Genomic DNA, 57,523 nt, shown 5'->3' with positions numbered 1-57,523 from the left:
CAGACGAGCGAAAGTCTTTATCGCGTGGTGGTCGACGTCCAGAACGGGCAATAGAGGTCTGAAATGCGCCTGATCATCGTCAGCGGCCGATCCGGCTCAGGCAAGAGCACAGCCCTCAACGTCCTGGAGGACAACGGCTTTTACTGCATCGACAACCTGCCAGCCGGGCTGCTGCCGGAGCTGACGGAGCGAGCTCTGCTGCACACCGAGCTGCTGCATCCGCAAGTGGCGGTATCGATCGATGCGCGCAATCTGCCGAGCCACCTGCAACGTTTTCCGGAACTGCTCGCCGACGCGCGGGCGCGCTTCATCCAGTGCGATGTGGTGTATCTGGACGCCGATGACGAGGCCCTGCTCAAGCGATTCTCGGAGACGCGCCGACGACATCCGCTGACCAACGAAACACGCTCGCTGGCCGAGGCCATTCAGGACGAAAAACAGCTGCTGGCGCCCATCACCGATCTTGCCGACCTGAAGATCGACACCACGCACCTCAATCTCTATCAACTACGCGATGCGCTGAAGCTGCGCCTGCTGAACAAGCCGGAGCCCGGCACCGCGTTCCTGATCGAATCCTTCGGCTTCAAGCGTGGCATGCCGGTCGATGCCGACCTGGTTTTCGACGTACGCTGCCTGCCCAACCCCTACTGGAAGGCAGAATTGCGTGAGCAGTCCGGCCTCGACCAGCCGGTAGCCGAATACCTGGCCACCCAGCCCGATGTGGAAGAGATGTACCAGGACATCCTGGCCTACCTGAGCAAATGGCTGCCGCGCTTCGCCGCCAGCAATCGGGCCTACGTGACGGTTGCCATCGGCTGCACGGGCGGTCACCATCGCTCGGTCTACCTGGCCGAACGCCTGGGGCAAGCGCTCCGGGAGCCGCTGAAGAACCTGCAGGTCCGCCACCGCGACCTCAGCTAGGAACCGCAATGCCTGCTTGCGACATCACCATCATCAACAAACTGGGCCTCCACGCCCGCGCGGCGGCGAAGTTCGTCGGCGTGGCCAACCGTTTCCCCTGTGACATCCGCGTCGGTCGCGACGCCACCAGCCTGATCGATGGCAAGGGGATCATGGCGGTGATGATGCTCGCGGCAAGCAAGGGGACGACGCTGCACCTACAGACTCAGGGCGAGCAGGAAGACGAAGCGCTCGCCGCCCTGATCGCGCTGATCGAGGATTACTTCGAAGAAGGCGAATGAGTCCGCAGGCAACGACGCCAGCGGCAGCCTAACTTCGCAATCAGCTTCCCGCCACCTTCATCCGCTCGATCAGAACCGAACCGGTGCGCACGTTGCCACGCGTCTCGACATCGCATCCTACCGCGACCAGTTGCCTGAACATATCGCGTAGGTTGCCGGCGATGGTCACCTCCTGCACCGGAAACTGGATCTCGCCGTTCTCTACCCAGTAACCACCCGCGCCTCGCGAATAATCACCGGTGACCAGGTTCAGCCCCTGCCCCATCAGCTCGGTCACCAACAGGCCGCGCCCCATGCGCCGGATCAGCGCCGCCTGGTCGTCCGCGCCATGACTGACGTACAGGTTGTGCACGCCGCCGGCATTGGCCGTGCTCGGCATGCCCAGCTTGCGCCCCGAATAGGTGCTGAGCACATAGGACACCAGTCGGCCGTCCTCCACGAACGGCTTGGCATAGGTCGCCAGACCGTCACCGTCGTAGGTTGCGCTGCCTAACGCCTGCAGCAGGTGCGGCCGCTCATCGAGCTGCAGCCACTCGGGAAATAAGGTCTGCCCCAGTGCACCTTCGAGAAAAGAGGCGTTGCGATAGAGATTGCCGCCCGAAATGGCGGCCAGGAAGTGCCCGAACAGCCCGGTGGCCAAGTCGGCCGAAAACAGCACCGGTACGTCGCACGTCGGTACCGGACGTGCGCCAAGGCGTCGAACGGCCCGCTCGGCAGCACGCCGTCCGATCAGCTGCGGATCGGCCAGTGATGTGCCGATGCGACCGACGTCGTAGTAGTAGTCGCGCTGCATCTGCCCGTCGTTTTCGGCGATCATTACGCAGCTCAGACTATGACGAGTGCTGCAATAGCCGCCGATGAAACCCTGGCTGTTGCCATAGGCCCGGCACCCCTGGTGGGTATTGAGGCTGGTGCCGTCGGCGTTGCGGATACGGCGGTCGGTGTCGAAGGCAGCCGCTTCGCACGCCAGTGCCTGCTCGACCGCCTGTTCAGGAGTGATCTGCCAGGGGTGAAAGAGATCGAGATCAGGAAGATCGCGGGCCATCAGCGAGGCGTCGGCCAGCCCGGAGAACGGATCTTCCGACGCGTGCTGGGCGATCGCCAGGGCAGCCGCCACGGTTTCCCGGATGTCGTCGTCCGTGGCCCCGGTGGTGCTTGCCGAGCCCTTGCGCTTGCCGACATAGACGGTAATGCCAAAGCCCTGGTCGCGATTGAACTCGACGGTCTCCACTTCGCGCTGACGCACCGTGGTCGACAGCCCCTGCTCCATCGACACCGAGACCTCGCTGGCGCTGGCGCCTTGGCGCCGCGCTTCCTTGATGATCTGCGCGACCTTCTCGCGTAGCCCTGGCAATGCCGCGGGACCGATGCCCTCTACCTCACTCATAAGCGCTCCAAAAACTTCTGCCAACGTATGCACCCCAGCGGCGCCATGCAGGCGACGTCGGCGGGGCTGCTGTTATCATGGTGGCCTTTCCAAGTGGACCATGCCCCATGTCTGAATTTTCCGACGCCGATGCGTTCGACGAAAAAAGCAAATCCCAGGTCAAGCGCGAACTGCATGCGCTGCAGGAACTGGGCGAGCGCCTGACGACCCTCAAGCCAGACCTGCTCGAACGTCTGCCGCTGACCGATGCACTGCACAAGGCATTGCTCGATGCGCCCAAGCACAAGGCCCACATTGCCCGCAAACGCCACCTGCAGTACATCGGCAAGCTGATGCGCGACCAGGACATCGAGGCCATCCTCGCGCTGGTCGACCAGGTGGACGCCTCGACGCGCCAGTACAACGAGCGCTTCCATGCCCTGGAGCGCTGGCGCGACCGGCTGATCGAAGGTGACGACCAGACCCTCGAAGCCTTCGTCAGCGAATACCCCGAAGCCGATCGCCAGCACCTGCGCGGGCTCATTCGCCATGCGCAGCACGAGGCGGCGCGCAACAAGCCGCCGGCAGCCGCCCGCAAGGTCTTCAAATACATCCGCGACCTGGATGAGACCAAACGCGGCCTGCGCTGAAGTCTGCGTCCGGTTCCGCCAGAGCCTGCCGCACCGTCACGCGCCAGTGCCGCCGACAGTGATCGCATCGATCTTCAGGGTCGGCTGACCGACGCCGACCGGGACCGACTGGCCATCCTTGCCGCAGGTGCCCACACCGCTGTCCAGCGCCAGGTCATTGCCCACCATCGAGACACGGTTCATCACCTCCGGGCCATTGCCTATCAGGGTTGCGCCCTTGACCGGAGCGGTGATTTTGCCGTCCTCGATGAGGTAGGCCTCGCTGGTGGAAAAGACGAACTTGCCGCTGGTGATATCGACCTGCCCGCCACCGAGGCTGGCGCAGTAGATGCCGCGTTTGACCGACGCGATGATCTCCTGCGGATCGCTCTCGCCGGCCAGCATGTAGGTGTTGGTCATCCTCGGCATGGGCAAGTGCGCATAGGATTCGCGCCGACCATTACCGGTGGGCGCGACGCCCATCAGGCGTGCGTTCAGCTTGTCCTGCATGTAGCCGGTCAACACGCCGTTCTCGATCAGTGTGGTGCATTGGGTCGGGGTGCCTTCGTCGTCGACGCTCAATGAACCACGGCGATCGGCCAGCGTACCGTCGTCTACGATGGTACAGAGCTTGGATGCCACCTGCTGACCCATCCTGCCGCTATAGGCCGAACTGCCCTTGCGATTGAAGTCGCCTTCCAGGCCATGCCCGACCGCCTCGTGCAGCAACACCCCGGACCAGCCGGAGCCGAGGACCACCGGTAGCGTGCCGGCCGGCGCCGCCACCGCTTCGAGATTCACCAGCGCCTGGCGCAGGGCCTCGCGGGCGTAGCCCATGGCGCGGTCCTCGCTGAGAAAGAATTCGTAGCCGGTACGCCCGCCACCGCCCTGCCCACCGCGCTCGCGGCGACCGTTCTGCTCGACGATGACACTTACGTTGAAGCGCACCAGCGGCCGGATGTCCGCAGCCAGACTACCGTCCATCGCCGCCACCAGGATATGTTCCCAGACCCCGGCCAGACTCACCGTGACCTGCTTGATACGCAGATCCAGCGCCCGTGTGGCGCTGTCGATGCGTTTGAGCAGCTCGACCTTTTCTCCACGGCCCATGCCATCGAGCGGGTTGTCGTGCGTATAAAGTGGTGACGGGTTCGCCTTGGCGAGCACCTCGACGCTTGCGGAGCGACCACCACGGGAAATCGAGCGCGCTGCCTGGGCGGCCTGTTTCAGGGCATCGGCGGTAATCGCATTGCTATAGGCGAAGCCGGTCTTCTCACCGGACAAGGCACGCACGCCTACGCCCTGCTCGAGATGAAATCCGCCCTCCTTGACGATGCCGTCTTCAAGCACCCAGCTTTCGGTCACCTGATCCTGAAAATAGAGGTCGGCGGCATCGATACCAGGCCCGGCCAACTCGCCGAGAAGGCCAGGCAGATCATCGAGCCCCAGCCCACCCGGGGTGAGCAGACGCTCGGTGACAGGCAACAGCAGTTCACTCATATTCACTCCGTAGTGCCGGCCGGAACGACCTCTGGCACGCTAAATCGACGGTGCGCGTGCACCGGTATGCGCTGGCGGATCGCGGCTTGCTCCGCCGCGTCGCGGTTGATGGTCAACACCGCTTCGCCCTGGGCCTGCTGGCACAACAGCCGACCCCAAGGCTCAACGATAGACGAATGACCATGGGTCGTCCGTCCGCCGGGATGCTCGCCGCCCTGCGCCGCGGCCAGGACATAGCACTGCGTCTCGATCGCCCGGCTGCGAATCAACGTCTCCCAATGGGCCTGCCCGGTCACCGAGGTAAAGGCCGAGGGCACGCAGATGAGCTCGGCGCCGGCTTCGCGCAAGGCACCGTAGAGCCCGGCGAAACGCAGGTCGTAGCAGACACTCATGCCCAGCCGGCCCACTGGGGTATCGGCTACCACCAGCCGGTGACCTGCCGCGTACTGGTCCGATTCCCGGTAGATCCTGCGGCTGTCGGCGACCTCGGCGTCGAACAGATGAATCTTGTCGTAGCGCGCCACCCGATTACCATCAGCGTCGATCAGCAACGAGCAGGCCAGCGGTTTGCCCAGAGGATCTTCATCGGGCGGCAGGGGCAAGGTACCGGCGACAATCCATAACCTGAGGGCGCGGGCCGTCCGTTTCAACCACGGCAGAATCAATCCGCTTCCTCCGGCCTCTGCGCGGGCCAGCCCCGCCACGTCCGGATGGCCAAGGGCGGCGAAGTTCTCAGGCAGAACCGCCAGTTGCGCGCCGGCCTGCGCCGCCTGTTCCAGCAGCCTGCTGGCGGCGGACAAGTTGGGTTCGACTTCGGGTCTGCTGACCATCTGGATGACGCTGATCGACATGATGCGCACCTGCGATATGAGTCGATTCGCGCGCGGCTCTGACGGTATACCGATACCGGCGCGCGAGCGTTACTGGGGTTTTTCGAAAGGTCTGTCGAAGGTGATCGAGGGTGTCTGCCAGGGGCCTTCCACCTTGTATTGCACGGTGGCGAAACGGGCCAGGCGATCGCCCAGCAGCTTGTCGGCAATGAACAGCGCGCCGCCAATGGCCGGCGCTCCGACGATCAGCGCCGCCAGCGGCAGATTGTTGGTCACGGGCAAGGTCACCAGCAACTTGGCATCGATGCGGTCGGCGGGCATGTCAAGGATGCCGTCCAGCTCGAGATTGCTTGACGGGCTGGTGACGGTGATCGGCTCACGTGTCCGGTAGACACCCTGCTCGGCGCTGAGCTGGCCCTTCATCCGGTCATAGCTGAGCCCTTTGCCGAACAGATCGGAAAAATCCAGCCGCAGCCGCCGCCCGATGGAATTGAAGTTGAGCACACCGAATACTCGCAACGCTTGAGCGCTGCCCTCCACCTCGTTGAACTGGCCTCGGCGCAGGCTCGGCGACAGGCTGCCGGAGTAGCGCTTGAGGCTCAACCAGGCGGGTGATCCGGGCCAGTGTCCAGCCGCATCCAGACTGAACGACTCGCTGCTGATGGTCGGCGCAAACCCCCAGGCCAGCAACACATCGGCGAGATTGCCGCCTTCCACGCGACCGGTGAAGCGGCTGCCTTGTGTTTGCCAGGCACCTGAACCGGTAAGTCGAGCGCCCTTGAGCCCGATGTCGAGATCGCTGAAGGACAGGCCGTCGGCGGACGGGCGAAGCTTCAATGACCAGGTGCCCAGCGGAACCTCGCCCTGCAGCACCCGGGCAATGAAGATATCCATTGGTGGGATCGATGAGGGGTCCACACCGGCGAGCGGGTCATCGGTAGCGGGCACAGCGTCGGGGCTCGTGTCAGCCGGCGGAAAACGCAGGTGCTGCAGGGTCACGCCAATGACCGCGTCGCGCGCATCGGGCACTTGCACGTCACCGGCGAGCAGCTCGCTCTGCAGACCCAGCTGCCAGCCAGCCGAAGCTCGCTGCAGGTTCACACGCAACCCGTCGATCTCGGTTCCAAAACCCTCGAAGCGCCCGATGTCCAGCTGTGCGTTGCGTAGCAGCGACACGTGCGCGTTGCCACCAACGGAGGCACCTCCCTGACGCTCGACCCGCTGTTGCCAAGCGCTCCAGTCGAGGCTGTCGAGTCGCCCGCGAACCCGTACGCCCGACTCGTCGGGCAGGCTGGCACTGCCGCCTCCAAGCATCAGCTCGCCACGACCCTGCAGCAAATCATCCGGCGGCGCGGCGTAGCTGAGGGCGGCAATATCCCCATACCGCAACGAATAACGGCGCTCCGGTCCTTGAAGCGTCATGCGCAACGAGCTGTTTCGCGCGGCTGCAGAGGGTTTGCCGAACGGTGGCGGTAAGTCGATGTTCAGTCCTTGCAGCGACGAATCGATCTGCAGCTGATTTCCCTCGCTGCCAAGCATGAGGCGCAGCCGATAGGGTAGCTCGCCACTCGCTGGCAACGCCTGCTCGAACGCCAGCCATTGCTGCAGACGCGCCAACTCGACCCGGCCTTCGGCCTCGATCCGGGTCGCCGGGCTGCCCGGCTTTCCCGTAGCCACCGCGCGGCCGCGTACCGGCTTGCCGAGCACGTCGGCTTGCAAGTCGCTCGCGCTCAGGCCCTGACGCGTGTCATAACGAAAACGCCCGCCCAGCTTCTGCAATTCCAGCTTTGGCTCGGCTATCTGCAGCCGGCTGCCTTCGGTGGAAAAATCGGCAACGACTCGCGGCTCGGCGCCTGTGGCCAGCGGAATGTCCAGCTCGAGCGCGCCGTGCAGCGGGCCTTCCCCTTGCCAGCCGGCGAACAGCTCGGCGGTACCAATGGGCGCCTCGTGAAGAATCTGCAACCCATCGACGACGCTGCCTTCGACCCGTCCCTTTATTGCCAGGCGGGGCGCTTCGCCGGGCCCAACGTGGGGCACGTCGGCGGTGGCCTCCAGGATACGACTGTCCAGGATTCGACCTTCATCCAGCCGCACCCGCACGCCGCTGTCTTCGATCAGCACTTCGCCCCGCCCTTCGCGAAGCGCGGGCCAGCCGGGTTGAAAAGCCAACTCGGCGTCGCGCACTTGGAAGTACAGGCTCAGGCTGCGTGCGCCTTCGCCGGCGTCGCCGCGGAGCGAGCCTTGATACTGGAAATAGCCCTTGTCGATACTGCCGCCGCGGACGGCGGTCTTCAGCCAGGCGCCGAGTTCCGGCGCAAGCCCGTGGCTCGGCAGGTACTTCTCGGTGTAGCGGGCGTCTCCGTTGCGCAGTCCGACCCGCAGATCCATGTAGTCCTCGGCCTCCGGATCGCGCATCAGCCGGATCAGGAAATCCCCGGCCAGATCTCCCTCCTCGGCCTCGACCTGCAGGTAGGGCGCTGCGAGGGTGAAGGCCTGCTCGTCGAAGGTCCAGGTAAGCCGGCCGCGGCCGCGCCGGTATTCCCAGGGTTGATCGAACAGCAGGGCGAGATCGAGGGTGAAGTCCCGGCTGTCGAGCCGCAGTTCCCCGCGTGCGGGCGTGCCCTGCAGGCTGCCGGTCACGTTGGTGGCGCCGGGCGCGCCGTGGTAGGCACCAAAGGACACGTTTTCAAGGTTGGTGGCGAACTCGACACGTTCGAGCGGCGCGGCGTTCGGGAGATAGGTCAGCAGAATGTTGCGCAACGTGCCTGTCGGATGCAGCGCTTCGAGCGCTTCAGCGGCTTTCTCAGGCAGGGGCGCGAGTGCTTTGGTCAGCGCCGCGATCGGCGCCAGGTCCAGACGGTCGGCCTCCAGAAGCCACGCGCTGGCGTCGGTGTCGGGTTGCTCGCTCAGGCTCAGCGTGGCGCCACCCCAGCGGGTCTCCCCGAGGCTGAACGCCAGCCCGTCGACCAGCACACGCACACCTGCCTCGGTACGATCGGCATAGACAGCAACCGACAGATCGTCGACAGCTACCTCGGGGCGCTGGTCATAGGCGGCACGGACTTGAGGAGCATTGACGCGCACCACCGCGCGCGACAGTGCCTTCCCGCGCCAGCGCAGCCAGGCTTCACCGCCGGCGACCAGCGTATCGAGCCGCCAGGCGTCAATCAGGCCCGCCGGAATCCAGCTGGCCCAGTCACTCTGGGGGAGACGCAAATAGGCATCGAAACGCCCCTGCCGCCAGCGCTCGGGGTTTATCCGGCCCTCGACGTTCAGCCCCAGCGGTTTGCCGTCAGGCAGCAGCAGCTCACCCTGCAGGCGCATCCGCTGACCGAGCGTGCGTAATTGAAGGTTCGCGTAGCTCAGGGTCAAGGGTGAAGCGCCGTGGGGCTCGAACGTGATCTGGCTATCGCCCAGCGACAACTCGCCGATCTGCTGCAGGGCGCGCAGCACGGCCTCTGGGTCGGCGGGCGGCTGATTGGGACGTTGCGGCAATCCCTCGACCCGCCAGGTACCGTCGTCGCCCTGATGCAGGCTCAGGTGCACGCCGTCGAAAGCCAGCGAGGCGATGCGCAGCTGGCGATTCCACAGACTTTCCACCAGGTCCGGCACCACCGCGGCGCGATCCAGCCGGACCGCCGCGTCGCCTTCCCCGAGGAGCACATCATGGGCGATCACCCGCGGTAGCAGGCCCGTCCAGTCGCCTTCCAGGCGGCCGATCGAAACCGGCATGCCGAGCGCCTGCTGGGCGCGCTGTTGAACCTCGGGGCGATACTCGGCCACCAGCGGCATCAACTGTCGACCCAGGCTGACGTACAACGCCGCGAGGATCAGCGCCAGGGCCAACAGCCAGAGCGTCTGGCGCACGACGGTGCCCAACAGGGAAACGAGCCGACTCACGGGTTCAAACTCCAGCCGCCAGCGGGGCGCGAACAGCAAGGTGCACAGCTATTCAGAGCAGCACCACGTCGTACTGTTCCTGGGAATACATGCTTTCGACCTGGAATTTGATCGGCCGTCCGATGAAGCCCTCCAGATCTGCGACATTGCCCGATTCTTCGTCCAGCAGACGGTCGATCACCCGCTGGCTCGCCAGTACCCGGTAACCTTCGGCCTGATAGGCACGCGCCTCGCGCAGGATCTCGCGGAAGATCTCGTAGCAGATGGTCTCCGGCGTCTTCAGCTTGCCACGCGCCTGACAGCAGGCGCAGGGCTCGCACAGAATTTGCTCGAGACTCTCTCGGGTGCGCTTGCGGGTCATCTGCACCAGGCCGAGTTCGGTGATGCCGATGATGTTGGTCTTGGCGTGATCGCGTTCGAGCTGCTTTTCCAGCGTGCGCAAGACCTGGCGGCGATGTTCCTCGTCTTCCATGTCGATGAAATCGATGATGATGATCCCGCCGATGTTGCGCAGGCGCAGCTGGCGGGCAATCGCCGTGGCCGCCTCCAGATTGGTCTTGAAGATGGTTTCTTCGAGGGTGCGATGGCCGACGAAGGCGCCGGTATTGACGTCGATGGTGGTCATCGCCTCGGCCGGATCGACCACCAGGTAGCCACCGGACTTGAGCATCACCTTGCGTTCGAGCGCTCGCTGGATTTCGTCTTCGACGCCGTAGAGATCGAAGATCGGCCGCTCGCCGGGGTAGTGCTCCAGACGATCATCGAGCTCGGGCATCAGCTCGGCGACGAACTGGCTGATCTTCTGGAAGTTCTCCCGAGAGTCGATGCGGATTTTCTCGATGCGGGGATGGACCAGATCACGTAGGGTCCGCATGGCCAGCGTCAGGTCCTCGTAGATCAGCGACGGTGCGCGTGCGCTTTTCATCTGCCCGGCGATCTGGCCCCACAGCCGGCGCAGGTAGCGGATGTCCATCAGGATCTCGTCGGCACCGGCACCTTCGGCCGCTGTGCGCAGGATGAAACCGCCAGCTTCTTCGATGCCCTCGGCCGCCACGCATTCGGCGACGATCTGCTTGAGCCGCTCGCGCTCGACCTCCTCCTCGATCCTCAGCGAGATGCCGACGTGACTGGTACGCGGCATGTAGACCAGATAGCGCGAGGGAATCGACAGCTGGGTGGTCAGGCGAGCGCCCTTGGTGCCGATCGGGTCCTTGGTGACTTGAACCACCAAACTCTGGCCGTCGTGCACCAACGCGCTGATCGGCTCGACGGCGCTGCCTTCACGCGACGAGATTTCCGACGCGTGGATGAACGCGGCGCGGTCGAGCCCGATGTCGACGAACGCCGCCTGCATACCGGGCAGCACCCGCACGACCTTGCCCTTGTAGATGTTGCCGACGATGCCACGGCGCTGCGTGCGCTCGACATGCACCTCCTGCAGCACACCGTTTTCCACCACCGCCACGCGGGACTCCATGGGGGTGATGTTGATCAGAATTTCTTCGCTCATGGCCACTTCTCGCTAAAGGCGCCGAGGCGACTGGCCCGATACACCGCTGCCAACCACGTATTGGAGCAAGCCTACCGTCTTCAGGCCCCCAGGTGCCAATGGCCGATGCCGAACGCCTCGAGCAGCTGCGCCGTTTCGCAGAGCGGCAACCCCACGACCGCCGAGTAACTGCCCTGCATGTGGCTGACGAACACCGCCGCGAACCCCTGAATTCCGTACGCGCCCGCCTTGTCGCAGGGTTCTCCGGTGGCCCAGTACGCCTCGATCTCGGCACTCGATAATGGCCGAAAGCTCACCTGACTGACCACCACTTGGGAGAGGCAACGCCCGGCTCCAGCGACCGCAACCCCGGTCAATACCTGGTGCTCGCGGCCCGACAGGGCTTCGAGCATTTCGCGCGCATGGTGTCGGTCGACCGGTTTGCCAAGAATGCGCCCGTCCAGCACCACGGCCGTATCGGCGCCCAGGACGCAACTGTCGCCCGGCGTATCCAGAATCGCCAGCGCAGCGGCGGCCTTGGCGCGCGCCAGACGCTCCACATACGCCTCGGGCGACTCATCGGGCAAAACGCTTTCGTCTATAGGTGCGATAAGAGGGGTATACGGCACCCCGATCTGGCCGAGCAATTCGGCACGACGTGGGGATGCCGATGCGAGGTAAAGAGTCGCCATCATTCCTTCCCGTAAGGACAGCGCCGAGAAGGTGGGCGCCGCCGGATCAGTTCACCTGAAACCGCAGCCGGAGGCCGCGAAGAGCGACGAATATCCACGGCCACAACAGCGCGCTGACCAGCGCCGGCAGCAGAAACGTCAGGGTTGGCGGCCGACTGCCGCCAAGGGTGTTGAGCCACAGCTGGACCAGCTGGGCCAGACCGAAAACCACCAGCAGGATCAGCACCTGCTGCCACATCGGATAGATGCGCAAGCGCTGGTTGAGCGCCAGCACCATGCCGGCAACCAGGGTCAGCACCAGGGCATGCTGGCCCAGCAGAGAGCCGTAGAGCACGTCCTGCCCAAGGCCGAGGATCCACGCGGTGGTCATGCCGACACGGTGCGGCAGGTAAAGTACCCAATAGGTCACGAACATCGCCAGCCACAGCGGGCGGCCGATGTTCATGAATTCAGGCATCGGCGCCACGCTGAGAAGCAACCCCAGCGCGAAGGTGAGCCAAACGAGCCAGCCATTGTTACGCCTCGAGCTGATCACTGGGCGGCCTCTGTGCTGGGCGCCTGGGCAGGCGTGGTTTCGGCAGGTGCCGGAGGCTGCGCGGCCTCCTCACGGTCGGCCTCTTCCTGAGCGGCGGCCGAATCGTTGGCGCGCTCCTCTGGCGAGCGGGTGTCGGTAAACACCAGGAGCAGGTAACGGCTACGGTTGAGCGCCGCAGTGGGCACCGCGCGGACGATGGCGAACGGCTGGCCGGAGTCATGGATGACTTCCTTGACCGTCGCCACCGGGTAACCGGTGGGAAAGCGCTGACCGAGGCCGGAGCTGACCAGCAGGTCGCCCTCGCGAATGTCGGCGGTATCGGCCACATGGCGCAGCTCCAGGCGCTCTGGATTGCCGGTACCGCTAGCGATGGCGCGCAGGCCGTTGCGATTGACCTGGACCGGAATGCTATGGGTCGTATCGGTGAGCAGCATGACCCGCGAGGTATAGGGCATCACCTCAACCACCTGCCCCATCAACCCGCGGGCATCGAGCACCGGCTGGCCGAGGAACACGCCGTCGCGCTCACCTTTGTCGATGAGAATGCGATGGGTATAGGGATTGGGATCGACACCGATCAGCTCGCCGACCAGCACCCGATCGTCCACCAGCGCCGATGAGTTGAGCAACTCGCGCAGGCGCACGTTCTGCTCGGTCAGCGCGGCGAGCTTCTGCAACCGACGCTGCATGAGCAGGGCTTCGGCCTTGAGCTTTTCGTTCTCGGCGAGCAGGTTGTCGCGGCTGGCGATCTGCGCCGTCGCCCCTTCCCAGAGTCGTACCGGCATCTCGGCCAGCCAGTAGAACGGCGTCAGCACCAGCCCCATCTGGCTGCGCACCGGTTTGAGCGCCTCGAAACGCGCATCGACCACCATCAGCGCAACGGACAGCACGACGAGCACCAACAGGCGCACACCGAGCGACGGTCCCTTTGCGAATAGCGGTTTAATGGCGGTTTCCTCGCAACCACAGGCTCACGAACGCCGACGAGGCAGGCGACAGGTTCGCCCACCGCTCGACGCTACGGCCTGCCGGATCATTCGGTGGACAACAGGTCCATGGTATGGCGATCCATCATTTCCAGCGCGCGCCCACCGCCACGGGCGACGCAGGTCAGCGGATCTTCCGCGACGATCACCGGCAGGCCGGTTTCCTGGGCCAGCAGCTTGTCCAGGTCACGCAGCAGCGCGCCGCCGCCAGTGAGCACCAGGCCACGCTCGGCGATGTCGGCTGCGAGTTCCGGTGGCGACTGCTCCAGAGCGCTCTTGACTGCCTGAACGATGGTCGCCAGCGACTCCTGCAACGCTTCGAGCACTTCGCTCGAGTTGAGTGTGAAGCTGCGTGGCACGCCTTCGGCCAGGTTGCGGCCGCGCACGTCCACTTCGCGCAGTTCGCTGCCGGGGAATGCCGAGCCGATTTCCTGCTTGATGCGCTCGGCGGTGGATTCGCCGATCAGGCTGCCGTAGTTGCGGCGCACGTAGGTCACGATCGATTCGTCGAAACGGTCGCCACCGACGCGCACGGATTCGGCGTAGACCACGCCGTTGAGGGAAATCAGGGCGATCTCGGTGGTACCGCCGCCGATGTCGACGACCATCGAGCCACGCGCCTCTTCGACCGGTAGCCCGGCGCCGATCGCCGCGGCCATCGGCTCTTCGATGAGGAAGACTTCACGCGCGCCAGCGCCGAGGGCCGATTCGCGAATCGCCCGGCGCTCGACCTGGGTCGACTTGCAGGGCACGCAGATCAGTACACGCGGGCTGGGCTGCAGGAAGCTGTTCTCGTGAACCTTGTTGATGAAGTACTGCAGCATCTTTTCGCAGACGCTGAAGTCGGCAATGACGCCGTCTTTCATCGGACGGATCGCGTTGATGTTGCCTGGGGTACGGCCGAGCATGCGCTTGGCTTCGGTGCCGACGGCGACGACGCTTTTCTGGTTGCCGTGGCTACGGATGGCGACCACCGAAGGCTCGTTGAGAACGATGCCGCGGTCGCGCACATAAATAAGGGTATTGGCAGTGCCCAGGTCGATCGACAGATCGCTGGAAAACATGCCACGCAGTTTCTTGAACATTGGGAAAGGGCCCTGAGGCAAACGCGTGGGGAAAAAGTGCGGCAAACTCTAACAATGGTGCGGCCTTTGGGCAAGGCGCTAGTCGGGCCGACTGATCAAGGACGTGAGCGACTTCCGCCTATTGCGACGGCACGTGTGGCTACCGCCCGCACAGGCCCTCCCAGACCTCGACACAATGGCTCCGGCTACCGGGAATCCGGCCTGGCATGGTAGATTCCGCCCTTTGGGCGAAAAGCCGCCTGACTGCGGCAAAGACCGCTGCCTTCCCCACAGGCGCACAAAGCACGCCCCTTCCTTCCGCTGGAGACTCCCGATGGCGCTAGAACGCTCCGAGGTGGAAAAGATCGCTCATTTGGCCCGTCTGGGCCTGAATGACGCCGACCTTCCCCGCACCACCGAGACCCTCAACACTATCCTCGGTCTGATCGACCGCATGCAGGCGGTCGACACCCAGGGCATCGAGCCGCTGGCCCATCCGTTGGAAACCAGCCAACGCCTGCGCGCCGACGAAGTCACCGAAAGCAATCAGCGCGACGCTTATCAGGCCATTGCGCCGGCCGTGGAAGAGGGTTTGTACCTGGTCCCGCGGGTGATCGAGTAATGAAGGACGCCGACATGCATCAACTGACCCTGGCCGGCATCGCCCGCGCCCTGGCCGCCAAGACCTTTTCCGCCGAAGAGCTGACCCGCACGCTGCTGACGCGCATCGAGCAGCTCGATCCTCAGCTCAACGCCTTCGTCACCGTCACCGCTGACCAGGCGCTCGAGCAGGCGCGCGCCGCCGACGCCCGCCGCGCCGCCGGCGAAAACGGCCCACTGCTCGGCGCACCGATCGCCCACAAGGACCTGTTCTGCACCCTTGGCATCCGCACCAGCTGCGGCTCGAAGATTCTCGACGCGTTCAAGGCGCCCTACGACGCCACCGTGGTGCAGCGCCTCGCCGACGCCGGCGCGGTATCGCTGGGCAAGCTGAACATGGACGAATTCGCCATGGGCTCGGCCAACGAGTCGAGTTACTACGGCCCGGTGAAGAATCCCTGGGATTTGAGCCGCGTGCCTGGCGGCTCCTCCGGCGGTTCGGCTGCCGCAGTGGCCGCACGCCTGTTGCCCGCGGCTACCGGTACCGACACGGGTGGCTCGATTCGCCAACCGGCGGCGCTGACCAACCTTACCGGGCTCAAACCCACCTACGGTCGTGTTTCGCGCTGGGGCATGATCGCCTATGCCTCCAGCCTCGATCAGGGTGGCCCGATGGCCCGCACGGCCGAAGATTGCGCCCTGATGCTCGGTGCGATGGCCGGCTTCGACCCGAAGGACTCGACCAGTGTCGACCAACCGCTGGACGATTACCTCGCAGCGCTGGGCAAACCCCTGAATGGCCTGCGCATCGGACTGCCGAAGGAGTACTTCGGCGAGGGCCTGGACGCCAGGATCGCCGACGCCGTGATGGCTGCGGTCGAAGAGCTGAAAAAGCTCGGCGCCACGGTGAAGGACATCAGTCTGCCGAACATGCAGCACGCGATCCCTTCCTATTATGTGATCGCGCCGGCCGAAGCCTCCTCCAACCTCTCGCGCTTCGATGGCGTACGTTTCGGCTACCGTTGCGAGAACCCGGTCGACCTCACCGACCTCTACAAGCGTTCGCGCGCCGAAGGCTTCGGCGACGAGGTCAAGCGCCGCATCATGGTCGGTACCTATGCGTTGTCGGCGGGTTACTACGATGCCTACTACATCAAGGCCCAGCAGATCCGCCGGCTGATCAAGAACGATTTCGTCAGTGCCTTCGAGGAGGTGGACGTGATCCTCGGCCCGACCACGCCGAACCTGGCCTGGAAGCTCGGCGAGAAGAACGCCGACCCGGTCTCGGCCTACCTCGAGGACATCTACACCATCACCGCCAACCTCGCCGGCATCCCGGGCCTGTCCATGCCAGCGGGCTTCGTCGACGGCCTGCCGGTGGGTGTTCAGCTACTGGCCCCCTATTTCCAGGAAAGCCGCCTGCTCAACGTCGCCCATCAGTACCAGCAGGTCACTGAATGGCACAAACAAGCACCGAGCGGATTCTGAGGACGATACGTATGCAATGGGAAACGGTAATCGGGCTGGAAATCCACGCACAGCTCGCCACCCAATCGAAGATCTTCTCCGGCAGCGCCACCACCTTCGGTGCTGAGCCCAACACCCAGGCCAGCCTGGTTGACCTCGGCATGCCTGGCACCCTGCCGGTGCTCAACGCCGAAGCCGTGCGCATGGCCTGCAAGTTCGGCCTGGCTATCGATGCCGAGATCGCCGAGAAGAACGTCTTCGCCCGCAAGAATTACTTCTACCCGGACCTGCCCAAGGGTTACCAGACCAGCCAGATGGACCATCCCATCGTTGGCAAGGGCCACTTGGACATCATCCTGGAAGACGGCACCACACGGCGCATCGGGATCACCCGTGCGCATCTGGAAGAAGATGCTGGCAAGAGCCTGCACGAAGACTTCCAGGGCATGAGCGGCATCGACCTCAACCGTGCCGGCACGCCGCTACTGGAAATCGTCTCCGAGCCTGACATTCGCTCGGCCAAGGAAGCCGTTGCCTACGTCAAGGCGATCCACGCGCTGGTGCGCTACCTCGGCATCTGCGACGGCAATATGGCCGAAGGCTCGCTGCGCTGCGACTGCAACGTCTCGGTTCGCCCCAAGGGCCAAGCCGAGTTCGGCACCCGCGCCGAGATCAAGAACGTCAACTCCTTCCGCTTCATCGAGAAAGCGATCAACCACGAAGTGCAGCGCCAGATCGAGCTGATCGAAGATGGCGGCAAAGTGGTCCAGGAAACCCGTCTGTACGACCCGAACAAGGACGAGACGCGCTCGATGCGCAGCAAGGAAGAAGCCAACGACTACCGTTACTTCCCCTGCCCTGACCTGCTGCCGGTGGTGATCGAGCAGAGCTTCCTCGACGAGGTTCGCGCCAGCCTGCCGGAATTGCCGGTACAGAAGCGCGAGCGTTTCGAAAGCCAGTTCGGCCTTTCCGCCTACGACGCCACGGTGCTCGCAGCCAGCCGCGAGATGGCCGACTACTTCGAGGCGGTGCAGCAGGTCTGCGGTGATGCCAAGCTCGCCGCCAACTGGGTGATGGGCGAACTCTCCAGCCTGCTCAACAAGGAAGGCCTGGAGATCGACCAGTCGCCGGTCTCGGCCGAGCAGTTGGGCGGCATGATCCTGCGTATCAAGGACGACACCATCAGCGGCAAGATCGCCAAGATGGTGTTCGAGGCCATGGCCGCTGGCGAAGGCTCGGCCGATGAGATCATCGAGAAGAAAGGACTCAAGCAGGTCACCGATTCCGGCGCCATCGAGAAGATGCTCGATGAGGTGCTGGCCGCCAATGCCGAGCAGGTCGAGCAATACCGCGCCAGCGACGAAGCCAAGCGCGGCAAGATGTTCGGCTTCTTCGTCGGCCAGGCGATGAAGGCGTCCAAAGGCAAGGCCAATCCTGGCCAGGTGAACGAACTGCTGAAGAAGAAGCTCGACGGCTGATCTAGCCTCACGGATCGACGCCGGGTACGCCCGGCGTTTTCTTATCAGGAAGGAAACCCCATGCTCCGTACGCTCATCCTTGCGGCACTGGCCGCCGCCCTCCTGCTGGCTGGCTGTACTACCCGCGAACCGGTCAGCCGCCCTTCCACGGGCGCGCCTGTTCAGGCAGACACCACCTACAGCGCCGAAGGACTCGCCTCCTTTTATGGCAAGCGGCATCACGGCAAGCGAACCGCCAATGGCGAGGCCTTCGACCAGCACGCGATGACCGCGGCGCATCGCACGCTTCCGTTCGGCACCTGGGTTCGGGTCACCAGCCTGGCCAGCGGGCGCAGCGTCGAGGTTCGAATCAACGACCGGGGTCCTTACGGGCGCGGACGGATCATCGACCTGTCGCAAAAGGCAGCCGAGGAGCTTGGCATCATCAAGCAAGGGGTATCCCGCGTGCGTGTCGAGCAGCTGCAGCGATAACGGCACCTCGCACCGACGTGGCGGTCTCTATGACGAGCCGCGCCATGACACGATTGTTTTCTGGAGTTGAGCATGACCCTTTTGATCTTCGTCTACCTGATCGCCGGCCTGGTGCTGCTGGTCATCGGAGCCGAAGTACTGGTACGCGGGGCATCGCGCCTGGCAGCCATTTTCGGCATTCCGCCCCTGATCATCGGGCTGACGGTGGTGGCCTTCGGCACCAGCGCGCCGGAAACGGCCGTCAGCGTGCAGGCCTCGCTGAACGGCAGCGGCGACCTTGCGGTAGGCAACGTGATTGGCAGCAATATCGCCAACGTGCTGCTGATTCTCGGGCTGTCGGCGCTGGTCGCTCCGCTGATCGTGTCCCGCCAACTGATCCGTCTCGACGTTCCGATCATGATCGGCGCCGGTGTACTGACCTTCGCGCTGGCCTGGGATGGCACATTGGGCCGCCTGGACGGCGCATTGCTATTCGCTTCGGTGGTCGGCTACTGCGTGCTGCTGATCGTACTCAGCCGCCGCAGCAAGAACGTGGCGAGCGAACCTGACGAATTCGACGAGGCGTTCGCACTCAAGGAAAAACCCGGGCGATTCGCCTGGCTGCTGAACCTGCTGCTGGTGGTGGTGGGCCTGGTATTGCTGATCGGTGGCTCCAACCTGTTGGTCGAAGGCGCGGTGTCGCTGGCCCGGGCGCTGGGTCTTTCGGAGCTGATCATCGGCTTGACGGTGATCGCCGTCGGTACTTCCCTGCCCGAGCTGGCCACTTCGATGCTCGCGGTGTTCAAGGGCGAGCGCGACATCGCCGTGGGCAACATCGTCGGCAGCTCGATCTTCAACCTGCTGCTGGTGCTCGGCGCCGCCGCATTGGTTGCGCCCAGCGGGCTATCGATCTCGCCCAATGCACTGGCATTCGACTTCCCGGTGATGATGGCGGTGTTCCTCGCCTGTCTGCCGATCTTTTTCTCGGGCTACCAGATCAACCGCTGGGAAGGCCTGTTGTTCTTCTTCTACTATCTGGCCTATACCGCTTATCTTGTGCTGTTCGCCACGGGCAGACCGCTGATCGCCCTGTTCGAGCATGCGATGACCTGGTACGTGCTGCCACTGACCGCGCTGACCCTGATCGTCCTGGCGATGCGTGCCTGGCGACGCCAGCGCGGTGAACCCTCTCCCCAACCCTGAACTCCGGAAACTCTTACACCATGACACCCATGACGTTCGTCTATCTGATCGCCGGCCTCATATTGCTGGTAGCCGGCGCGGAAGTGCTTGTGCGCGGCGCCGCCAAGCTCGCCGCGCAATTTGGCATTCCGCCGCTGGTGATCGGCCTGACCGTGGTCGCATTCGGCACCAGCGCACCGGAAACAGCGGTCAGCGTCCAATCGGCGCTCGAAGGCAGCGGCGATCTGGCGATCGGTAACGTGGTAGGCAGCAACATCGCCAACGTCCTGCTGATCCTCGGCATTTCGGCACTCATCGCACCGTTGGTGGTGTCGCGCCAACTGATCCGCCTCGACGTGCCGATCATGATCGGCGCGAGCCTGGTGACCTACGCACTGGCCTGGGATGGCTCGCTGGGCCGAGTGGACGGCGCGCTGCTGTTCACCGGTGTGGTGGCGTATACGCTGTTCCTGATCATCAAGAGCAAGCGCGAACAGGCACTGAACGGCCCGGACGAATTCGCCGAAGAGTTCGGCCTTACCGAACCGCCCAAGCCCTACGCCTGGGTGATCAACCTGGGGTTGCTGGTGGCCGGGCTGGTGTTGCTGGTGGTTGGCTCGAACCTGCTGGTCGAGGGCGCCGTCAGCCTGGCGCGCGCCCTTGGCCTGTCAGAGCTGGTGATCGGCCTGACGGTGATCGCGATCGGTACGTCGCTACCGGAGCTGGCCACCTCGATCCTGGCCGCGCTCAAGGGCGAGCGGGACATCGCCGTGGGTAACGTCGTGGGCAGCAACATCTTCAACCTGCTCTGCGTACTGGGACTCGCCTCGCTGGTCTCGCCCCAGGCGATCGCCGTCTCGGCCAGCGCACTGGCCTTCGACTTCCCGGTGATGATCGCAGTGGCCCTGGCCTGCCTGCCGATCTTCTTCTCGGGACACCTGATCAACCGCTGGGAAGGCCTGCTGTTCGTCGCCTACTACCTGGCCTACACCGCCTACCTGGTGCTCAACGCTTCCGGCGCGGGCTTCTCCCAGGCCTTCGGTCACGCGATGCTCTGGTACGCCTTGCCACTGACAGCCATCACCTTGCTGGTAATCGGCGCTCGCGCCTGGCAGCAGCAGCGCGGCTAGCGGCTCAGATCCAGCCGCCCCATTGCAGCACGAAAATGCCGACGTTGGTGGTCACCGCAGCCGCCAACGTGGTCATCACGATGATGCCCGAGGCCAACTGGTGGTTGCCATTGACCGCCTTGGCCATGACGAAGCTCGCAGCCGCCGTCGGGCTGGCGAAATAAAGGAACAGCACGCCCAGATCCGCACCGCGAAAGCCCAGGGCCCAGGCACCGAGAGTACTGAGCACCGGCAACCAGATCATCTTCATGGCGCTGGCGCTCAAGGCCAGGGTGCCGCTGTCGCGCAACATGCCAAGGGTCAGAGTGCCGCCAATGCAGATCAGTGCCAGTGGCAGGGTCATCTGAGCGAAGTACTGCCCCGAGGTCAGTACCCAGGCGGGCAAGCCGATCTGCCAGTAGGCGAAGGGAATCGCACCCACCACCCCGATGATCAACGGATTGCTGACGATGCTCTTGAAGATGCTCCAGGCATCGGACTTCACGCTCGGGCTGTACAGCGCGAGGATCACCGCCGCCAGGGTGTTGTAGACCAGGATAACCACGCCTGCGAGCACGCCGCCGAGCGACAGCCCGTAGTCGCCGTACATGCTGGTGGCCAAAGCCAGCCCGACGATGCCGTTGTTGCCGCGAAACGCACCCTGCACATAGATGCCGCGGTCGGCCAGCGGGCAGCGCCAGATCGCCCAGACCCAGGCGACCAGGAAGCTCACCACGGTCGCCAGGACGAAGTAGCCGATCACCGTCGGCTTGACCGCCTGACTGAGGTCGGCGCGCAGGATTGAGAGGAACAGCATCGTCGGCATCGTACCCTTGAAGACCAGGGCCGACGCCATGTTGACGAAGGTGATGTCGATCCAGCCCAGGCGCTTGAGCAAGACGCCGAGAAACAACATGGCGAAGACCGGAGCGGTGATACCCAGGGTCTGTTGAAACAGGGCGAACATGCGCGGGCCTGCGAAAGAAAGAGATGGCCTTATGTTAGCAAGCCCACCGGCGCATGGCCTTCCGGGCAGCGGGCTAAATCAGCGACGTACCGGGCGTTTTTGCAGTTTGCGCTGCAGCGTTCTACGGTGCATGCCAAGGGCGCGCGCGGTAGCGGAGATATTGCCCTCGTGCTCGGCCAGCACGCGCTGGATGTGCTCCCACTGCAGCCGGTCGACCGACATGGGATTTTCCGGCACCAGCGTGTCCAGATCGGCGTGCTGCGAAAGCAACGCGGCCAGCACGTCGTCGGCATCGGCCGGTTTGCACAGGTAGTTGCAGGCGCCGCGCTTGATGGCTTCCACAGCCGTGGCGATGCTCGAATAACCGGTGAGGATCAGCACGCGCATCTCGGGGTCGAGTTCCAGCAGCTTGGGCAGCAGTACCAGGCCGGAGTCGCCTTCCATCTTCAGGTCGAGCACCGCGTAATCGGGAATGTCCTGCCTGGCCAGCGCCAGGCCCTCGTCTGCCGAGCCGGCGATGCTCACCTGCAGGCCACGACGGCTCATGGCCCGCGCCATCACCCGAGTGAAGGTAGGGTCGTCGTCCACCAGCAGCAGCTTGTGGTGTTCGTCGCCTTCCAGTTGCATATCCTCGGTGGTCATCTCGCTAATCCTCGCTGTGGCCTTTCAGGCACGCGCGGCGCCGTGGGGCAGCCGCAATTCGGTCAGGGTGCCACCATCCTCGTGGTTGTACAGCTTCACTGTACCGCCTGCACGGGTCACGCTGGCCTGACTGAGAAACAGGCCAAGGCCGAAGCCCTTGCCCTTGGTAGTAAAGAAGGGCCTACCGATCTGCTCGGCGATCGCCAGCGGCACACCGGCGCCGTTGTCGCGGATGCTCAGCATGACCCATTGGGCATTCCAGTCCAGACAAATGTCGAGATCGTCGGGGCTGGCGTCGGTGGCATTGTTGAGCAGGTTGAGCAGCGCCTGGCTCAGATCGGCCGGTGGCATCAGTCGTGGAGCACTGCCACGCCCCACGCACTGGAAACGGTAGCTGGCCTCCGGACGCATCAGGTGCCAGCGCTTGAGCACCGCCTCGACCCATTCGCGCGCCGTCTGCTCGATGATCGCCTGACGGCGATCGGCCTCGGCGGCGCGGACCAGCTGCTGCAGGCTCTCCTTGCATAGCTGCACCTGCGACTGCAGCAGCGCCAGGTCGTCCTGCAACTGCGGCTCCTTGTGCTCCTGGCGCAGCTCCTTGAGCAGTACGCTCATGGTCGCCAGCGGAGTGCCCAGTTCATGGGCGGCACCAGCGGCCTGGGTGGCGACGGCGAGCAGTTGCTGATCGCGCATGCTTTCCTCGCGACGCTGGGCCTGGTGCTGTTCCTGGCGCCGCAACTCTTCAGCCATGCGCGCGACGAAGAAGGTGATCAGTGCCGCGGCCAGGGCGAAACTCAGCCACATGCCGTAGACCTGCATGGTGGCCCGCGCTGCAGTATCCAGATGCAGGGGGTCGTACCACAGCAGCAAGGCGGTATAACCGGCCAGCGCCAGCCCCGAAAGCACCATCGAATACAGCCACGGCAGTGTCGCCGCGGCGATCGTCAAGGGCACCAGATAATAGGAGACGAAGGGGTTGGTCGACCCCCCGGTATAAAACAGCAGCAGGCTGTGAATGATCAGGTCGAAGGCCAGATGAGAGGCGTATTCGAGCTCGGTGACCGGCCAGGGGCCGCGCAGACGGATCGCCGTCGCCAGGCACAGGCAGGCGGAAATCGCCAGGGTAATGCACAGGGCCGTCCACGGCAGCGTCACCAGGTTCGCGACATAGGCCAACCCTACCGAGCCCGCCTGGGCAACCAGCACAAGGGAACGGATCAGTGTAAGTCGCTTGAGGTTCTGACGGCTCGCCGAAAGCAGCTGAACGGGTGCGTACATGGGCTCTCCAAAGGAGCGGCGAGTATAACCAAGGGCGCATGGGGACTGGCCAGATGCGGCAACGCGCCGCATAACGAGCGTAGCCGGCTCGACCCGCCGGCCAAAGTCTGCAACGCTCTGCCAACCCCTCCCACCAAGGAAACGCCCATGTACGCAACCAGACCGTTGTTCGCCGCCCTCGGACTGCTGGCCTCTGCCACTGTCGCCCTGCCGGCATTGGCCGAGGAGCCGCGCTACAACCAGATTTCGCTGCGCGCCGAAGTCAGCAGCGAAGTGGCCCACGACCGGATGCACGTGACGCTGTACAACGAGACCCAGCATGACGATCCGACGCAGCTGGCCGCAGAAACGTCCAAAGTGATGAACGAAGCACTCGGCCGCGCGCGCAAGGTCGAGGGCGTGACGGTCAGCCTGGGCAGTCGCAACAGCTATCCGGTTTACGAGGAAAAAGGCCAGCAGATCACATCCTGGCGCGAGCGCGCCGAGCTGCGCCTGGAGAGTTCGGATTTCGCCGCCCTGTCCAAGCTCACCGGCGAGCTGATGAACACCCTGAAGATGGGCAGCATGCAATTCAGCGTCTCGGATGGCATCCGCAAGCAGAACGAGGATGCCCTGCTCAAGGACGCGATCACGGCTTTCCGCGCTCGCGCGCAACTGGCAACCGAAGCGCTGGGCGGTAGCGACTACAAGGTGGTCAGCCTGAACCTGGACAGCAACGGCTACCAGCCGGTGATGATGCGCAGCATGGCGATGAAGAGCAGCCGGATGGAAGATTCGATCACGCCGGAGATCGAGGCCGGCACCCGCCAGGTGACGATGAACGCCAACGGCGTGATCGAAGTCTTGATGCCCTGACTCTCGAATCGTGACCCTCGACCGGCCTCGAAAGAGGCCGGCTTGCTAACGGCATACCTCTTGCTTGCTTCAATGAAGCCCAAGAGGCTCAACCGAAGCACAACGATCAGAGGGTCCTTAATGCGCACCACCGCGATATTCCCTTACCTTCTCGCTGCTGGCCTGCTGGCCGGCGCGCCACTGGCCCAAGCCGCCAATCTGGTGTTCTGCTCCGAAGGCAGTCCGGCCGGATTCGACCCGGGCCTGTACACCACCGGCACCGACTTCGATGCAGCCGCCGAAACCATGTTCAACCGACTGTCGCAGTTCGAGCGCGGCGGTACTGAGGTGGAGCCGGGGCTCGCCGAGAAGTGGGACATCTCCGATGACGGCCTGACCTACACCTTCCATCTGCGCCAGGGTGTGAAATTCCACACCACCGACTACTTCAAGCCAACCCGCGAATTCAACGCCGACGACGTGCTGTTCACCTTCGAACGCATGCTCAGTACCGAGCATCCCTTCCGCAAGGCCTACCCCACGGAGTTTCCGTACTTCACCGACATGGGCATGGACCAGAACATCGCCCGCATCGAGAAGCTCGACGACCACACCGTGCGCTTCACCCTCAACAGCGTCGACGCGGCCTTCATCCAGAACATGGCGATGAGCTTTGCCTCGATTCACTCGGCCGAATACGCCGACCAGTTGCTCAAGACCGGCAAGGCGGCGGACATCAACCAGAAGCCGATCGGTACCGGCCCGTTCGTGTTCAGCCGCTATCAGAAGGACGCCCAGATTCGCTACAAGGGCAACACCGAGTACTGGAAGCCCGAGGATGTGAAGATCGACAACCTGATCTTCGCCATCAATACCGACGCCTCGGTTCGCATGCAGAAACTGCGCGCCGGCGAATGCCAGATCACGCTCTTCCCGCGCCCGGCCGAGCTCGAAGCGCTGAGGAAAGACCCCAACCTGAAGATGCCCGACCAACCCGGCTTCAACCTTGGTTACCTGGCCTACAACACCGAGCACAAGCCGTTCGACAAGCTCGAAGTGCGCCAGGCGCTGGACATGGCGATCAACAAGCCGGCCATCATCAATGCCGTCTACCAGGGCGCCGGCCAGCTCGCGGTCAATGGCATGCCGCCGGGCCAGTGGTCCTACGATGACACCATCAAGGACACCCCCTTCGACCCGGAAAAGGCCAAGCAGCTGCTCAAGGACGCAGGTGTCGCCGATGGCACCGAGATCACCCTCTGGGCGATGCCGGTACAGCGACCCTACAACCCCAACGCGCGCTTGATGGCCGAAATGATCCAGTCCGACTGGTCCAAGATCGGCATCAAGGCGCGCATCGTCAGCTACGAATGGGGCGAGTACAACAAGCGCGCCAAGGCCGGCGAGCACGACACGCTGCTGATCGGCTGGACCGGCGACAATGGCGACCCGGACAACTGGCTCAGCGTGCTCTACGGCTGCGACGCCATCGGCGGCAACAACTACAGCCGCTTGTGCGACAAGCCGTTCGACGCGCTGATCAAGAAGGCCAAGGCGATCACCGATCCTGACGAGCGCACCACGCTGTACAAGGAGGCCCAGCACCTGCTCAAGGCCAACGTACAGATGACGCCCATCGCCCACTCGACGGTCTACCAGCCGATGAGCAACAAGGTGAAGGATTTCAAGATCAGCCCGTTCGGTATCAACTCCTTCTACGGCGTCAGCCTCGAGAAGTAGCGACACTCCGCGCAGGCGCCGACACCCGTCGGCGCCTGCCACCGGCTCCACATGCGAGGGTTGGCGATGCCCATGACTCCTGCCCTTCGTTTGCGTGCTGCATGCGCCGCACTAGCCGCCGCACTCGTCAGCGTGCCAATGGTCCATGCCGCAGAAGGCCTGGTGGTCTGCAGCGAAGCCAGCCCCGAAGGCTTCGACGTGGTCCAGTTCACCGCCGCAGCCACCGCCGACGCATCCGCCGAAACCCTGTTCGACCGCCTCGTGCATTTCGCCCCTGGCAGCGCCGAGCTGGTTCCGGGCCTGGCCCAGCGCTGGGACGTATCCACCGACGGCCTGCGCTATACCTTTCACCTGCGCCCGAGCGTGCCGTTTCATCGCACCGAGTGGTTCACGCCGAGTCGGCCCTTGAATGCCGACGACGTGCTCTGGAGCTTCAACCGCCAGCTCGATCCGGAGCACCCCTGGCACAGCCTGTCCGAGCGCGGCTATCCGTTTGCCGAAGCCATGGGAATGGCCGAGCTCATCGAACGCATCGACAAGCTCGACGAACTGACCGTGCGCTTCACCCTGCGTCATCCCGAGGCGCCTTTCCTGGCCAACCTGGCGATGGGCTTCGCCTCGATCTATTCCGCCGAGTACGCCGACAGGCTGCTCGCCGCCGGTACCCCGCAGCGACTCAACAGCCAGCCCATCGGCACCGGCCCGTTCGTGTTTCAACGCTACGCCAAGGACGCTCAGGTGCGCTTCGCGGCCCATCCCGACTACTGGAACGGAGCACCGGCGATCGAGCGCCTGGTGTTCGCCATCACCCCCGATCCCAACATCCGCCAGCAGATGCTCAAGGCCGGCGGTTGCCAGATCGCAGTCTATCCCCGGCCGGTGGACATCCCCGCGCTGCGCGAGGACGACCGGCTCAAGGTGATGGCGCTCGATTCGCTGCTGGTGGCCTATATCGGCCTCAACGTGCGCCATCCACCGCTCGATGACGTGCGCGTGCGCCAGGCGATCAACCTCGCCTTCGACAAGCAGGCCTACCTGCGCGCCCAATTCGGCGAGGACGGCGCCAGCCCCGCGGTGGCGCCCTACCCGCCGATGCTCTGGGGCCATGACCCGAACCTCCAGGGCTGGCCCTACGACCCGCAGCGCGCTCGCGAACTGCTCGCCGAGGCCGGCCTTGCGGAGGGCTTCAAGCTGTCGATCTGGACGCGTCCCGGCGGCGGACCGACCAACCCCAACCCGGGCATCGGCGCGCAGATGCTGCAGGCCGATCTCGCCGCGCTGGGCATCCAGGCGGACGTACGGGTGTTCGAATGGGGTGAGCTGATCAAGCGTGCCAAGAACGGCGAACATGACCTGGTATTCATGGGCTGGTCCGGCGACAACGGCGATCCGGACAATTTCCTCACGCCGAACCTGTCCTGCGCCGCGGCGCGCTCCGGCGAGAACCAGGCTGGCTGGTGCGACCACGGGTTCGACAAGCTGCTGACTCGCGCCCGCCGCAGCACCGACCAGAGCGACCGCGCGGCGCTCTATCGCCAGGCGCTGGCGATTTTCCACCAGCAGGCGCCCTGGGTACCGCTGGCGCATCCGAAGCAGTTCATCGTGATGCGCCGCGAAGTGGAAGGCTTCAGCCTCAGCCCGCTGGGCTCGAACAACTACGCACGGGTGCGTCTGGTGCGCTGATCTGGCCTGCGGCTAGCGCTGCAGGCCGAAGGGATCATCAACGCTGTGGCTTGGCTCGGTGAACCAGCGCGGGCCGCTTTCGCTCATGTAGAAATGATCTTCCAGGCGGATGCCGAACTCGCCGGGTACGCAGATCATCGGCTCGTTGCTCAGGCACATGCCGACGTCCAACGGCGTCTCGTCTCCGCGAACCAGGTAGGGGCCTTCATGAATTTCCAGGCCGATGCCGTGCCCGGTGCGGTGCGGCAGACCAGGCAGCAGATAACCGGGACCGAGGCCATCGGCTTCGAGGGACGCGCGGGCGGCCTCGTCCACTTCTTCGCAACGTGCGCCGAGCCGGGCGGCGGCGAAGGCCGCGAGCTGAGCGTCCTTTTCCATGTTCCAGAAGGCCCGCTGGCGCTCGTTCGGCTCGCCGAAGACATAGCTGCGGGTGATGTCCGACAGGTAGCCGTGCAGCCGGCAGCCGGTGTCGATCAGCACCATGTCGCCGCGCTGCAGGGTCTGCACATGCTTGACACCATGGGGAAAGGCGCTGGCCGGGCCGAACAGCACGATGCAGAAGTACGAGCCTGTCGCGCCGACCGCGCGGTGCGCCTGGTGGATGAATTCGCTCACCTCAGCGGTGGTGATGCCTTCGCGCAGGATGCTGGCGGCGGCCTTGTGCACTTCCAGGGTCATGTCCTTGGCGCGCTGCATCAGGGCGATCTCGGACGCCGACTTGCGCTGGCGGCAGTAGCCGGTCACGACGCCCGCATCGACGAATTCGTAACCCATCGTCAACTGGCGGATACCGTCGTACATGAAGAACGGCAGCGACGAGCAGATTCCCACCCGGCCAGGCGCCTGGCGATTACCGACCACGCCCAGCGCCTGAAGCCGCTCGAGCAGCAGGCGATAGGGGCTTTCGTGCTCCTGCCATAGGCGCACCGGGCCTTCGACCACCTGGAAATCGAGGATGGTGCCCTCTTCGAAGGCAGGCGCCAGGTATTCCAGCGCTCCCTCGGCGGGCAGGATCGCACCGACCATCCGCTCGCTGGGGCTCCAGCGCACGCCGGTGAAGTATTCGAGATTGCTGCCGGCGCCGATGAACAAGGCGCCGATGCCCAGTTCACGCATCCGCGCCTGGGCGCGGTCGAGCCGGGCTCGGTACTCGTCCAGCGCGATGGGCTGAGCGCCCGCCGTCATGTCGCGTAACCGCGCCAGCGCCTGTTCAGGCGTACTGCCCCCGACTCCCAAGGTCATCTTTCCACTCCGATCGATGTGCATGTGCGGCCAGATTTAAGTACAGCTTAAATTTTCAAGCAAAGCTTTTCTGCAAAACGCTGCAATCAGCCAGCATCACGGACGCCTTCGCAGCGCTCCGCTGACCGGTATACTGACTCCTTTCCCAAGGGCCGATTTTTTATGTCCGTAGATCGCATCGGCGAGCGCTTGCGCCGCTACCGGCGGGCCGCCAACAAGACGCTCAACCAGGTGGCCAGCGAGTCCGGGCTCACGGCCAGCTTCCTCTCCCAGGCCGAGCGCAACCTTACCGGCGTGTCCATCTCATCCCTGGCCAGCATCTCCAAATCCCTCGGCGTGCCGATGAACGTGCTGTTCGACCAGCCGGCGCAGCCCCAGCCCGATTCGCACCAGGGGGAACGGGTGCGTTACACCATCGAAGGCCAGCCGCTGGCTTACGAGCGCCTGTCGAGCAGCTTTCCCGGCAACCAGATCAACGCGGTGAAGATGAGCATGCCGGTCGGCTACCAGTCCGAGCTGATTTCCCACGAGGGTGCCGAGTTCGCCTATGTGCTGTCCGGGCGCATCGTCTACAGCGTCGACGGGCGCGAATACCCGCTGGCCAGCGGGGACTCGATCCACTTCGATGCGGGCAAGGCGCACCACCTTGCGAACGTTGGCGACGAGGTTGCCGAAGTACTGACGGTCACCACCATGGTGTTGTTCGACGATCACAGCAATCGCTAGGCAATTGCACCAAAGTGACTCACTAACGCACCAATATGACGACAAAATTTAGCACTGCTTAATTTTTGTTGACCGTAATTTCAGCATGACTTAATTTTCAGCCCAGCTTCACGCAGCCGCTACATTGGCTGCTGGCCCGGTAGTTCTCGTAGCACTGGCAGGATCGTCAGGCACGCGACGGCAGCGATCACGAGCGGTCACCACCGCCCCTCAAAAGACTAGAAAAAACAAATGAGGTTTTGCATGCGCTTGAACACCCCAATCCGGGCTTTGCTCGCAGCTGGACTGATCCTCGGTTCGCCTCTCAGCTATGCGGCCAGCAACCTGGTCTACTGCTCCGAGGGCAGCCCAGGCGGTTTCGATCCCGGCCAGTACACCACCGGCACCGACTTCGATGCGGCCTCCGAAACGGTGTTCAATCGCCTGGCCCAGTTCGAGCGCGGCGGCACCAAGGCCGAGCCGGCGCTGGCGACCGAATGGCAGATCAGCGAAGACGGCCTCACCTACACTTTCAAGCTGCGCCCCGGCGTACGCTTCCACAGCACCGAATATTTCAAGCCGACGCGTGACTTCAACGCCGACGACGTGCTGTTCACCTTCAATCGCATGCTCGACAGGGAGCATCCGTTCCGCAAGGCCTACGCCACTGAGTTCCCCTACTTCGTCGACATGGGCCTGGACAAGAACATCGCGAGTATCGAAAAGGTCGACGACCTGACCGTGAAATTCGTCCTGAACAACGTGGACGCCGCCTTCATCCAAAACCTGGCGATGAACTTCGCCGCCATCCACTCCGCCGAATACGCCAACCAGCTGCTCGAAAGCGGCAAGGCTTCGGAGATCAACCAGAAGCCGATCGGCACCGGCCCGTTCGTGTTCAGCCGTTACCAGAAGGACGCCCAGATCCGCTTCAAGGGCAACAAGGAGTACTGGAACCCGAGCGACGTCAAGCTCGACAACCTGATCTTCGCCATCAGCACCGACGCCTCGGTGCGTGCCCAGAAGCTGCGCGCAGGCGAATGCCAGATCACTCTGAACCCGCGTCCGGCCGACCTCGAAGCGCTGCTCAAGGACCCGAACCTCAACGTCCCCACCGAGCCCGGCTACAACCTGGGCTATATCGCCTACAACGTTACCCGCGCGCCGTTCGACAAGCTCGAAGTGCGCCAGGCGCTGGACATGGCGGTAAACAAGGCGTCCATCATCGAAGCGGTCTACCAGGGCGCCGGCCAGCTGGCGGTCAACGCCATGCCACCGACCCAGTGGTCCTATGACGAGACGATCAAGGACGCCGCCTACGACCCGGACAAGGCCCGCGAGATGCTCAGGGCCGCCGGCGTCGCCGAAGGCACCGAGATCACGCTGTGGGCGATGCCGGTACAGCGGCCCTATAACCCCAACGCCAAGCTGATGGCCGAGATGCTGCAGGCCGACTGGGCCAAAGTCGGGATCAAGGCGCGCATCGTCAGCTACGAATGGGGCGAGTACATCAAACGTGCCCACGCTGGCGAGCACGACGCCATGCTGATCGGCTGGACTGGCGACAACGGTGACCCGGACAACTGGCTCGGCACGCTCTATGGCTGCGACTCGGTGGACGGCAACAACTTCTCCAAGTGGTGCGATCCCGAATACGACAAGCTGGTCACGGCAGCCAAGCGCGTCACCGACCAGGCCGAGCGCACGGAGCTCTACGTCAAGGCCCAGCATCGCCTCAAGGAACAAGTCCCGATCACCCCGATCGCGCATTCCACGGTGTACCAGCCGATGCGCACCAGCGTGAAGGGTTTCGAGATCAGCCCCTTCGGACGCAACTCCTTCTACGGGGTCGAGAACACCCGTTGAACCTGGCGGTGGGCGGGCCCTGACCGCCCACCGCAACCTTCCAATTCCATAACAAGACGTTTTTTTCGCTCTACCGGCAAAGACCGGTGAGTGTTTCCGCACGCCTGCCAAAAGTCCGCAAGGATGCTCGTCGTCATGCCCCAGACCCGTCATCAGACCGGATCCGGCAGGGCTGGGTGTCGTTGCGTTCAACAAGAACTGAAACAGGAAGCCATGCAATGAAGCACCCCTTTCGTACCGGCAGCATCCTCGGTCTGAGCCTGATCGCAATGAGCGTCCATGCCCAGAGCCTCGAAACCCAGCCAGACGTCACCCCGACGCCGGAAAACCCAAGCCCGGTGACCGAAATCCAGCGGCTCCCGACGGTCGACGAGCCCGTGCGTGGCCAGGCCGGCGCCACCGGCTTCTTCGAGGGCCAGGAGCTGACGCTGACCACCCGCAATTTCGCCTCCCGCGAGCAGATGCAGGACAGCTTCTACTTTCGCATCCCCAAGGACGGCGGTTCGGAACTGACCCATACCCGCCGCGCCTGGGTGCAGGGCACCGTGCTCAAATACAGCTCCGGCTACACCCAGGGCCCGGTGGGTATCGGTGTGGATATCGCCGCCTTCAACGCGATCAACCTCGAACGCGGCAAGGGGCGCATCGGTGGTGGCGGCAATCGCACCCTGGCCAGCGAGGGCCGTGGCGTGGACGAGTGGTCCAAGCTGGGCGTCGCGGACGTGCGCCTGCGTGTCTCCAACACCGAGCTCAAGGCCGGGCGCTTCCTGGTCGACACGCCCGTGTTCAACTACATCGACAACCGCGCCCTGCCGTCGAGCTTCACCGGCTACGCGGTGACCAGCGAGGAGCTGGACGACCTCGCCCTGCAGGCCGGCAGCTTCCGTCGCGTGAGCCCGCGGACCGGCTCCGGCGACGAGCCGCTGACCACCGAATACGGCACCCGCGAAGCCCGCGGCGACCGCTACAACTACCTCGGCGGCACCTACAAGGCGGCCGACGACCTCGAGATTTCTGCCTATGCTGGCCGCTTCGAGGATGTCTGGAACCAGTATTACCTGGGCATCACCCACGACCTGGGCGACCGCGAGACCCTATCGTTGCGCACCGCCTTCAATGGCTACCGTACCACCGACACCGGTTCGCGCGAGGCCGGCTACATCGACAACAACACCTGGAGCCTGGCGTTCACCCTCGGCCATCAGGCCCACGGGCTAACGCTGGCCTGGCAGCAGGTCGACGGCGATGAGTACTTCGACTACGTTCACGAGACTGCGGCCATCTACCTGGCCAACTCGCTTCTGTCGGACTTCAACAGCCCGAACGAGAAATCCGCGCAGATCCGCTACGACACCGACTGGAGCTACTTCGGCATTCCCGGGTTCACCACCGCGCTGTGGTATGCCAAGGGCTGGGACATCGACGGCACTCATTACGACGGCGACCGCAACGGCGCCTACGGTAACTACGCCGAAGTGCGCGCGATGGACGGTGAGCGTCATCATGAGTACGGCATCACCGGCGGTTACAAGGTGCAGGGCGGCGCCTTGAAGGACAGCACCTTCAAGGTGATGTATATGTCCCACCGGGCGAGCAAGGACCAGATCGACGGCAGCGTCGACGAATTGCGCATCGTCAGCACCTTCCCGTTCAACCTGCTCTGATCGCGACGGGCCGGGCGCAACCTCGGTTACGCCCGGCTTCTCAGGAGAAGCTCCATGCATTCGACCCTGCGCTATCTACCTCTGGTATTCGCCCTCGCCGCCGGCGCGCCGCTGGTCCAGGCCAAGAGCCTGGCCGTGTGCACCGAGGCCAGTCCCGAAGGCTTCGATGTCGTCCAGTACACCAGCGCGGTGACCGCAGACGCCGCCGGCGAGACCCTGTTCAACCGCCTGCTGGCGTTCAAGCCCGGCACCACCGAGCTGGAACCAAGCCTCGCGAAACGCTGGGAGATCAGTGACGATGGCCTGGCCTACACCTTTTATCTGCGCCCCGATGTGCCGTTCCACCGCACCGACTACTTCACGCCGAGCCGCATGATGAATGCCGATGACGTGCTCTGGAGCTTCCAGCGCCAGCTCGATCCCAAGCACCCCTGGCATGAATCGGCCGCACGCGGTTACGGCTTCTTCGACTCCATGGGTCTGGGCGAGCTGATCGATCGCATCGAGAAGCTCGACGACCTGACCGTGCGCTTCACCCTTACCCGCCCGGAGGCGCCGTTTCTCGCCGACCTGGCGATGCCGTTCACCTCCATCTATTCGGCCGAATACGGCGACCAGCTGCTCGCGGCGGGCACGCAGGGGCAGCTCAACAACCTGCCGATCGGCACCGGCCCATTCGTGTTCGGCCGATACCAGAAGGACGCCCAGATCCGCTTCAAGGCCAACCCCGATTACTTCGAAGGCAAGCCCGAGCTGGACAACCTGATCTTCGCCATCACCCTCGACCCCAACGTGCGCCTGCAGCGCGTGCGGGCCAACGAATGCCAGCTGGCGCTCTATCCCAAACCGCAGGACGTGGCACAGCTCAAGCAGGACGCCAACCTCGCGGTGGACGAGATCGACGCGCTGCTGACCACCTATGTCGCGATCAATACCACCCGCAAACCGCTCGACGACGTACGCGTGCGTCAAGCCATCAACCTGGCCATCGACAAGCCATCGCTGCTCGGCGCGGTGTTCGGGCCGGGGGCCGCGAGCCCGGCGGTAATGCCCTACCCGCCAACGCTGCTAGGCTACAACCACGATGTCGACGGCTGGCCACACGATCCCGAGCGCGCCCGTGAATTGCTCGCCGAGGCGGGCGTGAAGGATCTCAGGATCGACCTCTTCATCCGGAACGGCAGCTCGCCAACGATTCCTAACCCCGCCCTTGCGGCACAGATGATGCAAGCGGATCTGGCCAAGGCTGGCATCACCCTGACCATCCGCTCGCTGGAATGGGGCGAACTGCTCAAGCGCGCCAAGGCCGGCGAGCATGACCTGGTGCTGCTCGGCTGGGCCGGGGACAACGGCGATCCTGACAACTTCCTCAGCCCCAACCTCAGCTGCGCGGCGGCCGAAACCGGGGAAAACCAGGCACGTTGGTGCGACCCGACGTTCGAGGCGCTGATCGGCAAGGCGCGAGCGGCCAATGACCCGGCCGAGCGCGCCACGCTGTACCAGAAGGCCCTGGGTGTATTCCACCTTCAGTCGCCCTGGATTCCCCTGGCGCACCCCAGGTTGTTCAATGTGCGGCGCACCACGGTCGAGGGCTACACCATCAGCCCGATGAGCAACAACAACTTCGCCAGGACCCGGGTGCGGTGACATGCGAAAACCGCAGCGCGACCTACCGGTCGGGCTCGGATAACAAGAAACGCACCCGCTGGCGCCACAAGCGTCGGCGGATTTGCCTAACGAGGAGTGACTCACCACGATGTTTAGTTTCGTCATGCGCCGACTGGGGTTGCTTATCCCCACGTTCTTCGGCGTCACCTTGCTCACCTTCGCGCTGATCCGACTGATCCCCGGCGACCCGGTCGAAGTGATGATGGGCGAGCGCCGGGTCGACCCGGAAATGCATGCCCAGGCGATGGAGCGTCTTGGCCTGAACAAGCCGCTCTACGCGCAATACCTGGACTACATCGGCAAGCTTGCCAAGGGAGACCTGGGCGAGTCGCTGCGTACCCGCACCAGCGTCTGGGACGAGTTCACCACGCTGTTTCCTGCCACGGTCGAACTGGCCTTGGCCGCTCTGATATTCGCCGGCACCCTCGGCCTATTGGCCGGCGTGATCGCCGCACTCAAACGAGGCTCGCTGTTCGACCACGGCGTGATGGGCCTCTCGCTGACCGGCTATTCGATGCCGATTTTCTGGTGGGGCCTGATCCTGATCATGTTCTTCTCGGTGAGCCTCGGCTGGACACCGGTGTCAGGCCGCATCGACCTGCTCTACGACATCGAGCCGGTGACCGGTTTCATGCTCATCGACACCCTGCTTTCCGACGAAGAAGGCGCCTTCCTCAATGCCCTGCGCCACCTGATCCTGCCGGCCATCGTGCTGGGCACCATCCCGCTGGCGGTCATCGCCCGGATGACCCGCTCGGCGATGCTCGAAGTCCTGCGCGAGGATTACGTCCGCACCGCCCGCGCCAAGGGCCTCTCTCCCAAGCGCGTGGTGTTCGTCCACGCCCTGCGCAATGCGCTGATCCCGGTGCTCACGGTGTTCGGCCTGCAGGTCGGCGCGCTGCTCGCTGGCGCCGTATTGACCGAGACGATCTTCTCCTGGCCGGGCATCGGCAAGTGGCTGATCGAGTCGATCGGCGCGCGCGACTACCCGGTGGTGCAGAACGGCATCCTGCTGGTCGCCTGTCTGGTCATCCTGGTCAACTTCACCGTGGACATCCTCTACGGCCTGGCCAACCCACGCATTCGCCACCAACGCTAAAGGAGGCTGCAGATGAATACCGCCGAAACCCTGCCGGCCGCCGAGCCGACATCCTATTACCCTTCGCCGCTGCGCGAATTCTGGAGCGCCTTCTGCCACAACAAGGGCGCGCTGGCGGGCCTGTTGTACATGCTGCTGCTGGTCTTCTGCGCGCTCTTCGCGCCCTGGGTCGCGCCCTACAGCCCCAGCGAGCAGTTCCGCGACTTCCTGCTGACCCCTCCGGTCTGGGCCGAGGGCGGCACTACGCAATTCCTGCTGGGCACCGACGAACTGGGACGCGACATGCTCTCGCGGCTGATCCATGGCGCGCGCCTGTCGCTGCTGATCGGCCTGGCGTCAGTGGTCTTCTCGCTGATTCCGGGCATCCTGTTCGGTCTCCTGGCCGGCTTTTCGCCGACCAGGCTCGGCCCGTTCATCATGCGGCTGATGGACATCATGCTGGCGTTGCCGTCGCTGCTGCTGGCGGTCGCCATCGTCGCCATCCTCGGCCCCGGCCTGATCAACACCATCTTCGCCATCGCCATCGTCTCGCTGCCCTCCTACGTGCGTCTGACCCGCGCCGCGGTGATGACCGAGCTCAACCGCGATTATGTCACCGCCTCGCGCCTCGCCGGCGCCAGCACCCTGCGGCTGATGTTCGTCAGTGTGCTGCCCAACTGCATGGCGCCACTGATCGTACAGGCGACCCTGAGCTTCTCCTCGGCGATCCTCGATGCCGCGGCGCTGGGCTTCCTCGGCCTGGGCGTGCAACCGCCGACGCCCGAGTGGGGCACCATGCTGGCCTCGGCGCGCGACTACATCGAGCGTGCCTGGTGGGTCGTCTCGCTGCCGGGCCTGGCGATTCTGCTCAGCGTGCTGGCAATCAACCTGATGGGCGACGGCCTGCGCGATGCGCTGGATCCGAAGCTGAAGAACGCCGCCTGAGGGTCTCGAGCATGCCTGTTTTCCCGTATGCGCCGCCGGCCTCGGCCCGGCGCACCCGCGTTACTCTTTTCAGCACGGAGACCCGCCCATGAGCCTCCTCGAAATCCAGAACCTTTCGGTGCGCTTCGGCGACGCCAGCGCGCCTCCGGTGGTCGACGGCCTCGACCTCTCGGTGGACAAAGGCGAGGTCCTCGCCATCGTCGGTGAGTCCGGCTCCGGCAAGTCGGTCACCATGATGGCCCTGATGGGGCTGATCGACGCACCCGGCAAGGTCAATGCCACCCGCCTGCAGTTCGCCGGCCAGGACCTGCTGTCGCTCAAGGGTCGCCAACGTCGGCGGCTGATCGGCAAGGACCTGGCTATGGTGTTCCAGGACCCGATGACCGCGCTGAACCCCAGCTACACCGTCGGTTTTCAGATCGAAGAAGTGCTGCGCCAGCACCTCGGGCTCAAGGGCAAGGCGGCGCGTCAGCGCGCGCTGGAGCTGCTCGAGCGGGTCGAGATCCCGGCCGCGGCGAGCCGCCTCGACGCCTATCCGCACCAGCTGTCCGGCGGCATGAGCCAGCGCGTGGCGATCGCTATGGCAATCGCCGGCGAACCTCAACTGCTGATCGCCGACGAGCCGACCACCGCGCTGGACGTGACCATCCAGGCGCAGATCATGGACCTGCTGCTCCACCTGCAACGCGACCAGAACATGGCGCTGATCCTGATCACCCATGACCTGGCCGTGGTCGCCGAGACTGCCCAGCGAGTCTGCGTGATGTACGCCGGCCAGGCGGTGGAAATGGGCGAAGTGCCGACCCTCTTCGAGGCGCCCGCCCACCCTTATACCGAGGCGCTGCTCGCCTCCATTCCCGAGCATTCCGACACGCCACGGCTGGCGACGCTGCCGGGTATCGTCCCAGGCCGCTACGACCGGCCGTCCGGCTGCCTGCTCTCGCCCCGCTGCCCCTACGCGCAGCCGCGCTGCCAGGAGCGCCCGGCGCTGGAGCCTTATGACCGCGGCGCGGTGCGCTGCTTCTTCCCGCGCAACATGGCCGCCGGCGAGACGCCGCAGGTCCTGCCGGAAGCCCAACGCCCGAGCCGCCCCGCTGGAGAGTTTCATGCACACTGAACACACCTCGCCGGGCAGCGTGCTCTCTGCCCGCGACCTGACTCGCCACTACGAGATCTCCCGTGGCCTGTTCAAGCCGACCGCCACGGTCCGCGCGCTCAACGGCGTGTCCTTCGAACTGCAACCGGGCGAGACCCTGGCGGTGGTCGGCGAATCGGGTTGCGGCAAGTCGACCCTGGCCCGGGCGCTGACCCTGATCGAGGAGCCGACCTCAGGCTCGCTGCAGATCGCCGGCCAGGAAGTGGCCGGCGCCGACAAGGCCGCCCGCAAGCAGCTGCGCAAGGACGTGCAGATGGTCTTCCAGAACCCCTATGCCTCGCTCAACCCAAGGCAGAAGATCGGCGACCAGCTCGGCGAACCGCTGCTGATCAACACCTCGCTGTCACGTGCCGAGCGGCGCGAGAAGGTCCAGGCCATGATGCAGCAGGTGGGCCTTCGTCCAGAACACTACCAGCGCTACCCGCACATGTTTTCCGGTGGCCAGCGCCAGCGCATCGCGCTGGCCCGGGCGATGATGCTGCAGCCGAAGGTGCTGGTGGCGGACGAACCGACCTCGGCGCTGGACGTGTCGATCCAGGCACAGGTGCTGAACCTGTTCATGGACCTGCAGGAAGAGTTTCGTACCGGCTACGTGTTCATCTCCCACAACCTGGCCGTGGTTCGCCACGTGGCCGATCAAGTGCTGGTGATGTACCTGGGCCGCCCGATGGAAATGGGCCCGGCGGAGCTCATCTACGGCCGGCCGCTGCATCCCTACACCCAGGTACTGCTGGCAGCGACCCCGAGCATCCGGCGTAACCCGGAGAAACCGCGGATCAAGATCGCCGGCGAACTGCCCAACCCCCTCGATCCGCCGTCGGGATGCGTCTTCCACAAACGCTGCCCGTACGCGACCGAGCGCTGCCGCAGCGAAGTGCCCGAGTTCCGTCCGCTGGACCAACGCCAGGTCGCCTGCCATTACGCGGAGGACGTCGCGCAACAAAGGGCCCCCTCCATAGCGAATGCGTGACGGGAATCTCTTGGATCATTCCAAGCTCGCGTTGATTGGTCGTTCTCACGCTCCCGGCGTGGGAACGCAACTCGCGCCGCTCAGCATCGGTGACGCAGCACGCGCCGACTGGGGCCAAAAGGGGCTCCTTCCATAGCGAATATGTAACAGACATGTCTTGCAATAAAGCTGTAAGCGAGACGCTGCAAGGTCTCCAGCTCATTTGAAGGCTTTGCAGCGCCCGGGAACGCAACCAGGCGCTCCAACGGCGATTGCGAATAATTATCATGCGGCTCCTAATTTACATCCGAAAGGAGCTCGACCATGCCATCGCCTCTCGCCCGTTCTGCCGTCGCCGGTACGGTGCTGGGCTGCAGTCTCTGCGCCCTCGCTCAGGAAAATCCGGTCACGCTGGGCACTACGGTGGTGACGGCCTCGGGCTTCGAACAGAAGGTGACCGACGCGCCCGCGAGCATCAGCGTGATCAGCGCCGAGGAGTTGCAACAGAAGCGCTACAACAATCTGGCCCAGGCGCTGGGCGACGTGGAAGGCATCGACATCGGCCAGGGCACCGGCAAGACCGGAGGTCTGAACATCAGCATTCGCGGCATGCCGAGCCAGTACACCCTGATCCTGATCGACGGGCGCCGCCAGAACGCCGCCGGCAACGTCACCCCCAACGGCTTCAACGAAACCAGCACCAGCTTCATGCCGCCGCTGTCCGCCATCGAGCGCATCGAAGTCATTCGCGGTCCGATGTCGACACTCTACGGCTCCGATGCCATGGGTGGCGTAATCAACATCATCACCAAAAAGGTCGCCAACGAATGGGGTGGCTCCCTGACCTTAGATCACACCTTCCAGGAAAACCGCGATTTCGGTAACACCAGCAACGCAAGCCTGTACGCCAGCGGGCCGCTGATCGACAACCTGCTCGGCTTGCAGCTGCGCGGCAGCGTGTTCAACCGGGACGAGTCCGACCTGTCCTACGGCAACGGCGTCGATGTCAGCAAGCGCGGCCCATCGCCGGTCGAGGGGCGTGTACACAACCTCGGGGCGCGCCTGGATCTGACGCCCCACGAGAACCACGATTTCGCGCTCGATGTGGAGCGTGGCCGTCAGGTCTACAACAACGACGAATGTCAGCTTGGCACGCTCGACGGCCTGAACAACAGCTGCACGGCTCCTTCCACCAATGCTAGCGGCTATGCCGACGAGCTGCGCTTCGAGCGCGAGCAGGTCGCGTTGACCCACACCGCACGCCTGGGCTTCGGGACTCTGGACTCCAGCCTGATGCACAACACCACCGAAACCATCGGCCGTACCATTCCAGGCACCATCGGAACCCCGACGTCTGTGCCCGGTGCGACCGGCGGCGCCGCCCGCGAGCTGGAAACCACCAACCTCGTGTTCGATACCAAACTGGTCGCGCCGATCGGCGAATCCCATATCGGCACGGTCGGCGCCCAGTGGTGGAAGGCCGAGATGACCGATGGCATCGCCCAGACCGACTTCGAACAGAAGACCTGGGCACTGTTCGCCGAAGACGAATGGCGCCTGCGCGACGATCTGGCACTGACCCTGGGCGCCCGCTACGACGACCACGAGGCGTTCGGTGGTCATGTCAGCCCTCGCGCTTACCTGGTCTGGAATGCTGCTGACAGCTGGACTCTCAAGGGCGGCGTCAGCCGCGGTTACCGTACTCCAGACCTGAACGACCTGCATGGCGGCATCAACGGTGCTACCGGCCAAGGCGCGATCATCACCATCGGCAACCCGAACCTGGAACCGGAAACCACCACCAGCACCGAATTCGGTGTCTACTTCGACAACCTGGCCGGCTTCAATGCCAATGCCACCCTCTTCCACAACAAGTTCAAGGACAAGATCGCCGCTGGAGACCCGATCTCGGACCCACTGTGCGCAGGCAACACCGGTGGCACCTGCTCTCAGCAGATCAATGTCGACGAAGCGGTGACCCAAGGCCTGGAACTGGCGGGAAGCTGGCAGTTCGCGCCGGCCTGGACATTGAGCGCCAACTACACCTACACGGATAGCGAGCAGAAGAGCGGGGACAACAAAGGCGAGCCCCTCACCAATACTCCGGAACACCTGGCCAATGCCCAGCTGCGCTGGCAGACCACCGACCGCCTCAATCTGTGGCTGAAGAGCGAATACCGTGGCGAACGGGCGCGCTTCACCTCCGGGTACGACAACTTGGCCAATGCCAACGGCAGCTACTCCACCAACCAGTCGATCTACGACACCCTGGGCAAGAACACCAAGGCCTATACGCTGTTTCACCTGGGTGGCTCGTTCAGGGCTTCGGAGAACGTGACGCTCAACGCCACGATCTACAACCTACTGGACAAGGACTTCGTCAGGGGTCGCGCCTATACGACCTATGCCAACAACGGTGCGCCCAACGGTACCGCCTACGGCACCGACTATATCCAGAGCACCCAGTCCACCACGGGCGTGCTGGAAGAAGGCCGCCGCCTCTGGCTGTCCGCCAACTTCACGTTCTGATTCAGAACGCCGCTCCGAACGCCACCGCTCAGGTGGCGTTCTTCGTTTCGGGGCGGGACAGCGGCCAACGGCATACGGCATACGGCATACGGCATACGGTCAAACGAGAATGTATGCCGTTGGTAAATTCTTAGTATTCGCGTCGCGCCAGGCCTAGAATCCTCACCTCTTCGCGACGCCCATAACAAGGAAACCCATGCCGCGACTCTGGTTTGGCACCCTCCGCCAGTGGCACTGGATCAGCTCCGCGCTGTGTCTGGTGGGCATGCTGCTTTTCGCGATCACCGGCATCACCCTCAACCACGCCGCCAGCATCGAATCCCGCGCCCAGGTGCATCATCAGGAGGCGCGTCTGCCCGAGCCCTTGCAGCGAGCCCTGCTGGACGCGCCGCCGGCCCAGGGCCTGCCCGCGGCGCTACGCGGCTGGCTGGAAAGTGAACTGGACATCTCCCTCGCCGGGCGCGAGGCCGAGTGGTCCGATGGCGAGCTCTACATCGCCCTGCCCCGCCCAGGCGGCGACGCCTGGCTGAGTCTGGACCTGGACAGCGGCGAGCTGGAATACGAGCGCACCGACCGGGGCTGGATCTCCTGGTTCAACGATCTGCACAAGGGCCGCCACACCGGGCTCGCCTGGAGCCTGTTCATCGATGTCTTCGCCGTCGCTTGCGTGCTATTCAGCCTCACCGGCCTGCTGCTTCTGCAACGCCACGCCGGCGCCCGCCCCGGCACCTGGCCGCTGGTGGGTGCAGGCCTGGTGATCCCCGTTCTGCTGGCCCTGCTATTCATCCACTGAAGGACTCGTGATGCGTAAACACCTGCTGTTGCCCCTCGCGCTGTGCAGCACGTCGCTGATGGCGGCGGACCTGGAACTCGGCGTGGAAATCCCGCGTCTTCAGGTGGCCGAATACCATCGCCCGTACGTGGCGATCTGGCTGGAGGCGCCCGACCAGACCCACGTCGCCAACCTCGCCGTCTGGTACGACACCAAGCTCAAGGACAAGGAAGGCGAAAAGTGGCTCAAGGACCTGCGCCAATGGTGGCGGCGCAGCGGCCGCAGCCTGGAAATGCCGGTGGACGGCATCAGCGGCGCGACCCGTGCCGTCGGCGTGCACAAGCTGACCTATTCGGACGGGCAGGCGCCGTTCAAGGATCTGCCGGCCGGCGATTACCGCGTGGTGGTCGAAGCCGCCCGCGAAGTGGGTGGCCGCGAACTGCTGCGCCTGCCCTTCAGCTGGCCGCCCAGGCAGGCCGCTACCGAACTGGCCCAGGGCGAAAGCGAACTGGGCAAACTCACTCTCACGCTCAAACCCTGACCGAAGGACGCCCCATGAAACCGATGATCAAGTGGACCGCTCTCGCGCTGGCCGTCTGCCTGCCGCTCTCCGCCCAGGCTCACCGGGCCTGGATGCTGCCCTCCGCCACCGTGCTGTCGGGTGAGGACCCGTGGATCACCGTCGACGCCGCGGTCTCCAACGACCTCTTTTACTTCGAGCATTTCCCGCTGCAGATCGAAGGCATCGGTCAACCCGGCCAGGGACGCCCCGGTCCACAGACGCCACCGCCTGCCAGCGCCGACAAGGACAAGCCCGCCACCCCGCCCCAGGCGAGCGCGGCGCCCATGCGTCGCCCTGGCGCCAAACTGCAGATCATCGCCCCAGACGGAAGCCAGCAGAAGGCCGAGAACGGCGCCGTCGGCCGCTATCGCAGCACCTTCGATGTCCACCTGACCCAGAAAGGTACCTACAAGCTGGCCATCGCCAACGACGGCCTGTTCGCCAGCTACAAGGAAAACGGCGAGCAGCGCCGCTGGATGGGCACCCCCGGAGACTTCGCAGCCCAGGTGCCTAAGGATGCCGAAGAGCTCAAGGTCTCGCAGCGCAGCAACCGCATGGAAGTCTTCGTGACCTCCGGCAACCCCAGCGAAGGCGTCCTCGTGCCCACCGGCCAGGGGCTGGAGCTATCGCCGGTCACCCACCCCAACGACCTCTTCGCGGGCGAAGCGGCCGAGTTCGTCTTTCTGCTCGATGGCAAGCCCGCCGCCGATATTGAAGTCAGCGTCATTCCGGGCGGCAACCGCTACCGTGACGACCTGGCCGAGATGAAATTCACCACCGACACCGACGGCAAGGTTGCGATCACCTGGCCACAGGCGGGTATGTACTGGCTGGAATCCGAGCTGGACACGCAGCAGAACGTGATCGCCCCAGCGACCACTCGCCGTGCCAGCTACAGCGCTACCTTCGAAGTGCTGCCGCAGTAACCGGCCGGCATCGAGCCCTGCCCCCAGCAGCGGCTCGATGTCTGCGCTCCGCAGGTTTCCACCCTTGCCCGACGTCCGCTCCCGCGCTCCGCTCGCCCTCCGCCACTGGCCATGGATCGGCGCGCTGCTGCTTGCCGTTCTGCTGCTCTGGCTGCGGCCGCCGCGCGGGCTGTCGGCCATGCTCGTCGGCCTCGCCTACCTCGCGCTCTGCCTCTGGTACTGGCCCCGCCGGCATGGCGGCGCACCTACGTCGGACCCAGCGGCGCACGATCTCCTGATCCTCTACGCCAGCCAGGGCGGTCAGGCTCGTTCCCTGGCTGAGCTCAGCGCCGGGCAGCTGGCGGCAGCCGGGCTGCGAGCGCAGCTGCTGCCGCTCAACGCCTGCGATGCCGAACACCTGCAACGGCAGCGCCGCGTGCTGTTCGTCTGCGCCACCTACGGCGAAGGCGAGGCGCCCGACAACGGTGCCCGCTTCGCCCGTCAGATACTTGGCAGCGACGTCGACCTGTCGGGCCTGGAGTACGCCGTACTGGCGCTCGGCGATCGCCAGTACGCGCAGTTCTGCGGTTTTGCCGTGGCACTCGACCGCTGGTTGCGCCAACGCCATGCCTCGCCCCTGTTCGATCGAGTGGACGTCGACCGCGGCGACCCCAGCGCAGTGCGTCACTGGCAACATCTGCTGGGCCATCTCAGCGGACACAGCGATTTCGTCGACTGGCACCCAGCCCCCTATGGACGCTGGAGACTGGAACAGCGCCAGTGCCTGAACCCCGGCAGCCTCGGTGCGCCAATCCATCATTTGACGCTCGTCCCGACCAATGCGCTGCCGACGTGGCGCGCCGGCGACATCGCCGAAATCGGCCCGCGCCAGCCGGGCGCTACGGTCGAGGCCTGGCTGGAACGCCTCGGGCTGGATGGGCAGCAGCGTCTCGACGACGGCCAGCCCCTCGCTCAGCGCTTGGCCGAGCGTCAGTTGCCCGATGCGGTGGATGGCCTGCGTGGCTTGTCGGCGCAGCGGCTGGTCGAACAGCTGGCGAAGCTGCCGCATCGCGAGTACTCCATCGCCTCGGTGCCCGCCGACGGCTGCGTGGAATTGCTGGTCCGCCAGCAGTCCGGCCAGGATGGCGGCCTCGGCCTCGGCCTGGGCTCCGGCTGGCTATGCAGGTACGCCGAGCTCGGCGAGTCGATCGACCTGCGGATTCGCTCCAACCCGGCATTCCACGGGCCCGGTGACCCCACACCGATGATCCTGATCGGCAGCGGTACGGGACTTGCCGGCCTGCGCGCGCATCTGCGCGAGCGCACCGCGGGGTCGCGCAACTGGCTGCTGTTCGGTGAACGCAGCGCTAACCATGACGCCCTGCTGGACGATGAGCTGCAAGGCTGGCTGCGCTCGGGCCATCTGGCACGGCTCGACCGGGCCTATTCGCGCGAAGGGGCGCAGAAGGTCTACGTGCAGCATCTGCTGCGCGACGCGACGCAGCCGTTGCGCGATTGGCTGGAGGACGGCGCCGCGCTCTACCTGTGCGGCAGTCTCGAAGGCATGGGCCGGGACGTGCATCAGCTGCTGGCCAGCCTGCTGGGCGAGGATCGCCTGGAGTCGCTGGCAGAGCAGGGACGCTACCGCCGCGACCTTTACTGACTGCCGGCCGGCACGCGCCGGCCGCGGTTGGCTCAACGCTGGTGGATGGTCGCCTGGTTGCCGCTGCCGTTCTGCATCACGCTGGCGCTGGGGGAGATCGCCGAGGAGGCCTGGACCAGGGTGACCTGGTTGGCCATGCCGATCTGGCTGATCTGCGCATCGCCCTGATAGGACGCCTGGTCTACCTTCGCGACGTTCTCCGAGCCCACCTGCGTCAGCTCCAGATAGGCGTCGCTAGCGCCCTGGTCGATTTCCGCACGGTTGAAGTCGCCCGTCGAGCTGCCCGTGAACACGATGCGCTCCCCACCTTGAACGACATCCAGCTCGTTACCAGTGCCCACCTGGCTAAAGTCCACCTCATTGAAATGACCGGTTTGCGAAATATCCGCCCGGTTGTTGTCGCCTTTCTGCTGCAACGTGGCGCTGCCGGGGTTTGCACGGGCGCCGCCCGACTGGCTCATGTTGGCGACGTTGCCGTTTCCGGTCTGCTCAAGGGACATCACACTGCCCGCACCGGCCGCCTGGTGCACGATGTTGGCGATGTTGTCGTTGCCCACCTGGGCCACGTCGATGTCGCTGAAACCGCCCTGCGTCACCTGAACGTCGTTGTTGTCGCCGATGGAGCTCACGGTCAGGTTGTTGCGGTACCAGATCTGGTCGACCTTCACGCTGTTGTTGTTGCCTTCCTGGTACAGCACGGCGCTCGAGCCGTCGGTGAGATAGGGTTCACCTTGCTGGCCCTGCCAAAGGACGGCCTGGTTGCCGTCGCCCAGCTGGGTGATCTCGCCGAGGTTGTCGTAGTCGACCTGCTGGATGCTGGCGCTGTTGAGGTTGCCGACCTGGTCCACTTTCGCCTGGTTCTGCTCGCCGGCCTGCTCGATGTACGCCGTATTGTCGCTGCCATCCTGGCTAATGACCGAGTGGTTGCGTGTGCCGGACTGGGTTTGCTCGGCCAGGTTGCCGTCGCCGTTGAATTGCTCGATCACCACCTCGTTATCGGTACCGTCCTGATTCTGCAGCGCGGTGTTGGCGGCTAGGGCATGGCCGCTGAAGATGAGAAACATGCAGACAGCCAGTGGCTTCAGTGTACTCATGTGTACGTCCTCCTCATGATGTCGTTCGCGTGCCGCCTTGTCCTCGAGCGCTCGGGGTGGTGCCTTCCCTGGTTTCTTGCGGGCGACGGGCCTGCCGGATTGTTCGCCCGAGGCCCGACCGCGAAAATCGGCCGAACGATCCAAATTGGACGCGCATGAGACAAACGGAGAATTAGTCCCGCGCCGCTCATCGGCTGCCTCGCTGAATCGTGCTACCTGTCGTCGGGAGTCTGCGCGAAGAAGGACTAAGTTCATGGCCGAACGTGAGCAAGTCGATTCAACAACAAGCACAGTCCGACATGAGCGACCTCAGCAGGGGAGCTTCGGCTTCGCGCTGGGTCACGAGCACAGCGTCGTCACTCGGAGCGGCAGAATCGCTGGCGGAGCGGGACACTACCGCCGCGACCTTTACCGACCCGCGGCCGGCGGGCGCCGGCCTGGGCTGACTCAACGCTGGTGGATGGTTGCCAGGTTGCCGCTGCCGTTCTGCATCACGCTGGCACTGGCGCTGACATCCCAGGACGACTGGACGAGGGTGGCCTGGTTGGCCATGCCGATCTGGCTGACCTGCGCATTGCTGTTATAGGCACCCTGCTCGATCTGAACGACGTTCTCGGAGCCGACCTGGGTCAGCTCCGCGTTGTTGCCGTCCATGCTTTGACTGACCTCGGCGCGGTTGAAGTCGCCGGTCGAGCTGCCCACCAGCACGGTGCTACGCCCGCCCTGATAGGCATCCAGTTCGTTGCCGTTACCCTCCTGGCTGAAGCTCAGTTCGTTGAAGCCGCCATACTGACCAACGCTCGCCTGGTTGTTGTCGCCGTTCTGCTGCAGCGTGGCGGTGCCGGCGTGGTAACGGCCGCCCCCGCTCTGTCCCATGCTGGCCGAGTTGTTGTTGCCACTCTGGCTGACGTCCATCGAACCACCAAAGCCCGCGTTCTGCTGCTCGAAGATGACAGCGTTGCCACTGCCCACCTGCTGCAGCTGGGCTCTGCCGAAACCGCCTTGCACGACTTGCATGCTGTTATCGTCGCCTAGAGTGACCACGGTCAGATTGTTGCCGTACCAGGTCTGGTCGACCATCAGGCTGTTGTTGTTGCCCTGCTGATACAGCGCTGCGGTCGAACCGTTGAGCAGATAGGGCTCGCCATACCCCTGATCCTGGCTGAGCGCGATCTGGTTGCCGTCACCCAGTTGGGTAATCTCGCCGACGTTGTTGTAGCCGACCTGATAAACACTGGCGCTGTTGAGATTGCCAACCTGGGCCAGTTCGGTCTGATTCAACGGACCGTTCTGCTGGGTGATCGCCGTATTGGAGTTGCCATCCTGGGTGATGGCCGAGTGATTGAGATCACCAAGCTGGGTTTGATCGGCGAAGTTGCCATCGCCATTGAGTTGTTCGATCACCGCCTCGTTGTCGGCGCCGTCCTGAATTTGCAGCGCCGTATTGGCGGCCAGGGCCTGGCCGCTGAAGATGAGAAACATGCAGGCAGCCAGTGGCTTGAGTGTGCTCATTTCGATTTTCTCCTTGTGGTTTCCATTCCGCGTGCCGCCTTATTGTTCAAGCGCTTCGGGGGTGATGGCAGCCTTCCTTGCTTGATCCTTACGGGCGACGCGGCTGGCCGGATTGTTCGCTTGAGGCCTGGCCGGGAACATCGGCCGAACGATGTAAAATGACAGTTCATGACGGGCAAAAGGATTAATCCCGCGCCGTTGAGCGGCCGCCTCGTTCGAAACGTACTACCTGTCGTCGGAATGTGCGCGAAGTCAGACTATTTCCGAGCCGTACACGTTATGCTGCTGCCCGTTAGTACCCGCTGCATATCAACAAGACCGCCCACGCGGCCCCTCCTTGATGGTCACCGGCCTGAACCTTGCCGGGACTCCTTGCCTTCCAAGTACTTTCGCCAGCTGCAAGCATCCTCAAGCGATGAACTTCTTCAGCTGTCTCTGCTCCGATAAGGATCATTCTGACTGCCGCGTATGGCAGCGAATTCGGAGTTCTTCTTCGCGGCCGTCTTGGCCGAATGTGAGTACCTATAAAGATGTCGATTCAACAACAAGCACAGGCCGCCATGAGCGCCCTCAGTAATGCCTTCTTCCCGCTGCAGTGCCATATCCTGGCAACCACCCGCAAAGGGAGCTTCAGCTTTACCCTGGTCAACGAGCACGGCGTCGCCCGTCACTCGGAGCGACTGTATCCGGACCACTACCTGCACAACGACAAGCTGCAGGCGGTTATCGAACGCGCTCAGCGATCACTCAAAGCCTGACGAAAAAGCCCCGCATTCGCGGGGCTTTTTGTTGCACCAACAACCGTTAGAAATGCACGTTGGTGCTCAACAGTACCGTCCGCCCGGCCGCCACGTGGGCCATGTGCGCGCCATAGACCTGGTCGAAGTAACGCTTGTCCGTGAGGTTCTGCACGTTCAGCTGCAGGTCCAGGTTCTTGCTGACGCGATAGGCCGCCATCGCATCGTAGCGCCAGTAGTCGGGCACCTGGATCAGGTTGGCCGTATCGCCATAGCGCGAATCCACATAGTTAGCCCCGCCCCCGATGGTCAGATCCTCGGTCAGGTGGTAGGTGGTCCACAGGCTGAAACTGTTTTCCGGCGTACTCGGCACCTCGTTGCCGTCGTACAGGCCTTGCACCCATATCGGCGCGTTACGGGTGCCGACGTTGGCGGCGCCCGACTCGACCAGCTCGGCGTCCAGGTAGGTGTAACTGGCGAAGACCTGCCAGTTGCGGGTGAGCTGGCCGGTGGCGCTCAACTCCAGGCCGTCAACCCGAGTCTCGCCGATGCTTTCCTGGAAGCCGTCGGCATTGGTCACCCGCGCGTTGGTCTTCTCGGTACGGAACAGCGCGGCAGTCAGGCCGAGACGGTCGTCGAGCAGATCCCACTTGGTGCCCACCTCGTAGTTGCGGTTGTGCTCCGGCTCGAGGATCTCGTTGCTGGTGCTGAGGCCATCGGCGCCCTCCCCGGCGGTTTCACCGGACGGGTTGCTGGAGGTCGACCAGGCGACATAGACGCTACCGTTGGGCAGCGGATTGAAGACCAGGCCCAGCTGGTAGTTCCAGAAGTGGCTGTTGTTCTCCGGCCGGGTGACGCCGGTGGTTGCGACCGCCTTCTGCCGAGTCTCGTAGTCGTCGTAGCGCAGCCCCGCGTTCAGCGACCATTGCTCGTTGAACCTCAGCGTGTCGAAGACATAGGCCGCCAGCGTCCGGGTGTCGGTATCGGTGCTGGCATTGCTGCGCGCAACGGTACCTGTCCAGGCGTCCTTGGGATTAGGGTTGTAGAGGCTGGTGCAGTCACCCGATGCCAGCGTGGCCGCAGAACAGGTGGTCCCGGCCGCGCCCTGGGTCACGACGTAGGGGCGGTTGTGCACGTCGACCGCACTCGCCTCGACCCCGGTGACCAGCGTGTGCTCGATGCTGCCGGTCTCGAAACGCGCCGCCAGGTCAGTCTGGTTCACCCAGCTCCGGCTGTTGGAATTGCGGTTCTTGGACGAACGCGACACCAGGCCGTTGGCGACGTTGCCGCGCGAGTCGTCCGGATTGGTGACGATGGTGTCGAGCGTGGTGCGTGCGATACGGGTGGTGTTGGACAGGGTCAGGCTGTCGCTCAGGTCGTGCTCGAGCCGCAACGTCCCGGCATCGGTGGTGCTCTCGCGGAAATCGCGCGAGGCGAGCCCATAGAAGTTGTCGCGGTCCACGCTGACCGGCGTGCGCTTGGGGTTTGCCGCGGTGGCGACCGTCAGCGGCAGGCCGTAGTCTGGCATGTCGTCAGTTTCCAAGTGGTAGTACGACAGCGTCGCCCGGGTCGGCGTGTCGAAGCCGAAGGTCACCGTCGGCGCCACGCCCCAGCGGCTGACGTCGGCACCGTCGCGGCCGGCGACGTTGGCGTCGTGCTTCATCAGGTTCAGGCGGCCGGCGACGTTCTCGCTGATCACGCGGTTGACGTCCAGCGTATAGCGGCGGGTCTGGTCCGAGCCATAGGTGAAGCTGGCATCGGCGAAATCGTTGCGCTTGGCGGTCTTGCTGATGAGGTTGAGGCTGCCGCCGGTGGAACCGGCGCCGGTATAGGCCGAACCCGGCCCCTTGCTCACCTCGATCTGCTCGATGTTGAACACCTCGCGGGTCTGCGAGCCGACGTCGCGCAGGCCGTCGACAAAAGTGTCGCTCTCGGCGTTGAAGCCGCGAATGATCGGCCGGTCGCCCGCCGGATTACCGCCCTCTCCCGCACCGAAGGTGATGCCCGAGGTGGTACGCAAGGCATCGGCCAGCGACAGCGAACCGCTGTCCTTCATCACCTGCTGGGAGATCACCGTGACCGACTTGGGCGTCTCGCGCAGCGGCGCGGTGTATTTCCTCGATGCCGATTCGGTCTTGTAGGCCTCGGCCTGGCCGACCACCGTGACGGACTCCAGATCGACTGCGGACTCGCTTTCCGGGCGAGGCTTTGCGACAGCCTGAGCAAGCACCGGCGAAGACAACGCGGTCATCGCGACCCCTATGGCCGAAGCCATCAGGCCCGGGTATTGCAGCTTGAATTCCGGCGCTTCGCGCATGGTGAGCAGTTCCTCGAGGGTAAGGGGAGCGGCGAAAATATGCGAAACGAGAATCGATATCAATACATTTTCTTACATTTTATATACACTTCTTTCTTGCACGATGAGCCTCGCCATGGGCCATCTTTTCCGCCCCCGTCCCGCCTCCGGTGAGCCATGCTGCTGCGCATTTGCAACCTGTTTTCCCTCGACGAACTCCAGACCATCCGTAACGCGCTGAGCAACGCCGACTGGCGCGATGGCAAGGCAACCGCCGGATACCAGTCTGCCAAGGCCAAGCACAACCTCCAGCTCGCCGAAGACGATCCACTGGCACGCGAGATCAGCGAGGCGATGCTGCAGCGCCTGTGGCAACATCCGCAGTTCATGTCCGCGGCGCTGCCGAGCAAGGTCTTCCCGCCCCTGTTCAACCGCTACACCGGCGGCGGCGCCTTCGGCTATCACATCGACAATGCGGTGCGGCAGGTCAGCGCGAGCGCCGAGCGGGTGCGCACGGACCTTTCAGCCACGCTGTTTTTAAGCGAGCCGGACAGCTACGAAGGGGGCGAACTGGTGATCCAGGACACCTACGGTACCCAGCGGGTCAAGTTAGATGCCGGCGACTTGGTGCTCTATCCGGGCACCAGCCTGCACAAGGTCGAGCCGGTGACACGCGGGGAGCGCCTGGCTTCATTCTTCTGGATCCAGAGCCTGGTCCGCGAAGACGCCCAGCGCACCCTGCTCTACGAGCTGGATCAGTCGATCCAGCAACTCAACCGGGACGTGCCCGAGCACCCCTCGCTGATCCAGCTGACCGGCACTTATCACAACCTGCTGCGCCGCTGGGTCGAGGTCTGAGATGCACCTGCTCCGCGAAGAAGTCGTCAGCGACGAGCAGATGCTCAGCGAACTCGAGCGCGACCCACGCCGTGCCGCGCGGCTGATTCTCGATGCCGCCGCCAAGGACGACCTTGAGGCCCAGGCCCTGCTCGGCCAGATCCTGCTCGACGGGCGCGGCATCGAGCAGGACGCCGTCCTGGCGCACAAGTGGTTCCTGATCGCCGCACGCCGCGGCCACCCCATGGCCAGTAACATGGCCGGGCGCTGCCTGGAACTCGGCTGGGGCTGCGAGCCCGATCCGGCCGCCGCCGCCCTGCACTACCGCGAGGCCGCTCGTCGCGAGCTGGACTGGGGGCTGTACAACCTCGCCAACCTGCTGGCCACCGGTCGCGGCGTGCCCATGGACCAGGCACACGCCTTTCGCCTGTACCGCCGCGCCGCCGAGCTGGGCCACGCGAAATCGATGAACCTGGTGGGTCGTTACCTGGAAGACGGCCGCGTGGTTCCCGCCGACCCCCAGGCCGGCCATCAGTGGTATCGGCGCTCGGCCGAAGCAGGCGATTTTCGCGGCCAGTTCAGTTACGCCGCAGTGCTCATCGCCCAAGGCGACTGGGAGCAGGCACGCCACTGGCTCTTGCAGGCCCTGCAGGGCGGACACCTGAAGTTCCTGCGCAAGGCCCGCGACGAACTGCTGGCAGCGGCCCTGCCGGAGATCGAGGACATCGCCCTCGCCTATTCGCGCCGCTGCAACGAGCTGATCGGCCAAGCCACCTCACCGGTCTGAGCGTCGTCGCGCGACTCGAGCGTTCGTGCATACCCCATTCGCGGTCAAGACCAGGCGACCCTTACCGCTCCCCAGGGGCGCGAGCTTTGTAGAGCACCAGACACGAAAACGCCGCGACAGGCGCGGCGTTTCGGTCAGCGGCGGGGGCTCAGATGTAGTAGGCCTTCAGCGGTGGGAAGCCGTTGAATTCCACCGCGCTGTAGCTGGTGGTGTAGGCACCGGTGGAGAACCAGTACAGGCGATCGCCACTGGCGAGATTCAGCGGCAGGCCGTACTTGTAGTGCTCGTACATGATGTCGGCGCTGTCGCAGGTCGGACCGGCGATCACCACTTCTTCCATCTCGCCCTTCTTCTCGGTCCAGATCGGGAATTTGATGGACTCGTCCATCGTCTCGATCAGGCCGCTGAACTTACCCACGTCGGTGAACACCCAGCGCTCCACGGCGGTACGCGACTTGCGCGAGACCAGCACCACTTCGGAGACCAGCACGCCGGCGTTGGCGATCAGCGAGCGGCCGGGCTCGAGGATGATCTCGGGCAGCTCGTCGCCGAAGTCGTCCTTGAGGAAGCGGATGATCTCTTCGGCGTAGGTGGTCAGGTCGTTGGTCTTGGCGATGTAGTTGGCCGGGAAGCCACCGCCCATGTTGATCATCTGCAGGACGATGCCGTCTTCTTCCTTGAGGCGCTCGAAGATCACCTTGACCTTGGCGATGGCGGCATCCCAGACGTCGATGTCGCGCTGCTGCGAGCCGACGTGGAAGGAGACGCCGTAGGGCACCAGGCCCAGCTGCTTGGCGAGGATCAACAGGTCCAGCGCCATGTCGGTCTGGCAGCCGAACTTGCGCGACAGCGGCCAGTCGGCGGTGTTGGAGCCTTCGGTGAGGATCCGCACGTAGACCTTCGAACCCGGCGCGGCCTTGGCGATGTTGCGCAGGTCGGCTTCCGAGTCGGTGGCGAACATGCGCACGCCCTTCTCGTAGAAGTAGCGGATGTCCTTGGATTTCTTGATGGTGTTGCCGTAGCTGATGCGCTCGGGGCCGACACCGGTGGCCATCACCTTGTCCAGTTCGTAGATCGAGGCGATGTCGAAGTTCGAGCCTTTGTCGCGCAGCAGTTCGGTGATCTCGGTGGCCGGGTTGGCTTTCACCGCGTAATAGATCTTGGCGAACGGGAAACTGTTGACCAGCTCGTCGTAGGAACGGCTGATGATGCTGGTGTCGATGACGACGAACGGGGTTTCTTGTTCATCGGCAAAGGCTTTCATACGCTGGAAGGTTTGGCGCGGATAGTAATCTTCGACCTTGATCGACATGCGGGTCTCCAGGGTGGGCAAATCACGCAAAGGATTTTGAGGGGGTGCCTTACACAAGCAATCGCAAAGCTGAACGTCTAATCAGTTTCCCCACTTTGGTTCGCCTACTTCCCAAGGCATGTCGCCGAGAATCACAGTTCCTGCGCGATGAAGAACCGCAACCTCTCGTCGTCAGTACTTGAGCCGGATGGATCGTTTCCAGCATGGACGTTCGGGCGCGAACTTTAGAACCACAGCTGGCCGAGATCAATTAAAAATCCTGCTTCATTCCTTTTTTTCCAGGACGGCGAACCCCTCTCTGTTTTAACCGACAGGCATGACGTCACGATGTTCCGGATTCGAGGTGCCGCTCGCCGACCGGATGGGCAACCGGGCAGGCGATAACGGACCTCAGCTGGCGACCTGCTCAGCCGGCGAGACGATGGTGGTCTTGCCGCGCGAACGCCCGGAGCTGAGGTAGTCGGCGATCGACTCCTGGGTGACTTCGCCCAGAAAGTCGTTATCGGCGCTGAGCACCGGCAGCCAGGAGCTGTTGAACTGGTACATGCGCGAGAGGAGGATGCGTAGATGCTCGTCGAACGCGGCGGTGGCGGTGAACGGCCTGATGAACGCCTCGATCGCGCCGCTCTGCCCGCGCAGCTCGCGGCGGCGGATGAAGCCCAGGGCCTTGTTAGCCCCGTCGGTCACTACCAGGTAGCGGCGATCGGACTCCTCCATCAGCTCCAGCGCGTCGGGCACCGGCAGTTCGGGGCGCACCGATGGCGCATTGTCGGCGGCGTCTTCGGCGCGGATCAGCAGCAGGCGTTTCAAGGTCGCATCCTGGCCGACAAAGCTGGCGATGAACTCATCCTTAGGATGCGCCAGCAGCGTGTCCGGATGGTCGAACTGCACCAGCTTGCCGGCGCGGAACACGGCGATACGGTCGCCCAGCTTGATCGCCTCGTCGATGTCGTGGCTGACCATGATCACCGTCTTGTTCAAGGCCCGCTGCATCTGGAAGAACTCGTTCTGGATGGCGTCGCGGTTGATCGGGTCGACCGCGCCGAAAGGCTCGTCCATCAGGAGCAGCGGCGCGTCGGCGGCCAGCGCGCGGATCACCCCGATACGCTGCTGCTGGCCCCCGGAAAGCTCGCGCGGATAGCGCTTGAAGTACTGCTTGGGGTCGAGCTGGACCATGCTCATCAGCTCCATCGCCCGCTCGTGGCACTTCTTCTTGTCCCAGCCGAGCAGCTTGGGCACCACGGTGATGTTTTCCTCGACAGTCATGTTGGGGAACAGGCCGATCTGCTGGATCACGTAGCCGATGTTGCGCCGCAGGGCCACCTCATCAAGGCCGGTGGTGTCTTCGCCGTTGATCAGCACGCGCCCGGAGGTCGGCTGGATCAGGCGGTTGATCATCTTCAGCGTGGTGCTCTTGCCGCAACCTGAAGGGCCGAGAAACACACAGATTTCGCCTTCGTTGACGGTCAGACTGACGGCATCGACCGCAGTCACGTCCTTGCCGTCCTTCTGCTTGAAGGTCTTGGTCAGCTTGTCGAGTTCAATCATGTGCTGTCTCCGGCGCTCAGGTGCGCAGCCCCTTGGGGGTCAATGTACGTTGCAGCCACTGCAGCAGCAGGTCGGCGATGATCGCGAGGATGCTCACGATGATGGCCCCGACGATGAGCTGGCCCATGTCGCTGCGGCTGATGGCGGTGAGGATCAGCTCGCCGAGGCCACCGGCGCCGATCACCGCGGCGATGGTCATCACCCCGATGTTCATCACCACCGCCGTGCGCACGCCGGCGAGAATCACCGGCACGGCCAGCGGGATGTCGACCATCCGCAGGCGCTGCCAGAAGGTCATGCCGATGCCCTTCCCCGCCTCCCGGATGCCCGGTTCGACATTGGTCAGCGCCAGGTAGGTGTTGCGCAGGATCGGCAGCAGCGAATAGAGAAAGGCGGCGGTGACCGCCGGCAACGGGCCCAGGCCCTGCCCGATCTTCGAGTACAGCGGCAGCATCAGGCCGAACAGCGCGATGGACGGGATCGTCAGTACCACCGTCGCGGCGCCCTGCAGCGGCCCGGACAACCAGGGAAAGCGCGTCATCGCCACCCCGAGCGGCACGCCGGCGAGGATCGCCAGGCCGACCGCCACGCCGACCAGCGCGATGTGCTGCAGGGTCAGGGTGCCGACCTGGCCCCAGTCCATGTAGGTGAACGTCGATAACCAGTCCATGGGGCTCCTTAGATCAGCTTGTGCTCGCGCAGAAAATCAGCCGCCACCGCGGCGGGCGTCTCGTGGCCGATGTCCACCCGTGCGTTCAATGCGCGCATGGTGTCGTCATCGAGCAGCCGGGCCAGTGATGCCAGCAACTCGGCCAGTTCCGGGTTGGCCTCGAGCACGTCGCGACGCACCACGGGCGCCGCGGTGTAGTCTGGGAAGTACTGCTTGTCGTCCTCGAGCAGGTGCAGGTCGAAGGCATCGAGCCGGCCATCGGTGGTGTACACCAGGCCGGCATAGACCTGCGCGTTGCGCAGCGCGGTATAGACCAGCCCGGGGTCCATTTGCCGGACCTCGTTGCGGGTCAGCACCAGCTCGTAGCGCTTGGCCAGCGGCGCCAACCCATCGGGACGGTTGGCGAACTCGATGTCGAAGGCGATCAGGTGGGGCTCGTCGGTCGCATTGACCACTCGCGCCAGGTCGCTGATGGTGCGCACGCCGTCGCGCTCGGCGATTTCGCGCGGCACCGCCAGCGCGTAGGTATTGCTGAAGCGCGACGGCTCGAGCCAGATCAGGCCTTTGGCCGCATCCAGCTCGCGGACGCGCTCGAGCGACGCTTCCGGACCCAGCACCTCGGTCTGCTGGTTGTAGGCGAACAACGAGGTGCCGGTGTATTCCCAGTTCAGGTCCAGCTCGTTGTTTTCCTGTGCACTGCGCGCCACGGTGCTGCCCAGCCCGGCCACCACGCGGGTGCGATACCCCTTGCTCTGCAGGTATTGGGCGGTCATCTGGGCGAGGATGCGTTGCTCGGAAAACACCTTGGCGCCGATGCGGATCAGCGGCTTTTCCTGAGCCGCGACGACCCCACCGGCCAAGGCCAGGAACAACGTCGCGCAGAGCAGCAAATATCGTTTCATTATTGCGCCATCCTTAGCGGGCCAGGCCGCGTTCGAGCCACAGGCGGCTGCTCAGGCTGACCAGCCCGTCGAGCAGCAGCGCCAGCAGCGCCGTGGTAGCCGCGCCGAGCAGCAGCAACGCCTGGTTGTTCAGCGCGATGGCCGGAAAGATCAGGCTGCCCAGGCTGTTGGCGCCAATGAGAAACGCCAGCGGCGCGGTGCCGACATTCAGTGCCAGCGCCACGCGCACGCCTCCGACGATGATCGGCACCGCATTGGGCAGCTCGACCCGCAATAGCACCTGGCTCGGGGTCATGCCGATGCCGCGGGCCGCCTCCTTCAGCGAGCCCGGGACGTTCTTCAACCCCTCGTAGGTGTTGCGCACGATGGGCAGCAGCGAGGCGAGAAACAACGCGAAGATCGCCGGTCCGTTGCCGATGCCCAGCACGCCGAGGGCAATCGCCAGCACCGCCAGCGGCGGAATCGTGTTGCCGATGTTGAAGATCTGCATGAAGCGTTCGG

50 protein-coding genes (2 of these 50 cut by a window edge) are annotated in these 57,523 nt (G+C 64.3%); 29 read left to right on the top strand and 21 right to left on the bottom strand.

The genetic code is table 11. From position 1 onward, the window contains the following. The 3 genes in view from ptsN to G7026_RS01020 are tightly spaced (at most 9 nt apart) and all read left to right on the top strand, a layout consistent with a single transcriptional unit that may run on beyond the window. Positions 1 to 54, top strand: the final stretch of a protein-coding gene (gene ptsN, locus G7026_RS01030) for a PTS IIA-like nitrogen regulatory protein PtsN (protein ID WP_181068790.1). Its footprint begins 411 nt before the window's first position; only the last 54 of its 465 coding nucleotides appear in the window; the start codon falls outside the window, past its left edge; it ends in the stop codon at positions 52 to 54. Between the two features lie 9 nt (positions 55 to 63). Continuing rightward, a complete protein-coding gene (gene rapZ, locus G7026_RS01025) occupies positions 64 to 921 on the top strand; it encodes an RNase adapter RapZ (RefSeq protein WP_181068789.1) in 858 nt (285 codons plus the stop codon). An 8-nt stretch (positions 922 to 929) separates the two neighbouring features. Further along, the gene (locus tag G7026_RS01020; RefSeq protein WP_181068788.1) at positions 930 to 1,202 is read left to right on the top strand and encodes an HPr family phosphocarrier protein; all 273 of its coding nucleotides are present in this window, start codon (positions 930 to 932) and stop codon (positions 1,200 to 1,202) included. A gap of 40 nt (positions 1,203 to 1,242) precedes the next feature. Here G7026_RS01020 and pmbA read toward each other — a convergent pair whose 3' ends face one another. Further along, entirely contained in the window at positions 1,243 to 2,589 is a 1,347-nt protein-coding gene (gene pmbA / locus G7026_RS01015) for a metalloprotease PmbA (RefSeq protein WP_181068787.1), read from the bottom strand. A 107-nt stretch (positions 2,590 to 2,696) separates the two neighbouring features. On the opposite strand from pmbA, the gene yjgA reads away from it, so the two are divergent. After that, the gene (yjgA, locus tag G7026_RS01010; protein WP_181068786.1) at positions 2,697 to 3,218 is read left to right on the top strand and encodes a ribosome biogenesis factor YjgA; all 522 of its coding nucleotides are present in this window, start codon (positions 2,697 to 2,699) and stop codon (positions 3,216 to 3,218) included. Positions 3,219 to 3,254: 36 nt separating this feature from the next. Here yjgA and tldD read toward each other — a convergent pair whose 3' ends face one another. The 8 genes from tldD to mreB all read right to left on the bottom strand — a co-directional run bounded on the left by tldD (position 3,255) and on the right by mreB (position 14,214). Continuing rightward, a complete protein-coding gene (tldD, locus tag G7026_RS01005) occupies positions 3,255 to 4,697 on the bottom strand; it encodes a metalloprotease TldD (protein ID WP_181068785.1) in 1,443 nt (480 codons plus the stop codon). 2 nt (positions 4,698 to 4,699) lie between these two features. Beyond that, the gene (locus G7026_RS01000) at positions 4,700 to 5,548 is read right to left on the bottom strand and encodes a carbon-nitrogen hydrolase family protein (protein ID WP_181068784.1); all 849 of its coding nucleotides are present in this window, start codon (positions 5,546 to 5,548) and stop codon (positions 4,700 to 4,702) included. A 69-nt stretch (positions 5,549 to 5,617) separates the two neighbouring features. Further along, the gene (locus G7026_RS00995; protein ID WP_181068783.1) at positions 5,618 to 9,427 is read right to left on the bottom strand and encodes a YhdP family protein; all 3,810 of its coding nucleotides are present in this window, start codon (positions 9,425 to 9,427) and stop codon (positions 5,618 to 5,620) included. A gap of 52 nt (positions 9,428 to 9,479) precedes the next feature. Next, entirely contained in the window at positions 9,480 to 10,937 is a 1,458-nt protein-coding gene (gene rng / locus G7026_RS00990; protein WP_181068782.1) for a ribonuclease G, read from the bottom strand. 80 nt (positions 10,938 to 11,017) lie between these two features. Beyond that, positions 11,018 to 11,608: a Maf family protein gene (locus G7026_RS00985; protein ID WP_181068781.1), complete on the bottom strand. Its 591-nt coding sequence runs from the start codon at positions 11,606 to 11,608 to the stop codon at positions 11,018 to 11,020. Positions 11,609 to 11,654: 46 nt separating this feature from the next. Next, the gene (mreD, locus tag G7026_RS00980) at positions 11,655 to 12,143 is read right to left on the bottom strand and encodes a rod shape-determining protein MreD (RefSeq protein WP_181068780.1); all 489 of its coding nucleotides are present in this window, start codon (positions 12,141 to 12,143) and stop codon (positions 11,655 to 11,657) included. Beyond that, entirely contained in the window at positions 12,140 to 13,090 is a 951-nt protein-coding gene (gene mreC / locus G7026_RS00975; RefSeq protein ID WP_181069213.1) for a rod shape-determining protein MreC, read from the bottom strand. The genes mreD and mreC overlap by 4 nt, the downstream gene beginning before the upstream one ends. An 86-nt stretch (positions 13,091 to 13,176) precedes the next feature. Then, a complete protein-coding gene (gene mreB, locus G7026_RS00970; protein WP_181068779.1) occupies positions 13,177 to 14,214 on the bottom strand; it encodes a rod shape-determining protein MreB in 1,038 nt (345 codons plus the stop codon). A gap of 313 nt (positions 14,215 to 14,527) precedes the next feature. Here mreB and gatC point away from each other — a divergent pair, with 313 nt between their 5' ends. The 6 genes from gatC (at position 14,528) to G7026_RS00940 (ending at position 20,500) form a co-directional block, all read left to right on the top strand. Continuing rightward, on the top strand, positions 14,528 to 14,815 hold the full coding sequence (gatC, locus tag G7026_RS00965) for an Asp-tRNA(Asn)/Glu-tRNA(Gln) amidotransferase subunit GatC (RefSeq protein WP_181068778.1): 288 nt from the start codon (positions 14,528 to 14,530) through the stop codon (positions 14,813 to 14,815). A 14-nt stretch (positions 14,816 to 14,829) separates the two neighbouring features. Beyond that, complete coding sequence (gene gatA / locus G7026_RS00960) at positions 14,830 to 16,281, top strand: Asp-tRNA(Asn)/Glu-tRNA(Gln) amidotransferase subunit GatA (RefSeq protein WP_181068777.1); 1,452 nt, start codon at positions 14,830 to 14,832, stop codon at positions 16,279 to 16,281. A gap of 11 nt (positions 16,282 to 16,292) precedes the next feature. Then, positions 16,293 to 17,738, top strand: a complete 1,446-nt coding sequence (gene gatB, locus G7026_RS00955; protein ID WP_258190137.1) for an Asp-tRNA(Asn)/Glu-tRNA(Gln) amidotransferase subunit GatB — start codon at positions 16,293 to 16,295, stop codon at positions 17,736 to 17,738. Between the two features lie 60 nt (positions 17,739 to 17,798). Next, positions 17,799 to 18,209, top strand: a complete 411-nt coding sequence (locus G7026_RS00950) for a septal ring lytic transglycosylase RlpA family protein (RefSeq protein ID WP_181068775.1) — start codon at positions 17,799 to 17,801, stop codon at positions 18,207 to 18,209. 72 nt (positions 18,210 to 18,281) lie between these two features. Next, on the top strand, positions 18,282 to 19,391 hold the full coding sequence (locus G7026_RS00945; RefSeq protein ID WP_181068774.1) for a calcium/sodium antiporter: 1,110 nt from the start codon (positions 18,282 to 18,284) through the stop codon (positions 19,389 to 19,391). Between the two features lie 20 nt (positions 19,392 to 19,411). Then, positions 19,412 to 20,500, top strand: a complete 1,089-nt coding sequence (locus tag G7026_RS00940; protein ID WP_181068773.1) for a calcium/sodium antiporter — start codon at positions 19,412 to 19,414, stop codon at positions 20,498 to 20,500. A 4-nt stretch (positions 20,501 to 20,504) separates the two neighbouring features. On the opposite strand, the gene G7026_RS00935 is transcribed toward G7026_RS00940, so the two are convergent. The 3 genes from G7026_RS00935 to G7026_RS00925 form a co-directional block, all read right to left on the bottom strand. Continuing rightward, on the bottom strand, positions 20,505 to 21,446 hold the full coding sequence (locus G7026_RS00935; RefSeq protein WP_181068772.1) for an AEC family transporter: 942 nt from the start codon (positions 21,444 to 21,446) through the stop codon (positions 20,505 to 20,507). Positions 21,447 to 21,524: 78 nt separating this feature from the next. Beyond that, a complete protein-coding gene (locus G7026_RS00930; RefSeq protein ID WP_181068770.1) occupies positions 21,525 to 22,088 on the bottom strand; it encodes a response regulator transcription factor in 564 nt (187 codons plus the stop codon). Positions 22,089 to 22,112: 24 nt separating this feature from the next. After that, positions 22,113 to 23,366, bottom strand: coding sequence for an ATP-binding protein (locus G7026_RS00925; RefSeq protein ID WP_181068768.1), 1,254 nt, complete (start codon positions 23,364 to 23,366; stop codon positions 22,113 to 22,115). 147 nt (positions 23,367 to 23,513) lie between these two features. On the opposite strand from G7026_RS00925, the gene G7026_RS00920 reads away from it, so the two are divergent. The 3 genes from G7026_RS00920 (at position 23,514) to G7026_RS00910 (ending at position 27,623) form a co-directional block, all read left to right on the top strand. Further along, on the top strand, positions 23,514 to 24,221 hold the full coding sequence (locus G7026_RS00920; protein WP_181068766.1) for an SIMPL domain-containing protein: 708 nt from the start codon (positions 23,514 to 23,516) through the stop codon (positions 24,219 to 24,221). A gap of 120 nt (positions 24,222 to 24,341) precedes the next feature. Then, positions 24,342 to 25,940 carry an ABC transporter substrate-binding protein gene (locus tag G7026_RS00915; RefSeq protein WP_219858256.1) on the top strand — a complete coding sequence of 533 codons (1,599 nt, stop codon included), beginning with the start codon at positions 24,342 to 24,344 and terminating at the stop codon, positions 25,938 to 25,940. A gap of 66 nt (positions 25,941 to 26,006) precedes the next feature. Continuing rightward, the gene (locus G7026_RS00910; protein ID WP_375138176.1) at positions 26,007 to 27,623 is read left to right on the top strand and encodes an ABC transporter substrate-binding protein; all 1,617 of its coding nucleotides are present in this window, start codon (positions 26,007 to 26,009) and stop codon (positions 27,621 to 27,623) included. 12 nt (positions 27,624 to 27,635) lie between these two features. Here G7026_RS00910 and G7026_RS00905 read toward each other — a convergent pair whose 3' ends face one another. Next, positions 27,636 to 28,865: a M24 family metallopeptidase gene (locus tag G7026_RS00905; protein WP_181068765.1), complete on the bottom strand. Its 1,230-nt coding sequence runs from the start codon at positions 28,863 to 28,865 to the stop codon at positions 27,636 to 27,638. 162 nt (positions 28,866 to 29,027) lie between these two features. On the opposite strand from G7026_RS00905, the gene G7026_RS00900 reads away from it, so the two are divergent. The 13 genes from G7026_RS00900 (at position 29,028) to G7026_RS00840 (ending at position 45,327) form a co-directional block, all read left to right on the top strand. Next, a complete protein-coding gene (locus G7026_RS00900) occupies positions 29,028 to 29,591 on the top strand; it encodes a helix-turn-helix domain-containing protein (protein ID WP_181068764.1) in 564 nt (187 codons plus the stop codon). A 243-nt stretch (positions 29,592 to 29,834) separates the two neighbouring features. Beyond that, positions 29,835 to 31,436 (top strand): ABC transporter substrate-binding protein, encoded by a 1,602-nt coding sequence (locus tag G7026_RS00895; protein WP_181068763.1) that lies wholly within the window; start codon positions 29,835 to 29,837, stop codon positions 31,434 to 31,436. 218 nt (positions 31,437 to 31,654) lie between these two features. Then, the gene (locus G7026_RS00890) at positions 31,655 to 33,100 is read left to right on the top strand and encodes an OprD family outer membrane porin (RefSeq protein WP_181068762.1); all 1,446 of its coding nucleotides are present in this window, start codon (positions 31,655 to 31,657) and stop codon (positions 33,098 to 33,100) included. Between the two features lie 54 nt (positions 33,101 to 33,154). After that, a complete protein-coding gene (locus G7026_RS00885; protein ID WP_181068760.1) occupies positions 33,155 to 34,747 on the top strand; it encodes an ABC transporter substrate-binding protein in 1,593 nt (530 codons plus the stop codon). 109 nt (positions 34,748 to 34,856) lie between these two features. Further along, positions 34,857 to 35,867: an ABC transporter permease subunit gene (locus G7026_RS00880; protein WP_181068758.1), complete on the top strand. Its 1,011-nt coding sequence runs from the start codon at positions 34,857 to 34,859 to the stop codon at positions 35,865 to 35,867. Positions 35,868 to 35,879: 12 nt separating this feature from the next. Beyond that, positions 35,880 to 36,791 carry an ABC transporter permease subunit gene (locus tag G7026_RS00875; protein WP_181068757.1) on the top strand — a complete coding sequence of 304 codons (912 nt, stop codon included), beginning with the start codon at positions 35,880 to 35,882 and terminating at the stop codon, positions 36,789 to 36,791. Positions 36,792 to 36,879: 88 nt separating this feature from the next. Continuing rightward, positions 36,880 to 37,908, top strand: a complete 1,029-nt coding sequence (locus G7026_RS00870) for an ABC transporter ATP-binding protein (protein ID WP_181068755.1) — start codon at positions 36,880 to 36,882, stop codon at positions 37,906 to 37,908. After that, positions 37,898 to 38,917 carry a peptide ABC transporter ATP-binding protein gene (locus G7026_RS00865; RefSeq protein ID WP_181068753.1) on the top strand — a complete coding sequence of 340 codons (1,020 nt, stop codon included), beginning with the start codon at positions 37,898 to 37,900 and terminating at the stop codon, positions 38,915 to 38,917. Before G7026_RS00870 ends, G7026_RS00865 begins: the two co-directional genes overlap by 11 nt. A gap of 303 nt (positions 38,918 to 39,220) precedes the next feature. Continuing rightward, positions 39,221 to 41,425: a TonB-dependent receptor domain-containing protein gene (locus G7026_RS00860; protein ID WP_181068751.1), complete on the top strand. Its 2,205-nt coding sequence runs from the start codon at positions 39,221 to 39,223 to the stop codon at positions 41,423 to 41,425. Positions 41,426 to 41,621: 196 nt separating this feature from the next. Continuing rightward, positions 41,622 to 42,218, top strand: a complete 597-nt coding sequence (locus G7026_RS00855; RefSeq protein WP_181068749.1) for a PepSY-associated TM helix domain-containing protein — start codon at positions 41,622 to 41,624, stop codon at positions 42,216 to 42,218. A gap of 10 nt (positions 42,219 to 42,228) precedes the next feature. After that, complete coding sequence (locus G7026_RS00850; protein WP_181068747.1) at positions 42,229 to 42,738, top strand: DUF2271 domain-containing protein; 510 nt, start codon at positions 42,229 to 42,231, stop codon at positions 42,736 to 42,738. A gap of 14 nt (positions 42,739 to 42,752) precedes the next feature. Beyond that, complete coding sequence (locus tag G7026_RS00845; RefSeq protein ID WP_181068746.1) at positions 42,753 to 43,685, top strand: DUF4198 domain-containing protein; 933 nt, start codon at positions 42,753 to 42,755, stop codon at positions 43,683 to 43,685. A 64-nt stretch (positions 43,686 to 43,749) separates the two neighbouring features. Beyond that, on the top strand, positions 43,750 to 45,327 hold the full coding sequence (locus G7026_RS00840) for a sulfite reductase flavoprotein subunit alpha (RefSeq protein ID WP_258190133.1): 1,578 nt from the start codon (positions 43,750 to 43,752) through the stop codon (positions 45,325 to 45,327). A 32-nt stretch (positions 45,328 to 45,359) separates the two neighbouring features. Here the strand turns inward: G7026_RS00840 and G7026_RS00835 are convergent, their stop codons facing one another. Beyond that, positions 45,360 to 46,421 carry a hypothetical protein gene (locus tag G7026_RS00835; RefSeq protein ID WP_181068745.1) on the bottom strand — a complete coding sequence of 354 codons (1,062 nt, stop codon included), beginning with the start codon at positions 46,419 to 46,421 and terminating at the stop codon, positions 45,360 to 45,362. 447 nt (positions 46,422 to 46,868) lie between these two features. After that, positions 46,869 to 47,933: a hypothetical protein gene (locus tag G7026_RS00830; protein WP_181068744.1), complete on the bottom strand. Its 1,065-nt coding sequence runs from the start codon at positions 47,931 to 47,933 to the stop codon at positions 46,869 to 46,871. A 530-nt stretch (positions 47,934 to 48,463) separates the two neighbouring features. Between G7026_RS00830 and G7026_RS00825 the strand changes: the two genes are divergently transcribed. Then, positions 48,464 to 48,691 carry a hypothetical protein gene (locus G7026_RS00825; protein WP_181068743.1) on the top strand — a complete coding sequence of 76 codons (228 nt, stop codon included), beginning with the start codon at positions 48,464 to 48,466 and terminating at the stop codon, positions 48,689 to 48,691. Positions 48,692 to 48,737: 46 nt separating this feature from the next. On the opposite strand, the gene G7026_RS00820 is transcribed toward G7026_RS00825, so the two are convergent. Next, positions 48,738 to 50,987 (bottom strand): TonB-dependent receptor, encoded by a 2,250-nt coding sequence (locus G7026_RS00820; protein ID WP_181069206.1) that lies wholly within the window; start codon positions 50,985 to 50,987, stop codon positions 48,738 to 48,740. 156 nt (positions 50,988 to 51,143) lie between these two features. Between G7026_RS00820 and G7026_RS00815 the strand changes: the two genes are divergently transcribed. Continuing rightward, positions 51,144 to 51,824, top strand: coding sequence for a Fe2+-dependent dioxygenase (locus G7026_RS00815; protein ID WP_181068742.1), 681 nt, complete (start codon positions 51,144 to 51,146; stop codon positions 51,822 to 51,824). 1 nt (position 51,825) lies between these two features. Next, positions 51,826 to 52,590, top strand: coding sequence for a tetratricopeptide repeat protein (locus tag G7026_RS00810; protein ID WP_181068741.1), 765 nt, complete (start codon positions 51,826 to 51,828; stop codon positions 52,588 to 52,590). A gap of 148 nt (positions 52,591 to 52,738) precedes the next feature. Here G7026_RS00810 and G7026_RS00805 read toward each other — a convergent pair whose 3' ends face one another. The 5 genes from G7026_RS00805 to G7026_RS00785 form a co-directional block, all read right to left on the bottom strand. Further along, entirely contained in the window at positions 52,739 to 53,902 is a 1,164-nt protein-coding gene (locus G7026_RS00805; protein WP_181068740.1) for a type III PLP-dependent enzyme, read from the bottom strand. A gap of 390 nt (positions 53,903 to 54,292) precedes the next feature. Continuing rightward, positions 54,293 to 55,450 carry an osmoprotectant ABC transporter ATP-binding protein OsmV gene (locus tag G7026_RS00800; protein WP_181068738.1) on the bottom strand — a complete coding sequence of 386 codons (1,158 nt, stop codon included), beginning with the start codon at positions 55,448 to 55,450 and terminating at the stop codon, positions 54,293 to 54,295. Between the two features lie 16 nt (positions 55,451 to 55,466). Further along, the gene (locus G7026_RS00795; RefSeq protein WP_138409717.1) at positions 55,467 to 56,120 is read right to left on the bottom strand and encodes an ABC transporter permease; all 654 of its coding nucleotides are present in this window, start codon (positions 56,118 to 56,120) and stop codon (positions 55,467 to 55,469) included. A gap of 8 nt (positions 56,121 to 56,128) precedes the next feature. Next, entirely contained in the window at positions 56,129 to 57,022 is an 894-nt protein-coding gene (locus G7026_RS00790) for a glycine betaine ABC transporter substrate-binding protein (RefSeq protein WP_181068736.1), read from the bottom strand. A 13-nt stretch (positions 57,023 to 57,035) separates the two neighbouring features. After that, on the bottom strand, positions 57,036 to 57,523 hold the 3' portion of the coding sequence (locus G7026_RS00785; RefSeq protein WP_181068734.1) for an ABC transporter permease. 226 nt of this gene lie beyond the right edge of the window; the window shows 488 of its 714 coding nt (coding positions 227-714); its start codon lies beyond the right edge, outside the window; its stop codon occupies positions 57,036 to 57,038.

Origin of the sequence: Stutzerimonas azotifigens, from assembly GCF_013522725.1 — a bacterium.
GTDB lineage: Bacteria > Pseudomonadota > Gammaproteobacteria > Pseudomonadales > Pseudomonadaceae > Stutzerimonas > Stutzerimonas azotifigens_A.
The sequence above is the reverse complement of the archived record's forward strand: the minus strand, read 5'-3'. Positions and strand labels throughout refer to the sequence as shown.

Excerpts from the sequence above, each read along its gene's own strand:
- G7026_RS00815 (WP_181068742.1), top strand. The coding sequence starts at position 51,144 with ATGCTGCTGCGCATTTGCAACCTGTTTTCCCTCGACGAACTCCAGACC.
- G7026_RS00895 (WP_181068763.1), top strand. The coding sequence starts at position 29,835 with ATGCGCTTGAACACCCCAATCCGGGCTTTGCTCGCAGCTGGACTGATC.
- G7026_RS00810 (WP_181068741.1), top strand. The coding sequence starts at position 51,826 with ATGCACCTGCTCCGCGAAGAAGTCGTCAGCGACGAGCAGATGCTCAGC.
- G7026_RS00865 (WP_181068753.1), top strand. The coding sequence starts at position 37,898 with ATGCACACTGAACACACCTCGCCGGGCAGCGTGCTCTCTGCCCGCGAC.
- G7026_RS00935 (WP_181068772.1), bottom strand. The coding sequence starts at position 21,446 with ATGTTCGCCCTGTTTCAACAGACCCTGGGTATCACCGCTCCGGTCTTC.
- G7026_RS00930 (WP_181068770.1), bottom strand. The coding sequence starts at position 22,088 with ATGACCACCGAGGATATGCAACTGGAAGGCGACGAACACCACAAGCTG.
- G7026_RS00915 (WP_219858256.1), top strand. The coding sequence starts at position 24,342 with ATGCGCACCACCGCGATATTCCCTTACCTTCTCGCTGCTGGCCTGCTG.
- gatC (WP_181068778.1), top strand. The coding sequence starts at position 14,528 with ATGGCGCTAGAACGCTCCGAGGTGGAAAAGATCGCTCATTTGGCCCGT.
- G7026_RS00910 (WP_375138176.1), top strand. The coding sequence starts at position 26,007 with ATGCCCATGACTCCTGCCCTTCGTTTGCGTGCTGCATGCGCCGCACTA.
- mreB (WP_181068779.1), bottom strand. The coding sequence starts at position 14,214 with ATGTTCAAGAAACTGCGTGGCATGTTTTCCAGCGATCTGTCGATCGAC.
- G7026_RS00885 (WP_181068760.1), top strand. The coding sequence starts at position 33,155 with ATGCATTCGACCCTGCGCTATCTACCTCTGGTATTCGCCCTCGCCGCC.
- G7026_RS00945 (WP_181068774.1), top strand. The coding sequence starts at position 18,282 with ATGACCCTTTTGATCTTCGTCTACCTGATCGCCGGCCTGGTGCTGCTG.
- yjgA (WP_181068786.1), top strand. The coding sequence starts at position 2,697 with ATGTCTGAATTTTCCGACGCCGATGCGTTCGACGAAAAAAGCAAATCC.
- G7026_RS00950 (WP_181068775.1), top strand. The coding sequence starts at position 17,799 with ATGCTCCGTACGCTCATCCTTGCGGCACTGGCCGCCGCCCTCCTGCTG.
- G7026_RS00905 (WP_181068765.1), bottom strand. The coding sequence starts at position 28,865 with ATGACCTTGGGAGTCGGGGGCAGTACGCCTGAACAGGCGCTGGCGCGG.
- pmbA (WP_181068787.1), bottom strand. The coding sequence starts at position 2,589 with ATGAGTGAGGTAGAGGGCATCGGTCCCGCGGCATTGCCAGGGCTACGC.
- G7026_RS01020 (WP_181068788.1), top strand. The coding sequence starts at position 930 with ATGCCTGCTTGCGACATCACCATCATCAACAAACTGGGCCTCCACGCC.
- G7026_RS00805 (WP_181068740.1), bottom strand. The coding sequence starts at position 53,902 with ATGTCGATCAAGGTCGAAGATTACTATCCGCGCCAAACCTTCCAGCGT.
- G7026_RS00830 (WP_181068744.1), bottom strand. The coding sequence starts at position 47,933 with ATGAGCACACTCAAGCCACTGGCTGCCTGCATGTTTCTCATCTTCAGC.
- G7026_RS00920 (WP_181068766.1), top strand. The coding sequence starts at position 23,514 with ATGTACGCAACCAGACCGTTGTTCGCCGCCCTCGGACTGCTGGCCTCT.
- G7026_RS00850 (WP_181068747.1), top strand. The coding sequence starts at position 42,229 with ATGCGTAAACACCTGCTGTTGCCCCTCGCGCTGTGCAGCACGTCGCTG.
- G7026_RS00845 (WP_181068746.1), top strand. The coding sequence starts at position 42,753 with ATGAAACCGATGATCAAGTGGACCGCTCTCGCGCTGGCCGTCTGCCTG.
- G7026_RS00835 (WP_181068745.1), bottom strand. The coding sequence starts at position 46,421 with ATGAGTACACTGAAGCCACTGGCTGTCTGCATGTTTCTCATCTTCAGC.
- rng (WP_181068782.1), bottom strand. The coding sequence starts at position 10,937 with ATGAGCGAAGAAATTCTGATCAACATCACCCCCATGGAGTCCCGCGTG.
- G7026_RS00790 (WP_181068736.1), bottom strand. The coding sequence starts at position 57,022 with ATGAAACGATATTTGCTGCTCTGCGCGACGTTGTTCCTGGCCTTGGCC.
- G7026_RS00985 (WP_181068781.1), bottom strand. The coding sequence starts at position 11,608 with ATGGCGACTCTTTACCTCGCATCGGCATCCCCACGTCGTGCCGAATTG.
- G7026_RS00925 (WP_181068768.1), bottom strand. The coding sequence starts at position 23,366 with ATGTACGCACCCGTTCAGCTGCTTTCGGCGAGCCGTCAGAACCTCAAG.
- rapZ (WP_181068789.1), top strand. The coding sequence starts at position 64 with ATGCGCCTGATCATCGTCAGCGGCCGATCCGGCTCAGGCAAGAGCACA.
- G7026_RS01000 (WP_181068784.1), bottom strand. The coding sequence starts at position 5,548 with ATGTCGATCAGCGTCATCCAGATGGTCAGCAGACCCGAAGTCGAACCC.
- G7026_RS00795 (WP_138409717.1), bottom strand. The coding sequence starts at position 56,120 with ATGGACTGGTTATCGACGTTCACCTACATGGACTGGGGCCAGGTCGGC.
- gatB (WP_258190137.1), top strand. The coding sequence starts at position 16,293 with ATGCAATGGGAAACGGTAATCGGGCTGGAAATCCACGCACAGCTCGCC.
- G7026_RS00860 (WP_181068751.1), top strand. The coding sequence starts at position 39,221 with ATGCCATCGCCTCTCGCCCGTTCTGCCGTCGCCGGTACGGTGCTGGGC.
- G7026_RS00825 (WP_181068743.1), top strand. The coding sequence starts at position 48,464 with ATGTCGATTCAACAACAAGCACAGGCCGCCATGAGCGCCCTCAGTAAT.
- G7026_RS00880 (WP_181068758.1), top strand. The coding sequence starts at position 34,857 with ATGTTTAGTTTCGTCATGCGCCGACTGGGGTTGCTTATCCCCACGTTC.
- G7026_RS00890 (WP_181068762.1), top strand. The coding sequence starts at position 31,655 with ATGAAGCACCCCTTTCGTACCGGCAGCATCCTCGGTCTGAGCCTGATC.
- tldD (WP_181068785.1), bottom strand. The coding sequence starts at position 4,697 with ATGAGTGAACTGCTGTTGCCTGTCACCGAGCGTCTGCTCACCCCGGGT.
- G7026_RS00870 (WP_181068755.1), top strand. The coding sequence starts at position 36,880 with ATGAGCCTCCTCGAAATCCAGAACCTTTCGGTGCGCTTCGGCGACGCC.
- G7026_RS00800 (WP_181068738.1), bottom strand. The coding sequence starts at position 55,450 with ATGATTGAACTCGACAAGCTGACCAAGACCTTCAAGCAGAAGGACGGC.
- G7026_RS00820 (WP_181069206.1), bottom strand. The coding sequence starts at position 50,987 with ATGCGCGAAGCGCCGGAATTCAAGCTGCAATACCCGGGCCTGATGGCT.
- G7026_RS00940 (WP_181068773.1), top strand. The coding sequence starts at position 19,412 with ATGACACCCATGACGTTCGTCTATCTGATCGCCGGCCTCATATTGCTG.
- G7026_RS00855 (WP_181068749.1), top strand. The coding sequence starts at position 41,622 with ATGCCGCGACTCTGGTTTGGCACCCTCCGCCAGTGGCACTGGATCAGC.
- G7026_RS00900 (WP_181068764.1), top strand. The coding sequence starts at position 29,028 with ATGTCCGTAGATCGCATCGGCGAGCGCTTGCGCCGCTACCGGCGGGCC.
- G7026_RS00875 (WP_181068757.1), top strand. The coding sequence starts at position 35,880 with ATGAATACCGCCGAAACCCTGCCGGCCGCCGAGCCGACATCCTATTAC.
- gatA (WP_181068777.1), top strand. The coding sequence starts at position 14,830 with ATGCATCAACTGACCCTGGCCGGCATCGCCCGCGCCCTGGCCGCCAAG.